General features: G+C 34.4%; 49 protein-coding genes, 1 tRNA gene and 1 riboswitch. Of the genes, 17 read left to right on the top strand and 33 right to left on the bottom strand.

Annotated elements, in window-relative coordinates; genetic code table 11:
• Nucleotides 1-233: 233 nt before the first annotated feature.
• The 3 genes from prfA to BUB80_RS18065 all read right to left on the bottom strand — a co-directional run bounded on the left by prfA (nucleotide 234) and on the right by BUB80_RS18065 (nucleotide 5,776).
• The gene (gene prfA / locus BUB80_RS18055; RefSeq protein WP_073295891.1) at nucleotides 234-1,319 is read right to left on the bottom strand and encodes a peptide chain release factor 1; all 1,086 of its coding nucleotides are present in this window, start codon (nucleotides 1,317-1,319) and stop codon (nucleotides 234-236) included.
• 342 nt (nucleotides 1,320-1,661) lie between these two features.
• Nucleotides 1,662-2,960 (bottom strand): APC family permease, encoded by a 1,299-nt coding sequence (locus BUB80_RS18060; protein WP_073295894.1) that lies wholly within the window; start codon nucleotides 2,958-2,960, stop codon nucleotides 1,662-1,664.
• Between the two features lie 251 nt (nucleotides 2,961-3,211).
• Nucleotides 3,212-5,776, bottom strand: coding sequence for a TonB-dependent receptor plug domain-containing protein (locus tag BUB80_RS18065; RefSeq protein ID WP_073296015.1), 2,565 nt, complete (start codon nucleotides 5,774-5,776; stop codon nucleotides 3,212-3,214).
• A gap of 109 nt (nucleotides 5,777-5,885) precedes the next feature.
• Nucleotides 5,886-5,992, bottom strand: a riboswitch (SAM riboswitch).
• Between the two features lie 256 nt (nucleotides 5,993-6,248).
• Here BUB80_RS18065 and BUB80_RS18070 point away from each other — a divergent pair.
• From BUB80_RS18070 to BUB80_RS18080, 3 genes are all read left to right on the top strand, one after another.
• Nucleotides 6,249-7,547 carry an epoxide hydrolase family protein gene (locus BUB80_RS18070; protein ID WP_073295897.1) on the top strand — a complete coding sequence of 433 codons (1,299 nt, stop codon included), beginning with the start codon at nucleotides 6,249-6,251 and terminating at the stop codon, nucleotides 7,545-7,547.
• A 39-nt stretch (nucleotides 7,548-7,586) separates the two neighbouring features.
• Entirely contained in the window at nucleotides 7,587-8,594 is a 1,008-nt protein-coding gene (locus tag BUB80_RS18075; protein ID WP_073295899.1) for an alpha/beta fold hydrolase, read from the top strand.
• Nucleotides 8,595-8,728: 134 nt separating this feature from the next.
• The gene (locus BUB80_RS18080) at nucleotides 8,729-9,160 is read left to right on the top strand and encodes an organic hydroperoxide resistance protein (RefSeq protein ID WP_073295902.1); all 432 of its coding nucleotides are present in this window, start codon (nucleotides 8,729-8,731) and stop codon (nucleotides 9,158-9,160) included.
• Nucleotides 9,161-9,305: 145 nt separating this feature from the next.
• On the opposite strand, the gene BUB80_RS18085 is transcribed toward BUB80_RS18080, so the two are convergent.
• Nucleotides 9,306-11,360, bottom strand: coding sequence for a T9SS type A sorting domain-containing protein (locus tag BUB80_RS18085; RefSeq protein WP_073295905.1), 2,055 nt, complete (start codon nucleotides 11,358-11,360; stop codon nucleotides 9,306-9,308).
• A gap of 151 nt (nucleotides 11,361-11,511) precedes the next feature.
• On the opposite strand from BUB80_RS18085, the gene BUB80_RS18090 reads away from it, so the two are divergent.
• Nucleotides 11,512-12,381: a helix-turn-helix transcriptional regulator gene (locus BUB80_RS18090; RefSeq protein ID WP_073295908.1), complete on the top strand. Its 870-nt coding sequence runs from the start codon at nucleotides 11,512-11,514 to the stop codon at nucleotides 12,379-12,381.
• A gap of 97 nt (nucleotides 12,382-12,478) precedes the next feature.
• Here BUB80_RS18090 and BUB80_RS18095 read toward each other — a convergent pair whose 3' ends face one another.
• The gene (locus BUB80_RS18095) at nucleotides 12,479-12,757 is read right to left on the bottom strand and encodes a hypothetical protein (RefSeq protein WP_073295911.1); all 279 of its coding nucleotides are present in this window, start codon (nucleotides 12,755-12,757) and stop codon (nucleotides 12,479-12,481) included.
• Nucleotides 12,758-12,940: 183 nt separating this feature from the next.
• Nucleotides 12,941-14,548: a fumarate hydratase gene (locus BUB80_RS18100; RefSeq protein WP_073295914.1), complete on the bottom strand. Its 1,608-nt coding sequence runs from the start codon at nucleotides 14,546-14,548 to the stop codon at nucleotides 12,941-12,943.
• 332 nt (nucleotides 14,549-14,880) lie between these two features.
• Here BUB80_RS18100 and fumC point away from each other — a divergent pair, with 332 nt between their 5' ends.
• A complete protein-coding gene (gene fumC, locus BUB80_RS18105) occupies nucleotides 14,881-16,275 on the top strand; it encodes a class II fumarate hydratase (protein WP_073295917.1) in 1,395 nt (464 codons plus the stop codon).
• An 84-nt stretch (nucleotides 16,276-16,359) separates the two neighbouring features.
• Here fumC and BUB80_RS18110 read toward each other — a convergent pair whose 3' ends face one another.
• From BUB80_RS18110 to BUB80_RS18120, 3 genes are read right to left on the bottom strand one after another with little or no spacing between them, the layout of a single operon-like run.
• The gene (locus tag BUB80_RS18110) at nucleotides 16,360-17,400 is read right to left on the bottom strand and encodes an outer membrane beta-barrel protein (protein WP_073295920.1); all 1,041 of its coding nucleotides are present in this window, start codon (nucleotides 17,398-17,400) and stop codon (nucleotides 16,360-16,362) included.
• 29 nt (nucleotides 17,401-17,429) lie between these two features.
• A complete protein-coding gene (locus BUB80_RS18115) occupies nucleotides 17,430-18,044 on the bottom strand; it encodes a hypothetical protein (protein WP_139262769.1) in 615 nt (204 codons plus the stop codon).
• Nucleotides 18,025-18,591, bottom strand: coding sequence for an RNA polymerase sigma factor (locus BUB80_RS18120; RefSeq protein ID WP_073295925.1), 567 nt, complete (start codon nucleotides 18,589-18,591; stop codon nucleotides 18,025-18,027). The genes BUB80_RS18115 and BUB80_RS18120 overlap by 20 nt, the downstream gene beginning before the upstream one ends.
• 138 nt (nucleotides 18,592-18,729) lie before the next feature.
• On the opposite strand from BUB80_RS18120, the gene BUB80_RS18125 reads away from it, so the two are divergent.
• Nucleotides 18,730-18,927: a bacteriocin-like protein gene (locus BUB80_RS18125; RefSeq protein ID WP_073295928.1), complete on the top strand. Its 198-nt coding sequence runs from the start codon at nucleotides 18,730-18,732 to the stop codon at nucleotides 18,925-18,927.
• Between the two features lie 71 nt (nucleotides 18,928-18,998).
• Here BUB80_RS18125 and BUB80_RS18130 read toward each other — a convergent pair whose 3' ends face one another.
• From BUB80_RS18130 to BUB80_RS18170, 9 genes are all read right to left on the bottom strand, one after another.
• Nucleotides 18,999-19,934 carry a Dyp-type peroxidase gene (locus BUB80_RS18130; protein ID WP_073295931.1) on the bottom strand — a complete coding sequence of 312 codons (936 nt, stop codon included), beginning with the start codon at nucleotides 19,932-19,934 and terminating at the stop codon, nucleotides 18,999-19,001.
• Nucleotides 19,935-19,967: 33 nt separating this feature from the next.
• Nucleotides 19,968-20,690 carry an ABC transporter ATP-binding protein gene (locus BUB80_RS18135; protein WP_073295934.1) on the bottom strand — a complete coding sequence of 241 codons (723 nt, stop codon included), beginning with the start codon at nucleotides 20,688-20,690 and terminating at the stop codon, nucleotides 19,968-19,970.
• A gap of 1 nt (nucleotide 20,691) precedes the next feature.
• The gene (locus BUB80_RS18140) at nucleotides 20,692-22,158 is read right to left on the bottom strand and encodes a DUF5687 family protein (RefSeq protein ID WP_073295937.1); all 1,467 of its coding nucleotides are present in this window, start codon (nucleotides 22,156-22,158) and stop codon (nucleotides 20,692-20,694) included.
• 156 nt (nucleotides 22,159-22,314) lie between these two features.
• The gene (locus BUB80_RS18145) at nucleotides 22,315-23,964 is read right to left on the bottom strand and encodes a DNA repair protein RecN (RefSeq protein WP_073295940.1); all 1,650 of its coding nucleotides are present in this window, start codon (nucleotides 23,962-23,964) and stop codon (nucleotides 22,315-22,317) included.
• Nucleotides 23,965-24,039: 75 nt separating this feature from the next.
• Complete coding sequence (porD, locus tag BUB80_RS18150; RefSeq protein ID WP_073295942.1) at nucleotides 24,040-24,951, bottom strand: type IX secretion system protein PorD; 912 nt, start codon at nucleotides 24,949-24,951, stop codon at nucleotides 24,040-24,042.
• 36 nt (nucleotides 24,952-24,987) lie between these two features.
• A complete protein-coding gene (coaBC, locus tag BUB80_RS18155; protein ID WP_073295945.1) occupies nucleotides 24,988-26,193 on the bottom strand; it encodes a bifunctional phosphopantothenoylcysteine decarboxylase/phosphopantothenate--cysteine ligase CoaBC in 1,206 nt (401 codons plus the stop codon).
• A gap of 120 nt (nucleotides 26,194-26,313) precedes the next feature.
• A complete protein-coding gene (locus BUB80_RS18160) occupies nucleotides 26,314-26,637 on the bottom strand; it encodes a DNA-directed RNA polymerase subunit omega (RefSeq protein ID WP_027378789.1) in 324 nt (107 codons plus the stop codon).
• A 42-nt stretch (nucleotides 26,638-26,679) separates the two neighbouring features.
• On the bottom strand, nucleotides 26,680-27,675 hold the full coding sequence (locus BUB80_RS18165) for an outer membrane protein assembly factor BamD (protein ID WP_073295948.1): 996 nt from the start codon (nucleotides 27,673-27,675) through the stop codon (nucleotides 26,680-26,682).
• A gap of 103 nt (nucleotides 27,676-27,778) precedes the next feature.
• A complete protein-coding gene (locus tag BUB80_RS18170; RefSeq protein ID WP_054512667.1) occupies nucleotides 27,779-28,408 on the bottom strand; it encodes a TetR/AcrR family transcriptional regulator in 630 nt (209 codons plus the stop codon).
• 99 nt (nucleotides 28,409-28,507) lie between these two features.
• Between BUB80_RS18170 and BUB80_RS18175 the strand changes: the two genes are divergently transcribed.
• The 4 genes from BUB80_RS18175 to BUB80_RS18190 all read left to right on the top strand — a co-directional run bounded on the left by BUB80_RS18175 (nucleotide 28,508) and on the right by BUB80_RS18190 (nucleotide 31,096).
• Nucleotides 28,508-29,134: a TatD family hydrolase gene (locus BUB80_RS18175; protein WP_073295950.1), complete on the top strand. Its 627-nt coding sequence runs from the start codon at nucleotides 28,508-28,510 to the stop codon at nucleotides 29,132-29,134.
• Entirely contained in the window at nucleotides 29,127-29,852 is a 726-nt protein-coding gene (locus BUB80_RS18180) for a tRNA threonylcarbamoyladenosine dehydratase (protein ID WP_073295953.1), read from the top strand. The genes BUB80_RS18175 and BUB80_RS18180 overlap by 8 nt, the downstream gene beginning before the upstream one ends.
• Nucleotides 29,853-29,970: 118 nt before the next feature.
• On the top strand, nucleotides 29,971-30,354 hold the full coding sequence (rnpA, locus tag BUB80_RS18185) for a ribonuclease P protein component (protein WP_073295956.1): 384 nt from the start codon (nucleotides 29,971-29,973) through the stop codon (nucleotides 30,352-30,354).
• Between the two features lie 133 nt (nucleotides 30,355-30,487).
• Nucleotides 30,488-31,096 (top strand): DUF4126 domain-containing protein, encoded by a 609-nt coding sequence (locus BUB80_RS18190; RefSeq protein ID WP_073295959.1) that lies wholly within the window; start codon nucleotides 30,488-30,490, stop codon nucleotides 31,094-31,096.
• Nucleotides 31,097-31,149: 53 nt separating this feature from the next.
• Here BUB80_RS18190 and BUB80_RS18195 read toward each other — a convergent pair whose 3' ends face one another.
• The 14 genes from BUB80_RS18195 to BUB80_RS18260 all read right to left on the bottom strand — a co-directional run bounded on the left by BUB80_RS18195 (nucleotide 31,150) and on the right by BUB80_RS18260 (nucleotide 47,402).
• A complete protein-coding gene (locus BUB80_RS18195) occupies nucleotides 31,150-33,261 on the bottom strand; it encodes a hypothetical protein (RefSeq protein WP_073295962.1) in 2,112 nt (703 codons plus the stop codon).
• A 1-nt stretch (nucleotide 33,262) separates the two neighbouring features.
• Nucleotides 33,263-33,778, bottom strand: a complete 516-nt coding sequence (locus tag BUB80_RS18200; RefSeq protein ID WP_228433883.1) for an LptE family protein — start codon at nucleotides 33,776-33,778, stop codon at nucleotides 33,263-33,265.
• A gap of 8 nt (nucleotides 33,779-33,786) precedes the next feature.
• On the bottom strand, nucleotides 33,787-34,482 hold the full coding sequence (locus BUB80_RS18205) for a DUF4013 domain-containing protein (protein WP_073295967.1): 696 nt from the start codon (nucleotides 34,480-34,482) through the stop codon (nucleotides 33,787-33,789).
• Nucleotides 34,483-34,488: 6 nt separating this feature from the next.
• On the bottom strand, nucleotides 34,489-35,784 hold the full coding sequence (locus BUB80_RS18210) for a sigma-54 interaction domain-containing protein (RefSeq protein WP_073295970.1): 1,296 nt from the start codon (nucleotides 35,782-35,784) through the stop codon (nucleotides 34,489-34,491).
• A gap of 126 nt (nucleotides 35,785-35,910) precedes the next feature.
• Entirely contained in the window at nucleotides 35,911-36,345 is a 435-nt protein-coding gene (locus tag BUB80_RS18215; protein ID WP_073295973.1) for a hypothetical protein, read from the bottom strand.
• A 62-nt stretch (nucleotides 36,346-36,407) separates the two neighbouring features.
• Nucleotides 36,408-37,856, bottom strand: coding sequence for a tRNA (N6-isopentenyl adenosine(37)-C2)-methylthiotransferase MiaB (miaB, locus tag BUB80_RS18220; RefSeq protein WP_073295976.1), 1,449 nt, complete (start codon nucleotides 37,854-37,856; stop codon nucleotides 36,408-36,410).
• A 99-nt stretch (nucleotides 37,857-37,955) separates the two neighbouring features.
• Complete coding sequence (locus BUB80_RS18225) at nucleotides 37,956-38,696, bottom strand: energy transducer TonB (RefSeq protein WP_175549628.1); 741 nt, start codon at nucleotides 38,694-38,696, stop codon at nucleotides 37,956-37,958.
• The gene (locus BUB80_RS18230; RefSeq protein WP_073295979.1) at nucleotides 38,689-39,069 is read right to left on the bottom strand and encodes an energy transducer TonB; all 381 of its coding nucleotides are present in this window, start codon (nucleotides 39,067-39,069) and stop codon (nucleotides 38,689-38,691) included. Before BUB80_RS18230 ends, BUB80_RS18225 begins: the two co-directional genes overlap by 8 nt.
• The gene (locus tag BUB80_RS18235) at nucleotides 39,069-39,554 is read right to left on the bottom strand and encodes a hypothetical protein (protein ID WP_073295982.1); all 486 of its coding nucleotides are present in this window, start codon (nucleotides 39,552-39,554) and stop codon (nucleotides 39,069-39,071) included. The genes BUB80_RS18230 and BUB80_RS18235 overlap by 1 nt, the downstream gene beginning before the upstream one ends.
• 98 nt (nucleotides 39,555-39,652) lie before the next feature.
• Nucleotides 39,653-40,897, bottom strand: a complete 1,245-nt coding sequence (locus BUB80_RS18240; RefSeq protein WP_073295985.1) for an MFS transporter — start codon at nucleotides 40,895-40,897, stop codon at nucleotides 39,653-39,655.
• A complete protein-coding gene (locus BUB80_RS18245) occupies nucleotides 40,897-42,630 on the bottom strand; it encodes a thiamine pyrophosphate-dependent enzyme (protein ID WP_073295988.1) in 1,734 nt (577 codons plus the stop codon). The genes BUB80_RS18240 and BUB80_RS18245 overlap by 1 nt, the downstream gene beginning before the upstream one ends.
• 213 nt (nucleotides 42,631-42,843) lie before the next feature.
• Nucleotides 42,844-44,043, bottom strand: coding sequence for a diaminopimelate decarboxylase (gene lysA, locus BUB80_RS18250; RefSeq protein WP_175549629.1), 1,200 nt, complete (start codon nucleotides 44,041-44,043; stop codon nucleotides 42,844-42,846).
• Nucleotides 44,044-44,304: 261 nt separating this feature from the next.
• Nucleotides 44,305-45,528, bottom strand: a complete 1,224-nt coding sequence (locus tag BUB80_RS18255) for a 3'-5' exonuclease (RefSeq protein WP_073295993.1) — start codon at nucleotides 45,526-45,528, stop codon at nucleotides 44,305-44,307.
• A gap of 347 nt (nucleotides 45,529-45,875) precedes the next feature.
• Nucleotides 45,876-47,402 (bottom strand): helicase HerA-like domain-containing protein, encoded by a 1,527-nt coding sequence (locus BUB80_RS18260; protein ID WP_073296019.1) that lies wholly within the window; start codon nucleotides 47,400-47,402, stop codon nucleotides 45,876-45,878.
• 140 nt (nucleotides 47,403-47,542) lie between these two features.
• On the opposite strand from BUB80_RS18260, the gene BUB80_RS18265 reads away from it, so the two are divergent.
• The 4 genes from BUB80_RS18265 (at nucleotide 47,543) to BUB80_RS18280 (ending at nucleotide 50,828) form a co-directional block, all read left to right on the top strand.
• Nucleotides 47,543-48,601 carry a hypothetical protein gene (locus BUB80_RS18265; RefSeq protein WP_073295996.1) on the top strand — a complete coding sequence of 353 codons (1,059 nt, stop codon included), beginning with the start codon at nucleotides 47,543-47,545 and terminating at the stop codon, nucleotides 48,599-48,601.
• 117 nt (nucleotides 48,602-48,718) lie between these two features.
• Nucleotides 48,719-50,128: an MBL fold metallo-hydrolase gene (locus BUB80_RS18270; protein WP_073296000.1), complete on the top strand. Its 1,410-nt coding sequence runs from the start codon at nucleotides 48,719-48,721 to the stop codon at nucleotides 50,126-50,128.
• A gap of 9 nt (nucleotides 50,129-50,137) precedes the next feature.
• Nucleotides 50,138-50,503 (top strand): rhodanese-like domain-containing protein, encoded by a 366-nt coding sequence (locus BUB80_RS18275; protein ID WP_073296003.1) that lies wholly within the window; start codon nucleotides 50,138-50,140, stop codon nucleotides 50,501-50,503.
• A 25-nt stretch (nucleotides 50,504-50,528) separates the two neighbouring features.
• Nucleotides 50,529-50,828, top strand: a complete 300-nt coding sequence (locus BUB80_RS18280; RefSeq protein ID WP_054512645.1) for a thioredoxin family protein — start codon at nucleotides 50,529-50,531, stop codon at nucleotides 50,826-50,828.
• Between the two features lie 140 nt (nucleotides 50,829-50,968).
• On the opposite strand, the gene BUB80_RS18285 is transcribed toward BUB80_RS18280, so the two are convergent.
• Nucleotides 50,969-51,718, bottom strand: coding sequence for a nitrilase-related carbon-nitrogen hydrolase (locus tag BUB80_RS18285; RefSeq protein WP_073296006.1), 750 nt, complete (start codon nucleotides 51,716-51,718; stop codon nucleotides 50,969-50,971).
• 105 nt (nucleotides 51,719-51,823) lie between these two features.
• Between BUB80_RS18285 and BUB80_RS18290 the strand changes: the two genes are divergently transcribed.
• The 3 genes from BUB80_RS18290 (at nucleotide 51,824) to BUB80_RS18300 (ending at nucleotide 53,879) form a co-directional block, all read left to right on the top strand.
• Nucleotides 51,824-52,264, top strand: coding sequence for a DUF6646 family protein (locus BUB80_RS18290; protein WP_073296009.1), 441 nt, complete (start codon nucleotides 51,824-51,826; stop codon nucleotides 52,262-52,264).
• A gap of 104 nt (nucleotides 52,265-52,368) precedes the next feature.
• Nucleotides 52,369-53,724: an RIP metalloprotease RseP gene (gene rseP, locus BUB80_RS18295; RefSeq protein WP_073296012.1), complete on the top strand. Its 1,356-nt coding sequence runs from the start codon at nucleotides 52,369-52,371 to the stop codon at nucleotides 53,722-53,724.
• 81 nt (nucleotides 53,725-53,805) lie between these two features.
• Nucleotides 53,806-53,879: transfer RNA gene (locus BUB80_RS18300), tRNA-Asn, on the top strand.
• Nucleotides 53,880-54,060 lie beyond the last annotated feature (181 nt).

A 54,060-nucleotide genomic window follows, 5' to 3' on the forward strand; every position in this document is an offset into this window, starting at 1 on the left:
ATACCATATTTCTTACGACATTCTGTAATTCCTAATTTACCGAATTCAATTTCTTTTACAATCTGAAGTTTCAAACTTAAACTGTAATCTTTCTGTGTACGCTTGACATAAAGCGTTTCTAAGTATTCTTTCATAACGATCATTTTTTTGTGTATCGCTATTTCAGGACTAGACAATTTGAAAACAAAAAACCTCTGAAAAAATCAGAGGTTTTGAATATCTTTTTATATTTCTTAGTAATTATCTTCTTCCCCTTTCATCTTCTCTGCATTTTCTGCCATGATTACGGCATCAATCATCTCAGAGATATCTCCATTCATGTAAGCGTCAAGATTATACATCGATTTGTTGATTCTATGATCTGTAACTCTTCCTTGAGGATAGTTGTAAGTTTTAATTTTCGCAGAACGGTCACCTGTAGAAACCATAGATTTACGTTGTGCAGCAATATCTCCTACAGATTTCTGTACTTCGATATCATATAACTTGGTACGAAGCATTTCCATCGCCAATTCTCTGTTGGCCAACTGAGAACGTGCCTGCTGACATACAACCACCATTCCTGAAGGTTTGTGTGTTAGCTGTACTTTGGTTTCAACCTTGTTTACGTTTTGTCCACCCGCTCCACCTGAACGTGAAGTCTGCATTTCAATATCGGCAGGATTTAATTCAAAATCAATTTCCTCAGCTTCCGGTAAAACAGCAACGGTAATTGCAGAAGTATGCACTCTACCTTGAGATTCTGTTTCAGGAACACGTTGTACACGGTGAACACCAGACTCAAATTTCATGATTCCGTAAACACCGTCTCCTTCAATCTTGATAATTAATTCTTTATATCCTTTAGATGCTTCACTAGAATCTGTGATCTCATGTTTCCATCCTTTGGTTTTGAAATACATTGCATACGCTCTGTACACATCTTCCACGAAAATAGCAGCTTCATCTCCACCGGTTCCGGCACGAAGTTCTACGATTACGTTTTTATCATCGGTTGGGTCTTTAGGAATCAAAAGCACCTTCAATTCTTCCTCCAAACCTGGAAGTTTCCCTTGAGCTTCTACTTTTTCTTCTTTGGCCATATCAACCAAATCTCTGTCTGAACCATCAGCAATGATCTCTTCAGATTCTGCAATATTATCTAAAGCATTTTTATACTGATCGTAAACTCTTACAATTTTGCCCAAATCACTGTATTCTTTATTTAATGAAGAATATTTTTTTTGATCTGAAATGATATCAGGCTGTATAATAAGGTCTGCCACCTCATTATATCTTTGTTTTATAGCTTCTAATTTTGGAATTAACGACTTAGACATTGTAGAAATTTTGTGGGGGCAAAGATAAGGATTATTAATTCAATACTCAATAGTCTTTACATAAACTCTAACTATTTGATATATATAATTTTGTATTATAATTAATATTATCTTGTTTTGGTTGTAAAATAAGATCCGTATTTTTTACCTGAGTCCTTTTGTCTTGAAACAAAAGAACGAAAAATTCAAGAATGGAGAGTTTGAACCATTAAGTTATTTTAAGCAATTAAGTTGAGTTAAGATAAATCATTCTGATTTTAAAGCCTTAGAGCGAAGCTATTCTTAATTTCACTTAAAAACTTTATCCATCTTAATGGTTCAAAAATAATTTGCAAAAACAGGTTAAGAATTATCCTTAGAAAGCTTTTTATCAATCAAATACAAAACAATTCCCAAGGCTACAATTCCTAATCCGATAAGACTCTCTTTAGGATTGTGAATAAACGTAAAATATAAAATGTAACTGCTGAACAACATAAAAACAGTCGGGAAAACATAGAATATATTCGATTTAAATATTTTTCGCTGACTTTTTTTAAGAAAGAAAACCGTAGAAATGGCCAACGTTGCAAACAGTTGAAGTATAAACGAAGTGTACACAAAAATTTCTTTAAAACTTCCTGTCAGAATAATCAAAGTTGCGATAACAGCATGCGCAAAAATAGCTCGAACAGGAATTCCTTTTTTATTATTAACCGATAAAGATTTCCACAGTCTGTTTTCTTTCGCAAAAGCCTGTGTTAATCTGGAACCTACCCATAAATATCCACTAATCGTCGCTACTAGCTGCAAGGCAATAAAAACATTCACTATTTTTCCAAAAGAATGGCCAAGCATATTATTAGCTGCCTCTCTCATCACATCTTCTTTTCCTTCCAATTGATGGATTGGAGCATGCTTCAACATAATATAATTAATCAAAATATAGCAAACCGTCACGAAAACAGTTCCTACAATCAAAGCTTTAGGAAGATTTTTTTGAACATCTTTAATTTCTCCCGCGATGTAAGATGCGGAGTTCCAGCCTGTGTAAGAATACGTTACAAAAACCAATGAGGTTGCAAACGCAGGAAGCATCATTTCGTCTTTCCAACTGTCGGTGAAACTCAGGCTATTTCCAATTTGAGGTTCAGAAAGGACAACACCCAAAATAATCAGCACAACGATAAAAGCGACTTTAATAAACGTAAAAAAGTTATGAAATCTGCTCGATGCTTTTAAACTAAACGATAAAGACAGCGCCACCAAAAAGATGACAACAATAGAAAACCAAGTTCCAAAAGTGAAATCAAAAGCGGAAAGATATTGTGACATGGCCAACGCCGCCAACGCAACAGGTGAAGAAAACCCGATAATCAAAGAAATCCAACTCACCAAATAGCCTAAAAGTGGATGATAGGTTTCTTTAAGGTAAATAAAGTCCCCCCCATTTCCTTTAAAATGAGAGCCTAATTCCGCATAACAGAATGCTCCAAATAAAGCCAATACTCCACCAATCATCCAAAGCAGAAAAATACTGTACGTATTGGTAACATCCACCAACTGAAAACCTAAGGTCGTGAAAATCCCCGTCCCAATCATATTGGATACCACGATGGCAACTGCTGTTTTCCAGCCTATTTGATGTGAAGTCGTACTCATTTAATTTATAGATACTAGATTTAGACTTAAAAACTCATTAAAAATTTAACCGCAAAAGGCACAAAAGCTATGATTTAAAATTTAGTTATTTTGAAACCGAAAGTCCTCAAAAGAATAATATTTCGACTCCGCTCAATATGCAAAGATTTTTTAAAAAATTGATGTGCTCTTATTTACAGATCATTATAAACTTAAATAAGCAACATTATTAATCTTTTGTGTCTTTTGTGGTGAAATTAAAAAGTTCAATATTAAAAATTAAAGTTAACTCTTCCGAAGAAATAACTTCCCAATGTTCCCATCTGAACCGGCGCATATTTGAAAACTCCGTAATAAGAATTCTCATAGATCTGCAGATCAGGAAAAACATCCAATAAATTGTTGGCTCCAATGGTAAGGTTTACATTTTTAGTGATGTCATACCCAACGCTTACGTCCGTAACAATTTTAGGTGAAAATTCCTGAACACCACCAAAAGGATATCCGTCTCTGATGACCTTACCAAAATACGTATTTCTCACTAAGAAATTGAATTTATTAATGCTATAATTAAGTCCTAACGTTGCTTTTGCTTTAGGAGAAAGAGTTTCAATAATATTGATTTGATCTGGTCCGAAAAATTCTGACTGTGGCGTATCCAAATTCTGAGGAAAATGGAATCCTGTTATCTTTGTTTCCGTGTAATTTCCTGCTAAATTGATATTTAAATTCCCACCTGCTAATTTCCAATCGTATGAAATAACCAAATCGACCCCTTTTGTTTCGGTATCAATGGCATTGGCAAAGAATCTGCCACTTTCTGCAACGTTATTTTCGCCCACCAATTCCGGATCAGACAATCTTTTATCTGTAATATTGCTGGTGATAACAATTCTGTCTTTTACCCCAATCCAATAGCCGTCCAGCGTAATGAAAAGCCCTTTGGCTGGTTTTAAAGTAAATCCTAGACTAGCGTTGACAGAAGTTTCCTGCTTTAGTTTATCAAAACCCAAAACCTCAGCTGCTTTACTGTCTGTGGTAAAGATTCCTTTTCTTACAATTCCGATTCCTGAAGTTGAAATATCTGCATAAGAATTATTAAAATACTGCTGTTGCAAAGAAGGTGCTCTGAATCCTGTTCCTACTGCTCCGCGAATTGCGTAATTTTTTACAAACTCGTATCGAATAGCTAATTTCCCATTCAATGTATTTCCGAAATCAGAATAATTTTCAAATCTTGCAGCGGCATCAATATTTAATTTTTTATCTAAATCATAAGAAACATCTGCGTAAACCGCCGTAGAATGTCTTGATTTTTTCAACGCATTATCAGGAGAGAAACCCATAAAAGACTGTGATCCGCCTGCACCAATTATATCGGAAGCCGGTGTTGTAGACGTCACTACATTTCCATAAATGTCGTATGTTGCGTAAGATGCCTCATCTCCTGCTTTAATTTGATATTGCTCAAATCTGAATTCTCCTCCAAATGCAACATTGAAATTATTTAAGTTCTTAGAAACATCAAGGTTAATGGTATTTTGAAGAAAGCTGTGCGCTCCTGCATAAAAACTTGTAGGCGATTTTGCCCCTAGGGAAGCGTTATTGGTATTATTAACATTATAATTGAATGTATTGCTTCCGAAAGTATTACTCAAATCAAAAAACCAGTCGTTTACATTGTACTTCGTTCCGACAGCGTAAGAAAGATCGTAGACCTGAGATTTCAAATTAGCCTGAAAACCATTTGGATAAATTGAAGAAACAATATTATTTTTTTCACTTGGAAGCCTTCTAAAACCAAAACCCTGCCCCTCTTTTAAACTAAAGCCTCCAAAACTATACAGCTTAAAATGATCATTAAAAGGATATTCTGCATTGAAAAATAGTTGAGCCTGTTTTATTTGGGCATCACCAATCTGAAAGTTGAAATCATTACGAGTTAGTCCATTTTGAGCAATCAAAGCATCGTCATAAGCTCTGGAAATCTGACTTCCCGTACCTCCATCTGCAGGATCTGCAAAAGGGTAAGCGAAATAATTCCCATAACTTCCTGATGCAATTGGAGAAACATTAGGAAGAGCTATACCGTTCGCTGAAATTGCTCCGTTATTATTAACAACATTTAAATTCGATTGATCATAGATAATCAAATCATGATTTTGTGTTCTAGTTGTTTTTCCTCTTTGACTTAATTGTAATGATAGATTGATATAGCTCTTCTCCTTTCCTAAAGAAGTTCCGTAATTAGCTGCTCCCTGATAGGTTTCACCATCATTTCTTCCTGATAATCCGTAATTTAAACTTGCAGAAGCGCCAATATCTTTTTTAAGAATAATATTAATAACACCTGCAATGGCATCAGAACCATATTGTGCTGCTGCTCCGTCTCTTAACACTTCTATCCTATCAATCGCAATCACAGGAATGGTACTTAAATCTGTTCCAACAGAACCGTTTCCGACCGTATTTTGATAGTTAACTAAAGAAGTAGTATGTCTTCTTTTTCCGTTCACCAAAACCAACACCTGATCGGGACCCATTCCTCTCAATGTCATCGGATCAATATGCTCTGTTCCGTCAGAAGCCGATTGCCTCACTGCATTAAAAGAAGGAATCACATAATTTAAAAGATCCTGAACCGTTGTTTGAGGCGCCGACTTTTGTAGTTTTTCAATATTAATAACATCCACCGGAACCGGAGTTTCGAGTTTTGTTCTTTTCGCATTACGATTACCTACAATAATGACGTCTTCAATCTGTTTTTCCTTTTCCAATTCCTGTGCAGATAATAATCCTACACTTAAAAGGAGTACGCTTATGCTGAGCTTTTTCATTTCGCGAGTGTTTCTTTCAAATTTTAAAATAAATAATATGCTCACAGTAACACCTGCAAACATCAACAAAGATTGTCAAGAAATGGAATGAATATTTAGAATATTGCTTCACTTATCTTCCCCCAATTGGGTTGGAATTAGCACCTTTACACACTGAAATTGTGTCGGTTGCTAAGGTTTCACAGGGCCAAATCCCTCCACCTTTCTCGATAAATCTATTGCAAAAGTAGACTATTGTTTTCAAATAACAAAGAGGAGGTTAAATTGTCTATGCTGAATTTATAATTGATCCTTGACCTTTCATTTTGTATAGCTCACTTTTACTCTTCCTTTTTAAGGGTAAGGATGTCCATTTCACGCTGAAGTTTGTCCGTTTGCCATTCTTGCTGATTGTAAAGAGCAAACCCACACTCTACTTTTGCTTCAGAAATTTTACAACATCAAAATAATTTTAATCTCAAAAATCATAGCAATGAAAACAAATCAGACTCATAAAAGAAATTTTCAGACAATAGCTGCAGCAGCTTTTATGTTTATTTCAACAGTAGGTTTTGCCCAACAGCTTACCTCAGTAGATAAAAAAGATTCGGAACAGATTCGTCCTTTTCATATTCATGTATCAGACAATGCTCTTAATGAACTTCGCCAACGTATCAATACAACACGATGGCCGGATAAAGAAACGGTAACAGACCAATCTCAAGGGGTAAAATTAGATCAAATCAAAAAATTAACCAGTTATTGGGGAACCGACTACGATTGGCGTAAGGCTGAAACAAAACTGAATGCTCTCCCACAATTTATCACTAATATTGACGGACTTGATATTCAATTTGTTCACATTAAATCAAAGCATAAAAATGCACTTCCTTTAATAATCACTCACGGATGGCCTGGTTCTGTATTTGAACTTTTAAAAGTAGTGGGACCACTTACCGATCCTACAGCTTATGGCGGAAAAGCAGAAGATGCTTTTGATCTCGTTATCCCATCAATGCCCGGTTATGGGTTTTCAGAAAAGCCAAAAACAACAGGATGGGGCCCAGAAAAAATAGGAAATGCATGGGATATTTTAATGAAACGTTTGGGATACAAAAATTATGTTTCCCAAGGAGGTGATTGGGGCTCTGTGATTGCAGATGCAATGGCTCGCCAGGCTCCAAAAGGTCTGCTAGCCATACATGTTAATATGCCTGCTACTGTTCCCGTAGAAATTGCCGATGTTTTAAAAGAAGGAGGTGCTGCTCCCTCAGGACTATCAGATAAAGAAAAAGCGGCCTTTCTTTCATTAAACAAACTCTATACAAAAGGAGGCGGTTATGCAGGGATGATGGTAACCCGTCCGCAAACTCTTGGTTATGGACTTACAGATTCACCAACCGCGTTGGCTTCTTTTTTCTTAGATAAATTCAATGAATGGACTTACAGCGGTGGAAATGCCGAAAAATCTCTTACCAAAGATGAAATGCTGGATGATATTACGTTGTATTGGCTTACGAATACCGCTGCGTCTTCTGCACAATTATACTGGGAAAATAACACCAATAACTTTAATGTAGTAGAACAAAGAACATCCGAAATTAAAATTCCTGTTGCGGTAACTGTTTTTCCGGGAGAGATCTATCAGGCTCCGAAAAGCTGGACAGAACGCAGTTATAAAAATCTTGTCTACTTCAACGAGGTGAAAAAAGGTGGTCATTTCGCAGCTTGGGAAGAACCTCAACTTTTCTCTGAGGAGATGAGAGCCGCTTTTAAATCATTCCGTAAATAACACGAATTCAAATCAATATTAATTAAAATTTTAAATAATATGTTTCACACTTCAATACCTAAACATCATTATTTTATTAAAAAATATTTGATCAGAGCAATTCTTATTTTACTGTTTAGTATAGGATTAAATGCACAGGAAACGAAAAATTCCTTAGGAACTTTAAAGCAAATCAACGCAGGTGTTCTGAATATTGGTTATACAGAAGCCGGCTCACCTAATAGAACTCCAGTGATTCTGCTTCACGGTTGGCCGTATGACATTCATAGCTATGAGGAAGTGGTTCCTTTATTATCAGCAAAAGGTTACAGAGTAATTACTCCCTATTTAAGAGGTTTCGGGACAACCCGATTCCTATCCGATAAAACAATGAGAAATGGTCAACAAACGGCAGTTGCGAATGATATTATTGCTTTAATGGATGCTTTAAAAATCGACAAAGCCATCATCGGAGGATTCGATTGGGGCGCAAGAACCGCAGACGTGATGGCTGTTCTTTATCCGGAAAGAGTAAAAGGTTTGGTTTCGGTGAGCGGATATTTAATTACCAATCTTGAAGCGAATAAAAAACCTCTTTCTCCAAATGCGGAATTGGGTTGGTGGTATCAATATTATTTTTCAACCGAACGTGGTGAAAAAGGATATAAAGACAATACCTATGAATTCAACAAATTGATTTGGAAAACTGCTTCACCATTATGGAATTTCAGTAAAGAAACGTACGATCAAACAGCGCAATCTTTCAACAATCCGGATCATGTTGCGATTGTTATTCATAATTACCGTTGGAGATTATCTCTTGCAAAAGGAGAATCAAAATATGATGAATTGGATCAAAAACTTCAATCAAGGCCTAAAATCAGCGTTCCTACCATTACAATCAGCAGTGATTTTGACGGCGCTGCGATTGATGGAAAGGCTTATGAAAATCAATTTACAGGAAAATATTCGCATAAAATTTTAAAAGGAATCGGGCACAATGTTCCGCAGGAAGATCCGAAGTCTTTTGCCGATGCAATTATAGAAGTTGATGGTTATTCAAAATAACTTCACTTTTCAGAATGTCTTTTTTACACTTCAAATTGTCTGTTTCACTTATTTTATGATTTCATACAATTTTAAACTCAAGTAATTTTGACCTATAATTTTAAACCAATTAATAACAATTAAATATTTTCAAAATGGAAAACAATCAAACCTTACAATCAGAAAAAGTATTATATACCGGAAAAACTCATACGACAGGAGGTCGTGAAGGATTTTCTAAAAGCTCTGACGGAAATCTTAACATAAAACTTTCAACTCCGGGAGGAAATGAGGTAGGAACAAATCCGGAACAGCTTTTCGCAGCAGGATGGTCGGCTTGTTTTATCGGAGCTCTTGGTATTGCCGCGAGAAGAAGAAAAATAAAATTATCACCTGAAACATCCGTAGATGCAGAAGTTGATCTTTGCATGGCTGATGATGCTTATTTTTTACAGGCTCGATTGAATGTAAGCTTTCCGGGAATCGATTTCGAAACTGCAAAATTACTGACTGAGGAAGCACATCAAACTTGTCCGTATTCTAAAATGTCAAGAGGAAATATTAATGTAGAAATTAATATTCTTTAAAGAATTAAAACCTATCTTATATTTAAATAAAACCCGCTGTGTATTTATGATACACAACGGGTTTCTGCAATTTAATATGAACTAATTAAGAAAAACAAAAGGCCTTAAAAAAGCCTTTTGTTCATCAATCAAATATCTATGGACTTTAGTTTTTGCTGATTTTTTTAGAGAAAGTCTGTCCGTTCTTTAATTTCAATTCTACAATATAGATTCCTTTTGGAAGTCCTTGCATATCGATCTGATCATTAGAGAATTTAACATTAATCTTCTGTCCTACTACATTCATTACATTTACATTTTCAATCGCTGAATCTGCTTTAATATAAAGAATTCCACTTGTTGGGTTTGGATAAACCCCTACCGTTTTAGCCTTAATATCAGAAGTTCCCAACGTGGTAAATTCTTTGATACATCTTACAGAATGCCCTTGTCCCCTAGGTCCACCAGAAGAAGCATTCGCAATTGTAGTTCCAATATATAAATATTTTCCTCCAGAAATAGCTGTATCTGAACTCCAGAAATAGCCTCTTTGTCCCACATAGGTAAATCCTCCATCACTCGAACTTCTGAATCCACCAGCTGGTAGTTTTAGTTTACTGTTATAAGCCGTTGCAGGGTTTGATATCCCTTCAGAAGATACTAAAGTAGTCCATTCACTCTGAGATGGCATTTTCCAGTCTGTTCCAATTGCTTTACATGGGTCTGCTCCTTTTGCAATGGATACAGAATTTGCATTTTCTATGTTCCATTGATCTGTTAGAGCGCTTCCAGCCCACCAAGCCGGAGAGCCAATCACATAACCTATCCCTGCTACTCCGGTTGGATTATTAGATGAAGGCGCAGAGCTCGTTGCCGAGTTTCTAAGCTGATGCCCATCATCCCATCTTCCCCATTGGAAAAGATCTCCATAAGAATCTGCGTCTGCCTGAGAAGTGGCTACCTGAGAGCTTCCCAAATTTTGTTGAAGCCAGATTTTTCCATCTGCCCCTCTTACCGTAGTATATGAAACAACCTGCCCTTTATAATTGAATTTAACACAACCCAAGTCACCAACATTATTTCCCGGATCTGTCCCGTTACAAGCTTGAGGGGTAGTGGTAAGAGCAAATCTTTTTACTTTCAAGCCTCCTTCTGTATACGCTAATACCAGATAGTTGTTTACTTTATCTATTGTTAATTCATTGTAAGTTGCTTCTCCATCAGAAAGAAAAGTCCCTCCTAATGTTCCCCAAGTTTGGGATGCAGTATCTAATTTGTATACTGTATTTCTTAGAAAATTATCATTTTCCCAACGGCTAGCCACTACATAAGGTTCACCCGCCGGAGTTACCGCAATAGCCACATGCTGTGCTCCTCCTGAAGAGAAATAGGCATTTCCTACTTGTACCCAAGAAGTTCCATTAAATTTCTTAACATTAACTTTTCTGGAGTTTGCCGAGTTTGAAACATAAGCAACATATAGATTGTTATTGGCATCAATGGCAATATCTGATGTATAACTTTCTCCAGAAGATGAAGCATCTACAATACTTCCGCCTACCAAAGTCCAGTTATTAGAAGTGGTTGCTGTTGTTGCGTTTTCATATACATTAACACCACTTGCTACATTACAAGTATAGACTTTGTTATTGGTTCCTATGACCATTTCTGCAAAAGAAGCGCCGTTTGAGAAACCTGCATTTCCTACCTGCTCCCAAGCTCCGTTTACATAACGCTGAACGGTACCTGAATTCTGAGTGCTGTAAGTAAATAATACATTAGCCGGTGATACTGCAGAAGCATGATAATTAATCGTGTTTGTCGTTGCACTTGGTAGCTGAGACCAAGCCGTTCCGTTAAACTGACGAACTTCTAAACCACTTCCCTGATTGGTATAATAAATATTCCCTGAACCATCCACTGATAAAGAGTTATACAATGCCGTTCCTGATGTAATCCCGGCACTTCCTCCAACATAAGACCAAGAAGTTCCGTTAAATTTCTGTACAGAACCCTTTGCTACAGATGCATCGTAATAAGAAATAAAATAATTTCCTGCATTGTCTACCACCAAATTATTGTGGCTAGATCCTGCTGCTGATATCGGTTGCACCGACCCAACATTCTCCCATTGCTGTGCGTATGTGTAATTCCCTGCGATAGCAAGCAACCCAAATCCCACTCCAATTTTTTTAATAGCAAAATATAAATTTCCGAACATAATGAATATTATTTTTATTTATTCTAAATTTAATTTAATTTTGCGCAAAATTAGTTGACATTCTTAACCTTGAGTTATCATTTCCAAACTTTTAGTTATCTGATGTCTGGCTTTCATGTTAAATTGTACCATGCTCGTAAAAACTTGTCGTATGAAGAATCAATCTAAAAATGGGTTATTGTTCAGATCCGAAGACATTAAAATCATAATGCAGGAAGACTCGTGCCCTGAAACCTATTCCAGATCTAGTATGATTGAAGGAAAATTGAGCTTTAACTTAATCTTTTTGTTGAGTCCGAATATCAATCTGGAAGCCCAAGATTGTGGAACTCATTTTATATTCAAGAAAAATCAATACATCCTCCATTACTCATCTCAGGAAAGTACAGCTGAACTTTGGACAGAAAATCAGGAGACCTTAAAATATCTTCAGATTCAGATCAATTATCAATATATATTTAATCTCATTAATCCTGAATCTAATCGAGAAAGCGCAGAAATTCTCGAAAATATGATTGAGAATAATTATATCTTCCTTCATAAAGAAACTCCACCGGATATGACTGTCGAAATGCATATCATTTTAAGAGAAATTGTAAGCTATACTAAAAGAGGTGTGATGCAGAAATTATTTATTGAAGCGAAAATTATTAAACTTCTGATTTTAATTTTTGAACAATTCAATGAAAAAGATACGATTGAAGCCTCCCCACAAACGCCATCGATCATTAAGAAATTCATTGATGAAAATTTTCACAAGAATATAAAAGTTGAAGAGATTGGAAAGTTGATAGGAATTAATCAGAACAAAATAAGAAAAGAATTTAAAGCCCAATATCACATCACCGTTACCGATTACCTTTCTGAACTAAGAATGCTTAAGGCTAAAAAGATGATCATCGATAAAGAAATTATGATCAAAGAAATCGCCATTGAATGCGGTTATGAATACGTTCAAAACTTTACAAGAGCATTTAAGAAAAAATACGGAGTTTCTCCTGAGACTTTAAGAAATGGGTAAAAACAGAAAACCACCTAATAAATTAAGTGGTTTATATATGTTGTTTTGCTTTGATATTACTTTTTCAGAATTAAGGTGAAAAAGCAATGACAATCAATTAATGATGTCCGTGACTATCGTGTAAGAAAGGTCCGTGTCCTTTAGGGCTATTGAAGATTACTTCAACTCCTTGTTGCTCATTCAGTTCTTTTCTTCTGATATCTTCCGGATCAAAAGGTTTTACTTTACCGAAGTACTCCATCAAACCTTCACTTAACCACATTGGGATTACCAATCCAAAAAACATAAAGATACACCAGAATCCTACAAGGAACATTGTAACAAAGTAGATTGTCCAAAGGAACTGATAAAACGGCCAAAATGCTGATAACATCATTTTTCTTATATATTTTAGGCAAAAATAGAACTTTTTTCTTTTTTAAACAAAAGATAAGCGCCCTATTTTCATTATTTATTTTTATTTTAAACTATTCAAATAGATATTAGAAGCTAGATTTCAGATATTAGACTTACAATTATAGTCCTAAAATTCTGATACATAACTTGAACATCTAAATTATTAATGGGCAAGATTTGCGAAGAAATCATTTCCTTTATCATCGGTAATGATGAATGCTGGGAAATCTTTCACTTCAATTTTTCTTACTGCTTCCATTCCTAATTCAGGGAAATCAACCACCTCAACAGACAGAATATTATCTTTTGCCAAAATCGCAGCTGGTCCGCCAATTGAGCCAATATAGAATCCACCATATTTATGACAAGCGTTCGTAACATCAGCGGTTCTGTTTCCTTTTGCCAACATCACCATACTTCCGCCATGGCTTTGGAATTCGTCTACATAAACATCCATTCTTCCCGCCGTTGTCGGTCCGAAACTTCCTGAAGCCATTCCTTCCGGAGTTTTTGCAGGTCCTGCGTAATAGATTGGGTGATTTTTGAAATATTCAGGCATTGGTTTTCCTGCATCCAACAATTCTTTGATCTTTGCGTGAGCGATATCTCTTGCAACGATCAATGTTCCGTTTAATTTTAATCTTGTTTTGATTGGATATTTTGAAAGCTCTGCTAAAATTTCAGGCATTGGCTTATTCAAATTAATCTCAACTGCTTCCTCCAAATGTGGTGGCGTTGCAGGTAAGAATCTTTTTGGATTTTCTTCCAATTGCTCTAAGAAAACACCATCTTTATTGATTTTTCCTTTAATATTTCTATCTGCTGAACAAGAAACGCCCATTCCAACCGGGCAAGAAGCCGCGTGACGAGGAAGTCTGATTACTCGAACATCATGAGTTAAATATTTTCCACCAAACTGAGCTCCAATAGCACTTTCCTGGCAGATCTTCTGAACTTTAGCCTCCCATTCCAAATCTCTGAAAGCCTGACCTGCTTCGTTTCCTTCTGTCGGAAGATTATCGTAATATTTTGCAGATGCTTTTTTTACTGTCGCCAAATTCGCTTCCGCAGAAGTTCCTCCAATAACCAAAGCTAAGTGGTAAGGCGGACAAGCAGCCGTTCCTAAATCTGAAATTCTTTCTTTTACGAAAGCTTCCAAAGATTTTTCGTTCAACAAAGACTTTGTTTTTTGATATAAGAAAGTTTTGTTGGCAGAACCGCCTCCTTTCGTTAAGAATAAAAACTCATAAGAATCTCCTTTTTTAGCATACAGATCAATTTGTGCCGGAAGATTTGAACCTGAGTTTTTCTCATCAAACATATTCAAAGGAACAACCTGAGAATATCTTAAGTTTCTTTTTTGGTATGTATTGTAAATACCTTTGCTTAAATATTCACCGTCATCAACGCCTGTGTAAACGTTCTCTCCTTTTTTACCCATCACGATAGCCGTTCCTGTATCCTGGCAAGAAGGCAACGCTCCCTCCACTGCTACAGCAGCATTCTGTAATAAGTTATAGGCAACGAATCTGTCATTATCGGTAGCTTCAGGATCATCGATAATTCTTTTCAAACTTTCTAAGTGAGACGAACGAAGCATAAAAGATACATCTGCCATCGCTTCTTCAGCCAATAACTCCAATCCTTTTGGATCAATTGTTAAGATCTCTCTGTCTCCTAGTTTTTCAACTTTCACATACTCTGAAGTCAACTTTTTATAAACCGTATCGTCCTTTTGAATCGGGTACGGATCCTGATATCTAAATTCCATTTCAATTTTTTCTTAATACAAAAATACGCCTTACTTAAAAAAACATGAGTAAAATCAGTGACTTGAATTGATATTTATAATGATTATAAATTGTGGGATTCTGAGTTTATGATTAATTTTATAGAAACTTATTTTTAACCACAAAAGGCACAAAAGTTTTTAAACACATCAATAATTTAAGTTTAATTAAATAGTGTTTTAAAAGAACACATTAGTTTTTGAAAATATATGATTTTCATTTTTGTGAACTTTAAAGATTCTTATTCTAAAATTTAGACTAAATCTTTTGTTCCTTTTGTGGTTTAATTAAAATTATAAAAATTTCAATCACAATGAATTACAGAATAGAAAAAGACACCATGGGTGAGGTTCAAGTGCCTGCTGATAAGTTTTGGGGAGCACAAACCGAACGTTCAAGAAACAATTTTAAGATTGGTCCGGAAAGTTCAATGCCCCACGAAATTATCGAAGCTTTTGCTTATTTAAAAAAAGCAGCAGCCTTCACCAATACTGACCTGGGAGTTCTTCCTGCTGAAAAAAGAGATATGATCGCTAAAGTTTGCGAAGAAATCTTAGAAGGAAAATTAAACGACCAATTCCCGTTGGTAATCTGGCAAACTGGCTCAGGAACACAATCTAACATGAATGTGAATGAGGTAATTTCTAATAGAGCTCATGTTAATAATGGAGGAAATTTAGGTGATAAATCTGAAATTCATGCCAATGATGACGTAAATAAATCACAATCATCCAACGATACTTATCCAACAGCAATGCACATTGCAGCCTACAAAAAAGTAGTGGAAGCTACAATTCCTGCTGTTGAGAAACTAAAAAATACGTTAGCGGAAAAATCGATTGCTTTTAAAGATATTGTAAAGATTGGAAGAACGCATTTAATGGATGCTACTCCATTAACTTTAGGACAAGAGTTTTCAGGATATGTGGCTCAGTTAAATTATGGTTTAAAAGCATTAAAAAATACATTGCCTCACCTTTCTGAACTTGCTTTAGGAGGAACTGCAGTAGGAACAGGACTAAATACCCCAAAAGGTTATGATGTAAAAGTGGCTGAATATATCGCAAAATTCACCAATCTTCCTTTTGTAACGGCTGAGAATAAATTTGAAGCTTTGGCAGCTCACGATGCAATTGTAGAATCTCACGGAGCTTTAAAACAACTGGCAGTCTCTTTATTTAAAATTGCTCAGGATATCAGGTTAATGGCTTCCGGCCCGCGTTCAGGGATTGGTGAAATTCACATTCCAGAAAATGAACCGGGTTCATCCATTATGCCCGGAAAAGTAAATCCTACCCAAAACGAAGCATTAACAATGGTTTGCGCGCAAGTTTTAGGAAATGATACTACGATTTCATTCGCAGGAACTCAGGGGAATTATGAACTGAATGTTTTCAAACCCGTAATGGCTTATAATTTCTTGCAATCTGCACAGTTAATTGCTGATGCATGTATTTCATTTAATGACCATTGTGCTGTTGGAATTGAACCTAACAATGAAAGAATTAAAGAATTGGTAGATAAATCTTTAATGTTGGTTACTGCTTTGAATACGCACATCGGTTATGAAAATGCTGCAAAAATTGCAAAAACAGCCCACAAAAACGGAACAACATTGAAAGAAGAAGCCGTAAATCTTGGATTTTTAACTGCTGAACAATTTGACGAATGGGTGAAACCTGAAGATATGGTTGGAAGTTTGAAATAGAAAATTAGATTTAATTATTATATTGTAAAAACGCTGAGAAATTTTTCCCAGCGTTTTTTATATATGAATGGTTACGTGCTTTTTCTACCACCAAAGTCCTACTCCAAAAATTAGAGCTTTATCATTTTCAAAATTTCCGTTTTTGAAGAAATTACCAAAATCTTTTTTCACAAAAATGCTGAAATCATTGTAAGACACCGTGAATTGCCCACCGTAAATAAAAGGACTTACCTGATAATTACTTCTGTCTCTATCGCTGATTCCTTCTCCTTTGATAATATTATTGGTAGACATTTTAACGCCTCCATAAACATTAGCTCCTACTTTGAAACCCTTGTTATAATCTCTGTACTGAACATCCATTCCGGCATTTTTGATCTTCGAAAAATTATATTGGATTCCCAACGGAACCATAATATATCCCGTTCTCAATTTACTCTTGCTCAACCCTTTATCATAATGAGCCAAGACAGGATTGGCATTAATATCTTTCATAAAAAACATATTGTTATCAATATTTAACGTTCTCCAAGAAAAACCAATTCCCGAAATCAATCCCCATGGACTTGTTCTTCCAAACTGATAGTTGAGCTTAAGTCCAAATTCAAAATTTCCGGCATATCCTAAATTTTTATCTAAGTCGTTATCCGCTTTAGAATTCGTAAGATTCATAATTCCATAGGAAAAATATCCTTCAAGAGTTTTCGTTGGTCTGAATTTTTTCATCAATTTTACTTTTAACTCTTCATTAGAAGTAACATCAGAATTAAGAAGTGAATATCTAACCTGTTTTTGAATTACACTGTCAAGATCAAAGCCCAACCCTTCAATTCTCGCATCAATTTTTTCAGAAAAACGATCGGCAATGATGGATTTTTGTTTATCAAACTCTATTTTGTCAAGATTTTTTGACTGAAGCGTAAGTAATTCTGCTTCCATTAATTTTTTCTCTTCCTGAATGATAGCATCAATTTTTTTGGCGTACTCATCTACTTTTTCCTTTACAATAGGGCTTACCTCAGTATCATTTTTTGGCTGAAGGTTTAAGGATAATGATTTTCTCTGTGAATATACTGATGTGGATAACAGACACAGGAATCCCATCATGATAATTTTCTTGATCATATTATTAATTTTTTATAGTTAAAAGAATATTATTTCCCGTTCAGATCAACGCTTGCTACGTTGCTTTCTTTAGTTTTCTCAATCACATCTTTATGCTCTACAGAAAAAAGCAATGTGGAAGGATCTACATATTTTTTTCTTTTCGTAGGAACCTTTGAAGAATCTACCTGAGCCATAATTTGTTCCGCCTTAATTTTAGGCATTTGTGGAACTATTATTTGCGTCCCTCCTTTTTTCTGAAGTAGTGGCTTATGCTCCGCTAAAATAGTGGAAGACTGAACTTCATCGGTAAATTTAGTTGAAACTACCTTATTTTTAGGAGTTGTATTTTTATCTGCATATATAGAATCAACATTTTCAGCTACATCTTCAAGAGATTTTTCCTGAGCCGGCCTATTTTTTATTTCTGCAATTTCTGTATGTTGAGTTTTCTCTTTTCCTGAATGATTTGAAAAAAGAACGAATCCCAAACCAAAAGCCAGAACAATGCTTGCCGCAGCCCAAACCCAAGCCATATAAGATCCAGATGGTTTCTGCTCTTTCTGTAATTCAATCTCAGACCATAAATCTCTTGAAGGAGTAATTTCCCTTTCTTCAATCTGTTTTTTTATCTGATGTTCCAAACTATCTTTGTGCATGTTCATTTCTCTTTGTTTTTTGTTGTTGAAGATAAAGTACTCTTAACTTCTCTTTAGCCCGAAACAGCTGTGTCTTGCTTACCGCCAGCGAAATTTGTAACGTATCGGAAATTTCCTGATGCGAGTAGCCTTCCAGAACATACAAGTTGAAAACCATTCTGTAAGCATCCGGAAGTTGATTCAAAAGCTCCTGAGCATCAAAATCAACATTCACTTTATCTTCCTGAACTTCTATCATAAAAGAAGGGTTGATATCATCTATGTAAAAAACTGTTTTGTGACTTTTTATAAAATTAAGACATTCATTCACCACGATTCTTCGGGCCCATCCTTCGAGATTGCCATCGCCACGAAAACTTTCAATATGTTTAAAAATTTTACAGAAAGCTTTGATGATACAATCTTCCGCCTGATACAGGTCTGTGATATAGCTTTTGCCCACGCTCAGGAACTTCTTAACGTTCTGCTCATAGAAAATCTTCTGAGCAGCCGGATCTTGTTTTTTAAGACGGCTCAGTAAATCTTCTTTTTTATTTCCGAACAAAATTTTCATTATTAAAACTGTTTCTATTGTAAAGACAACGTAAACCTGAAAAGGTTACACAAAAATATATTTTTATTAAAAAAGTTTTTGAATTAATATTTTTCCTATTTTAGTGAATAATTACAAATAACTATAAAACAAAACATTATGAAAAATCTAAAGAAATTAAACAGACAGAATTTAAAAGAAGTTTTAGGCGGTCATACTTGCCCCGGTACCCTTATTCATCTTGAATGGAACGGATATCACGCTTGCTGTCTAAAAGCACCGGCAGGTGGAAATCCTTGCAAAGGAACATCTTGCTTAATCCCGGTTGACATGTGCGATAACGGAAATCCGATGTAACCTTTAATTAAAATAATTGATACCAAAAAAGGTCAGATATGTTCTGACCTTTTATATTTTATTCACTCTTTTTATCCTGAAAAATCATCCAGCATATCTCTCGTTGGTACAAAGAAAAGTGTTCCTGTTACTGCCGTACTGAAATCTAAAATCCGATCATAATTACCAACAGGATCACCGATAAACATATTCGTCAACATTTTCTTAGTTGTTGTAAATGTACTTGCGTAAGCAATAAAATAAGTTCCAAATTCATTCGTTGATGGATTTCCAAAAGGCATATTATCTCTTACAATCTTTAATTCTTCACCATTCTCCCCTTCCACATTCGCCAAAGCGATATGTGAATTAGACGGCTTTACATCATCCGACATTTCAATATCATTTTCTTTTGATCTTCCAATTACTTTTTCCTGCTCTTCCGTTGAAAGACCTTTCCAGGCATCCATATTATGAAGGTATTTCTGAACAAAAAGATAGCTTCCGCCTTTATAATTTTGATCTTCATCGCCAATTTTCGCGAAATAATTTCTGTCATCTCCATGTGGATTTTCGGTTCCATCAACAAAACCTAAAATCGAGCGGGCATCCCAATATTTAAAACCATGAATTTCTAATATGCCTTCAGCCAAAGGAGTTAGCAAGTTTGAAATTTCAATTGCCATATCAAAAATCAGACTTTTATTATCTGCTCTCAAATGAAAATGAAGATCTCCCGGCGTAGAAACTGCGGTATGTTTTATGCCTTTAATTTCTTCAAAAGTTGCCAATTCTTTAGGCATCGGGATTGGAAGTTTCAATTTCTTCCACGCTTCATAACCAATTCCCATCACACAACTTGCGCGACTGTCTGGAAATCTATTAAACACAGAATTATTTAAATTTAAAACTAAAGCACATAATTGTTGAAAGACATCTTTTAACTTAGGATCATCATTCAACTTCCAAACCATGAAAATGGTATTGCTATTTGGATAATCTGTAACGTTTTGTGATTCTATACCCATGAATTCAATAAATATTAGTCTTAAACTTTTAAATTAAATAGCCTCAATCGGAGTCGAAACCTGATCTGCAAAATATTGCTCAAGCTCCTTCAACGTCTCAGGATTGGTTTGAATATCTTTTACCAATTGACCTTTATTTACGACAACAATTCTGTTACAAACTTCTGTGGTATGCGAAAGATCATGACTTGAAATAAGGAATGTTACCCCGTCTTGTTTTGATAATTCTTTAATTAAATTCTTCAGTTTGATTTGTGTGGAAGGATCTAAGTTGGCAAAAGGCTCGTCCAAAATAATAATTTCAGGATTACCGATAATCGCGCCTACAATCCCAACTTTCTTTTGATTCCCCTTTGACAAATCACGAACGTATTTTCCTGAGTTTAAAATTTCACCATTAAATAAATCGTGAAATTGTTTTAAGAACTCATCCACAGAAGCTTTATTCTGCCCTCTCAGCTCACCAATGAAATAGAAATATTCCTCCGGAGTTAGATAACCAATTAAAAAAGTATCATCCACGAACGCTGAAACTTTGCTTTTCCAAGCTTCGGATTCACTTACTTTAATTCCATCAATGCTTACAGAACCTGTTGTAGCCTGAATCAAATCTAACATTAAGCTGAATAAAGTAGTTTTTCCAGCTCCGTTATTTCCGACAAGACCAAAAGTTTCGCCATTGGGAATTTCAATATTTTCGATATTCAGAACAGTCGCAGTTCCGTATGTCTTAGATAAATTATTTATAGTAATCATATTAATCTTTGTTTTTGAATGCGTCTAATGTACTGTATTTCTCTTTTTTATAATGTCTTACGATAGCATCGAATATTTTTTCTCTCAATAAAAATCCAATTAATCCTAAAATGGCAATGCTTACAACGCCAACAGTCATTCCGAAGAAATATTTTGAAACTCCGAAAACCGCTATAGGTAAAAGCATTTTTGGAATTAATAACAGCAAAGCTTTAATATTGAAACTGTTTTTCTGTCCAATCCTTTTCTCTCTGGAATTAAGATCTATCTGAGTTTTATTAAATGCTCCAGACCAAAGTGTAAACTGAGAATTAACCCCAATATTATACAATCCTGCTGCAAAGAAAGTAATGTAGATTTCCCAACCCCAATACGCATAAAATAGAGCGACAATCATTGAAAGTCCCGTTACAATATTCATTAACCACCATTTTGCCTTTAAATATTCTTTATAGGGAACATTTAAAGTCATCATCAAAGGATAATAAGAACTATCGAAAGCGGGAACCTTTTGCCCAAATAAAAATTGAAAACCACCCGTTACAAAAAGTCCCATAAGCATCATCATGTAAGGTGTTTTATAGACTGGAGAGGAGAACATGAGCATTCCGTAGAATATAAACAGGAAACTCCCCAAAACGATTCCTTTGGCCACTTTATTACGTCTTAGGAGCTTAATATCATTGTTAATGAAAGTTCCAAGTACACCGTATTTATTTAAGAAAGCAATATTTTCTGTTCTCCCGATTTCTTTTTTAGCTTCTAATCCTTCATCCAAGTAAAACTCCTGATAAACATGTTTAAAGCAAATCCACCAAAGTCCCGAAAACAAAGCAATCGGTATTAAAATCAAATAAGGCTTTGTATAAAAACCATAGAAAAAAGTTTCAGAATAAGAAAGAAGCGGAATAATATTATAATACGTCAAAAGCCCTAATCCAATGAATATAGACCCAATTATAATAGCAATCGTTTCTTTATTATTGAAAAGTATATTGATGAAATTATTGAGATAGAACAATAATGAAACTCCAATAAACCAGCTTAAAACTTCTAAAAAACCGTATCCGTTGAATAATGCAATGATAGAAAATGTGATAAGAAATAAAGAATTTAGCCAGCTGAAAGCTGATAAAAATGTTTTGATCAACATATAATTGACCAATGTTTTCTTAGAAACATTCAGCGTAAGAAAAGGCTTAATATTTTGGGTAGACATCTCTTGCCACATGTATTTGACAATCAAATCCACCACCCAGACAATAATCATGAATTTTGAAACTACTTTTATAGGATCTTCGTTCATTTTATTCTGCACCAAATAGAAAACAGCAAAAGCGCCTCCTATCAAACATGCCATAAAATTAAGAATTCCAATTAATCGCAAAATCTTCATGGCAAGATTTACGCCTACAGAAGTACCACGAAAAAAACTTTTTATTTCTAGCCTTAGGAACTTTACAAACATAGCTTACTTTTTTACATTAGTAAGTACAATGCAAAATATGTTACAGATTTTCAAGGCAAATCGTATAAACAGAATGAAAGTTTAATTAGTTTGAGATCCTTCGGCTCCGCTCAGGATGACATTTCTAATACTAAATATTTAAGTAAGTTCTAATAATTACCCAATAAGTTCTTTTGCCTGCGCCAAAGCCGCCTCAGTAATTTTACTTCCGGAAAGTAATTGGGCAATTTCATTCAATTTTTCGTTTTCACTTAATGAAACAATCGTTGATTGCGTTTTACCCAGCACATCCTGTTTTACCACTTTATAATTATTATTCCCTTTTGCAGCAACCTGTGCTAAGTGAGAAATAACGATTAACTGCATATCCTGAGACATTTCACGCATAAGATTTCCTATTTCTTCGGCTACTTTTCCAGAAACTCCGCTGTCGATTTCATCTAAAATAAGTGTTGGAAGTTCATCACTTTCAGCAATTATTTTTTTAACAGCCAACATTACTCGTGATCTTTCACCGCCTGAAATCGCTGTCTGAATTGGTTTTAAAGGAAAACCTGAATTCGCCTGAAACAGCAATTGAATATTCTCTTTTCCAAATTGATTGAATTCTGAAATATCCTGAAGCTCAATATCTACTTTAGCTTTTTCAAGACCTAATTTTTTAAGTAAGCTTTCTGCTTTTTTAATGAAAACAGGAACACTTTTCTTTCTGTTTTTTGAAAGTTTCTCAGAAATTGATTGAAGAGATTTTTCTTTTTTAGAAATATTTTCTTCAATTTCTATAATGGATAATTCTAATTCTGAAGCTCCTTCTTGCTCTCCTGATAGCTGATTCCTAATTTCTATTAGTTCATCAACGTCAGAAACATTATGCTTAATGAATAAACTGTTAAGTTTATTATTCAGTTCAGAAAGCACTGCCAGATTTTCAGGATTAATTTCAATTTTCTCAGATTCATTTTCCAGTTCGGAAATGATATCTTTTAATTCTACAAAAGATATTTCTAATCTTTGGTCAAGCTCCGCAAAGCTGTTTGACACCTCAGAAATTTTTGATAATTTATGTTTAGCTTCATTAAAGAAAGATAAGATCCCGATTTCTTCCTGATGAAATCTTGATAAAACCTGAGACAGGTTTTCTGAGATCATTCCTGCATTTTCCTGAACAGAAAGTAGATTCTTTAATTCTTCATAATCAACACCATCTAAATTCAATTCTTCTAATTCACTTAATAAGAATTGTTTATAGTCGCTTTCTTTATTGTTTTCAGAAAGCTGAATTTTTAATTTTTTAAGCTGCGTTTTCAGGCTCTGAAATTCTAAAAATTCATGCTGATACTCTTCAATGATCTTTTTATTTTCAGAAAGTCCGTCAATGATTTTAAACTGATATTCTGACGTAAAAAGATTAGACGTTTCAAACTGTGAATGAATATCGATAAGTTGCGAAGACAGTTCTCTTAAAACATCCAATGTTACCGGAACGTCATTAATAAACGCTCTGGACTTTCCTGCAGGAGAAATTTCTCTGCGGATAATCGTTTGATGTTCATAATCGAGATCATTTTCGATAAAGAATTTTTTGAACTGATTATTTAAATTAAATTCAGTTTCAACAATGCTTTTTTCGGCTGCATTTGAGATGGATTTTACATCTGCTCTTTCCCCTAAGATAAGTCTAAGAGCACCTAAAATTATCGATTTACCGGCACCGGTTTCCCCAGTGATTACTTGTAAACCGTTGTGTAATGATACATCCAGCGTATCAATAAGGGCAAAATTTTTAATGTAAATTCTCGAAAGCATTGATGTAGCAGTTACTTTAGGTAATGCAAATATAGAACTTTAAATGTCAGAATTCAAGACTGGAAATTCAGAGTTTTACTGTTTCCATTGGCTCCAATATTTGTCTGTATTTTTCGGGTTCATTAGGATTAATAATTGTTTCAAATCACCTAGTACAATTTCCCCGTTATTTCCTGAATTGAAAATATTAAAAATTTCATCCGCTTTAGTTATTAGAAAAAGATCTAGATAGTAATTCTGAGTAAAATTGCTGTCATAGGTTTTCAACTGCATTAAGCCATCAAAAATCACTTTTTTAGCAGAAGTCTGATCCTGATTAAATAAGTTATCTAAACCTGCTCTGTGATAAGAATAGAAAAGTGACCTTAGTTGTACCATATTCGGGCTCATGATTTCTCTGATCAGCTGAGAACGGTTTCTAGGTTCAGCAATTTGCTTCCAGCCATCATAAATATTTTGAGATTCACCATTTTGAGCAATCTGCTGTGCTTTTTGAAACCATTGCGTTCCGCCAGAAGATTGGAAGCTATCTGCATCATACCCCAAGATTGTATACACATAAAAACTGATGACATCAATTAAGTTTTTACCGGAAAACTGTCTTTCATTAAAAATAAGATTCTCATTTTCAATATACTCAAAAGAAAATCTTTGATCCCTAATATTCAATAATGAGGATTCATAAATTGTGTTATAAACCGGACGTACAGATTGAACTGTAATATACCCTTTATACTTGTTACCACCGGGACTCTCAGTCAGAACAATAGAAAAATTACATTTTATTTTTTCAAAATTCTGAAGCTTTTTACCTGTCCAGCTAGTATTATTGATAAAATCTCTAAGGCTTTTTTCCAACGATTTATAAACCTGCTGATTACTTCCTCCTAATGATTGAGCGTCTACCTTAATGTTTGCCAGCAATTCCTGAGAAAAGCTAAGATTAAATAAGAAAAGTAGTAAAAATAAACTTATGTATTTTTTCATTATCTAGTAAAAATTGAGAACGGAAATTTATTAAAATTATTTTAAAATCTGAGACTCCACAAAATTGAGAATATCTTTTGCGACATCGTCTTTAGATTTTAATTCAAATTCTTTTTTCTCCGTTTTGGTGAATATTTTTATTTTATTGGTATCATTTTTAAATCCTGCTCCTTCATCGCGAAGAGAATTTAAAACAATCATATCAAGATTTTTCTTTTCCAGCTTTCCCTTTGCATTTTCTTCTTCATTCTGAGTTTCTAAAGCAAAACCAACCAAAAACTGGTGGGTCTTTTTATCACCCATTGTTCTTAGGATATCCGGATTTTTAATTAATTCAATGGTTAAGCTATCATCATTCTTTTTAATTTTTTCCTTAGCCACTTCTTTTGGAGCGTAATCTGCAACTGCTGCACTTGCAATCCCGATGTCTATGGTATCATAAAATTCAAATACTTTCTCCAACATTTCTTTTGCAGAAGTCACTTTATATACATCTACATTTTTATCATTCATCACCTGAGAAGTAGGCCCTGATATCAAAATAACTTTTGCGCCTCTTTTTGAAGCCTCTTCAGCCAAAGAAAACCCCATTTTACCAGAAGAATGATTTCCTATAAATCTTACAGGATCAATCGCTTCATAGGTAGGTCCGGCCGTAATTAAAACGGTTTGACCTTCTAATGTCTTTTCATGATGAGCTGCATTAAAAAATTCTTCAACAGTATGAGCAATCGTCTCCGGCTCTGCCATTCTTCCCTGCCCAATCAATCCGCTTGCAAGCTCACCATCTTCGGCAGGAATGATGAAGTGTCCGAAATCTTCTGCTAATTCTAAATTCTGTTGTGTGGAAGGATGTGCATACATATCCAAATCCATTGCTGGTGCTATAAAAACAGGACATTTCGCTGACATATAAGTGGCAATAACCAAATTATCACACATTCCGTGTGTCATTTTAGCTAATGTATTCGCCGTACACGGAGCCACAATCATCACATCAGCCCACAAGGCCATTTCCACATGGCTGTTCCATGTTCCGTTTTCATTGTAAAAATCTGTATATACAGGTTTTTTAGACAATGTAGACAAGCTTAGCTTTGTTACAAAATGCTCAGCATCAGGAGTCATAATCACCTGAACTTCGGCTCCTTTCTTTATAAAATCTCTTATCAGAAAATGAATTTTATAGGCTGCAATTCCTCCAGAAACGGCAATAAGAATCTTCTTCCCAGAAATACTCATGTAGTTTTAATTTTTTAAAACACTAAAATACTTATTTTTTCTCACAAACCATTTAAACAACAAAGGTCATAAAAGAAATAGTTCCTTTATGACCTTCATCTATTAAAAACCAAATGGTTTTTATTTTCTTTCTTCAGTTTTTCTGAAGTAAATATCTTCGTTTAACCATTCTTCGATAGCGATAGAAGTTGGTTTTGGAAGTTTTTCGTAATGTTTAGAGATCTCAATTTGTTCTCTGTTTTCGAAAACTTCTTCCAATGTAGAGTTGTGAACAGCAAATTCGTCTAATTTGTTATGCAATTCTGTACGAATTTCTGCATTGATCTGCTCTGCTCTCTTTCCCATGATAACAATAGCTTCATAGATTGAGCCTACTTTATCTTCAATCTTATCTTTATCGTAAGTAATAGTATTTACTTCTGCTTTTGTATCTTTTACACTCATTTTGAGAAAATTAATTTATTTATAAGTTCGCAAATTTACGAATTATCTTTGGATTTTGAAAGTCGCTGCCGGTGGAGGTGTCTGAAGCTTCGCACTATCCCTCTGAATCTGCATTGCTTTCTTCTCAGAATCTATCTGATTTTTAATTTGCTCTTCAGTTTTGTTCTTTACAGCCTGCTTTTCTACCTCTTTCTTTTGTCTTGCCGTTAGATTAGCAATTCTAGCTTCTGTTTCTTTTTTTACAATAACAAAATCCTTCTTTTCTTTCTCTAATTTTTGTCTTAGATCCAGTGCTGTTTTAGAATATTCTGTATTTGGAAGATCTTTTTCAACCACTTTTGTAAATGACAAGGCGCTTTCAATACGCTCGTCTTTAAGATCATAAATAGATTTCTGAGCCAATGCGTAACGAGCTTTCATGATATAATCATAAATTTTCGGACGAAGTTTCGTACTTGGGAAATCTTCTAAAACATTTTCTAAAGATGTATTAGCAGCTTTGTAATCTCCCATATTGAAATATTGTCTTGCATTTTCGTAAGATTTGAATTCTAACTTGTAAGACAACTCATCAATTAGGGTACTGATATTTTTAGATCTTTCAGATGTCGGATAGTTGTTTAAGAAATCCTGTAGCTCATTGATGGCCATTTGAGTACTAGACTGGTCCAAATTATAATCCATAGATCCTTCGTAGTAACATAAAGCCGACATATAAGCCGCCTCTTCTGCTCTAGGATCTTTTGGAAAACTTACTGCAAAGTTTTTAAACTGGTGTCCTGCCAACTTATAATTTTTATCATAATAGTTAGCATACGCCGTATTGAAACCTACATTTGGGAAATCGTCTGTCCCTGCAACCAGATTAGCTAATCTATCATAAAGAGCCAAAGAATTTTTCCACTTCTTTTTTGCAAAATTTTCGTTTGCAACTTTTAAGATGTAGTTTTTATCAGCACTTTTCATTGCTTTATCTTGCTGACTCGCACATGAAGTTACCACAGCCACAGCAAAAAGACCTAAAATATATTTTTTCATATAAAAAATTCAACAGTTTTCGGATTATATGACCGATCTATTAATTTGCAAAAATATAACTTTTTTGTCAATAGATTTTTTTTTATGAATATTTAACGTAATTTTAGTCTGCAGCGTATCCCAAAATTGCAAAAACACTGAGTAAGAGATTCATTCTTACCTTTTTTTCTGCTTCTTTCGCATAAGTTTCTTCATTTTTACTCGGAACATAGAGCTCATAGAAGTTTTTATTACGAATAACAAACAAAGTAGACCCAAGAATTGTTGTCAAAATATCTTCAGGTTTTGGGGTAAATGTGAAAACTCCTGACGCCACTCCTTTTTTAATGACTTCATCTAATTTTTTAACAAATAATTGATAAAAATCAAGCAATTCATCTTTTAAATTTTCTGTATGTCGAAGTTCCTGCGTCACAAATCCGTGGAAATAATTATATTTAAACAACTGAGAGACAATATATTTGATAATTTCCTTCATTTGCATTTCCGGCTTCCCTTCTTTGATGGTATCTGCAAATTCTGAAAAAGTTTCTCTCGTCTTCAACACTCTGTATTGATAGAGATAAGACATCATTTTTTCTTTAGAACCGAAATAATAAGAGATCATGGCAACGTTGATATTTGCTTTGGAACAGATGTCCCTCACCGATGTTCCTTCGTAGCCTTTTTTTGCGATCAGTTCTTCAGCAATATCTAAAATATGGATTTGTTTTTCTGTAAATTTTTTCTTCATGTGAAGTACACTTTGAGTAAAGTTAAGAAATTTTTAACATATTTATAAACGTTCGTTTAAGAATTTTATATTAATTCTAAATAGTTAGTATTTTTGTACATGGATTTTTTTGATTTTCACCATCATAAGAAAAATGTGGCTTATGGAATTTATAATGCGGAACCCAATGTTACTCCGCCCGACATTCCATATTCTATCGGCATTCATCCAAAAGACATTGATATTAATTTAATAGATAATCAACTTGATTGGTTACTTTCAAATATCAATGAAAACTGTCTCGCCATCGGAGAATGCGGATTAGATTCTTTGGTTTCTATTGATCAAAAAATTCAGGAGGAAGTATTTTTAAAACAAATAAAGATTGCCAATGAACTCAAAAAACCTTTGATTATTCATTGTGTAAGAAAATTTTATGAAGTGATTTCATTTAAAAAATATGCTGAACAGCCTATGATCATTCATGGTTTTAATAAAAAACAAAACATTGCCGAAGATCTCCTTAAAAAGAATTTTTATTTGAGTTTTGGAAAACCCGTTTTGTATAATTTATCTTTGCAACATATTTTGAAAATTAAACCTTTAGACAAAATCTTTTTAGAGACTGATAATGAAGATTTTAATCTCGAAGAATTATACAAAAAGACTTCAGAACTTAAGGGAATTTCATTAGAAAAATTGAACGAACAGATTATAGAAAATTTAGAGACAATAAAAAATGGATAAAAACTGGTTGGAGAGAACGGAACTTCTCATCAAAGAAGAAGGTTTGGAAAGATTGAATAAAGCAACTATTTTGGTTGTCGGGCTCGGCGGAGTGGGTTCTTTTGCAGCAGAATTTTTGGCAAGGGCCGGAGTCGGAACCATGACCATTGTAGATGGTGACACGGTAGATATCACCAACATCAACAGACAGTTACCTGCTTTACACTCAACTGTCGGAAAACATAAAGTAGATGTTGTTGCAGAAAGGCTTTTAGATATTAATCCCAAACTTAATTTAACCAAAATTAATGAGTTTCTAAATCCGGAAAGAATGGATGAAGTTTTGGATTCCGCAAAATTTGATTATGTTTTAGACTGCATTGATAGCGTAACACCAAAAATCTGTTTAATCATTGCTGCAAGAAGAAGAAAAGTAAAAATCGTAAGCTCAATGGGAGCTGGAGGAAAGACCGATCCTAGCAAGGTGATGGTAAGAGATATCAGCAAAACAGAGCATTGCCATCTTGCAAGACAGGTAAGAAAAAGATTAAAAAAGGAGAAAATTGACAAAGGCGTTCGTTGCGTTTTTGCTAACGATATTCAAGATGAAGAAAGTCTGAAAATGACAGATGGAACCAATTATAAAAGATCTTTTTACGGAACCATAAGTTATATGCCTGCAATTTTTGGTTTGTATACTGCTTCTGAGGTTATTAACCATTTATTGAAAAAAGATTAAAAATTTATTTTCCCACAGATTTTACAGATTTGCACAGATGTTTATGCTTTATTTCTGCATGAGAATTTGTGAAACCTGGGGAAAAAATTCAAAATAAGACTATATTTACACCCTGTAAATGACAAATTTCAAATATCCCAGAGCCGAAAAACTCAAAAAAGACAATGAGATCACTTTACTTTTTGAAAAAGGTAAATGGAGAACCTGCGGAAATTTGAGAATTATCATCCTAAAAGATAAACCTACTTTACCGGTAGAAGCTCTAAAATTCGGAGTTTCTGTTTCTAAAAGATACTTCAAAAAAGCAGTGTATAGAAATCGTGTAAAAAGATTACTCAGAGAATCTTATCGTTTAAACAAAGATCTTTTTAAAGAAGCATTCGGAGAAAAAACCATTGCGATGATGTTTTGGGTTTCTCCTGAAATGCCTGCAAAATTTCAAGATGTGGAAGAACAGTTTATCAAACTTTGCCAATCTAATCAGCCTCAGAAGAAAGCTTAAAATTCATTTTTTCTCCCGCAGATCACACAGATCGACACGGATGATTGTACATTATTCTGAATAATTAGAAATTCATTATAATCTTTTCTCATTTTTTGTAACTTTAAAGGACACAATTAATCTGAAAACTAAAATGTTAGACCATGTTCCCTATTTACCTTATGTCCTGAGTGCATTTATTGGCATCGGACTAGCCGCCGCTACAGGCTTTAGAGTTTTTCTTCCGATGTTTGCGGTAAGCCTGGCATCCTACCTTAATTGGATCCCGATGAATGAGAATTTTGAATGGCTTTCCGGCCTTCCGATACTTATTACCACAGGAATTGCTACCGTCATTGAAATTCTGGCTTATTACATCCCTCTTATTGATCATTTACTGGATACAATCTCTATTCCTATGGCCACTGTTGCGGGTTCCATTTTATTTGCCAGTCAGTTTGCAGACTTAGGAACATTTCCGCAATGGGCATTGGCATTAATCGCAGGAGGAGGAACTGCATCCACCATAAGTTCTGGGTTTGCAGGAATTCGGGCTGCCTCTACAGCAACGACAGGTGGATTGGGAAATTCCGTTGTTGGAACTACCGAAACAGCCGGAGCAGGAATAATGACCGTGCTAGCCATAGCAATGCCTATTTTAGCTGCCATTTGCACCCTTATCTTAGTTGTTTTGGTTATTGTCTACGGACGAAAAGCCTTACGGAAATTAAGAGGTAAAAAAAATACAGTTCACAACACATAAAATAAAAATGCTGAATCTATTAGACTCAGCATTTTTTATATTTCATTTTAATCTTAATTCTTTCCTCGGACATCTTTTATATCCTGAATTTTTCTTTCAAAATGTTCTTTCTTTTCAGGATGCTTAGTGATCAATATATTGAACGCTTTAATTGCTTTTGTGTACAATTTCTGTTCAAAATACAAAGTAGCCAATGTCTCTGTCATCAAATGTGAAATATCATCCGTTTTCTCTTTTACAACGAAATTAACTTCATCTTTTAATTGAGAAATTTTAGGATTCTTTTCTATGAAAGACTCAATCACTTTATTTTTAGTCTCAATCTTTTCTTGTTCTACCTCTTGTATTTCTTCTGCTTCTGGACCTTCTTGTTCTTCTACCTCTGCTTCATCTAAAGGCCTGTCTATTTTCAGCCAGCTTTGCCAAGTGTTGATAAATCCGGGAACATTACTATCCACAGGAATTACATCTACTGGTTCAGTAGGAACTTCTTCTATTGCTTCTTTAGATTTCTTCTCTTCTTTCCCTTCATTAGCCTCTACTGCCCAACTTGAAATAATATCAGAGTTGAAGAAAGACACATTTAATGCCGGAGCTTCTTCTTCTTCTTCATTTTCTTCCAACGCTTCAGTTTCAACAATCTTTTCTTCTTTAGCAGGCTCGTCAATAACTTCAACAGCTTCTACATTATCCTTTGGAAGCTCAATAATTCCTTCAATGCGAGGTACAATCTCTTCCTGTTTTGGCGCTTCTTCTTTTACGATTTCAGTTTTTGATTGAGGAATTTCAATTGGTTTATTAAGCATAGAATCCGGAACATGGGACTCAAGGCTCATGGGCTTCCAAACAGATTTAACTTCTGTTTGCTCTTCTGCTACAGGCGTTTCCTCTTGAATTTGTTGTTCAGGTTCTTCAACAGTTTCAGTCTCTTCAGATTTATTTTCAATTAATTCAGATGCATTTTCTTCAACTTTTGAGACTTCTATTTCTGAATCACTCTTTTCTTCTTTTGTCTCGACATTAAAATGTTGAGTTTCGGCAAAACTTATTTCATGTCCTACCACTTCAGGCTCGGCATCTTTCTTTTCAGAAATCACTTTTGTTGCCTTCATTTTTTTCTCAACCTCTTCTATCAAGCGTCTCATTTCATCTTCATGCTTGTTGCTGGGTTGAGCAATCTCTTCTTCTGCTACTGTTTCATCAATCGTATTGGACTGAATTTTTACCTCCGGCAAGAAAGAATCTGTTCCGTGGAAACTTAATTCAGCCTCATTATTTACCTTTTCCGTTTCGCTCTCTGAAGTAATCTTTTCTTCATTGATGATTTCTTCTGGGGTAAATTCTATTTTAGCTTCGGCTTCAACAAACTCTTCTGCTGTTGTTGTATTTGATTGATCTTCTTCCGTTAAAACAGGTTCTATCTCATGAAAGCTTACATCAGATTCATCATCTATTTTTTCTTCCTCTACTTCTGAATCAATCTTTTCTTCATTGATAATGATTTCAGGATTTAATTCTGCTGTCTCCTCAACTTGATCCTCGTTCTGAATATCTTCAGAAACAGATTCTTCATGTATAGGATCTACTTTATCAACGACCACTTCTTCAGGTTGCTTTTCAATTTTTTGAAGCACAATTGATCCTGATTCCAGCGTTGATTCCAAATCAATGGTATCTACCGTATCATCTTCAAGGAAGTTTTCTTCCCCTTCAAATAAAATACGGTTTCTTTCTCCATTAACAAGAATATGTTTAATTTCTGGGGTGGTATGAGGTTGTAACGTAAAAGCTTCTTCCTGCTTTTTGTCGGTTATTTCCTCTTGTATCTCCTCTCTTTTAATCGGGAAATTACTTTTCTTATAAATATACTTGAATGTATTCTTAGGAATTTCGGGCTTTTCTTCTTCAACAATTTCGGGTTTAGCCTTTTGCTGAATTTTACCGTTGATCAACTGATAAAGAATTTTCTTATCTGTTGTATATGCCGCCGTTGTAGAAAGCTCTTTCTGATAATTTTCTTTATCAAAAAGATGAATTCCATACAAGTGTAAAGCTCTGATATTTTGAATGTAGGGAAAAGAATTAATCTCCTCTTTCAAAAGATTAAGATCTTCTGACTGTATATTTTTGGGGTTCTTTAATAATTCTAAAACTCTAGGATTCATTTTACCAATTCGCTACAATATCGTTAAATATCTTGTTAATGATTCTATCTGTTGCAATCTTCACCTGTGAAGTTTCTATTTGTGACTGTGATAAATTACTGTTGAAAACCGCTTCGTCAGAATAGGTTCTATCGAAACTGGAGTCTGGATGCACTTTATTTTCATAATGTACTTTCACCGTAATTGTTAATTTATTTTGAGAGTCCTGAACAATCCCTCCCGTGGTTTGATTCTGTGTTGTATTAGAACCAATCGTGGTAGGCGTTATAGAATAATCTGTAATCTCACCTTCGATCAAAATATCCGGATTTTCTTTGGTTCCCTTTAACGTTGTTCTCTGTAAAAATCTGTTTTGAATATCTGTTGAAAATTGCTGTGCCAATGTAGGATTCACCAATGCAGCATTATTCGGAAATTCATTGATTTGTACCGTTTTTTCGTCTGTTAAAGATGAACCTGTAAAAGAATAACATTGCTGAAACAATGAAAGAATTACAAATCCAAATATAATTTTCATTTTACTTATCATAAACCCTGCTTTTGATTTTGTGTTTCTAAAACATCTTTAAAACTAGCATATTTAATACAAATTCCTATTGGCGCAGTAAACAATATTCCTATTCCGCAAGCGATGATCCCTACTTCTGAAATTACCCCTACAACAAGGCTGAAGATCAAAATCATCCAAAAGTTTTTCTTAGCTATTTTCCAAGAAAGCGAATAAGCCTGTCTTACACTTTGTACCCTGTATAATGAAATAATAGGCTGTACGAAGTAAAAAGAAATGGCAAACGCAAATACTAGCAAAATAAATAGAATCATCCAGATTCCCATACCTCCTGCAAATAATGCTGGGCCCAAATCTCCTGCATCCCCATATCTCGCGGCCATAAAGATAGGAACCAATGACATTTGGATAGGAATCATTAATACAATCATGGCTATGCAAATTAATACCATAAACTTGAAATACACCCAAAAATCTGTAAAGTCAAAAATATCTCCAGCCTCAACTTTTTGTCCTTGATCTACTTTTCTACAAATTTTATAAAAATTACCCAATGCCAATAATCCACAAAATGGAATAATACTCATAATAACGACGAGAATAGTTGCGACTATAAATCCGCCAATATCTTTTTTGAAAAGTTCAAATCCGTCAGAAATATATTTTCCGATATTAAAATCGTATCCTTTGTTAGTAATTAAGTCAAAATTCATGGTTCGTTAGTCTTCTAGATTATATTGTTTTATTTTCCTGTATAAAGTTCTTTGTGAAATTCCCAACTCATCAGCCGCTTTATTCCTACGTCCTTTATGTTTTTCTAATGCTTTGATAATCAAATCTTTTTCATTGTTTTGAAGAGATAAGGATTCAGGCTTATTTTCCTCAATTTCAATATCTTCAAAATCTTCATACCGATCCTCATTATCTGAATTTGACATGATTGTTGGCGTCTGAACAGCCGGGCCATTATTATTATTTTCAAAATACAATAAAGAACTTGCAGGAGCTGCCTGCTGAGGCTCAGGAGTATAAATTCTGCTGATCAAATTTTTCTCTTGATTGCTTAAATCTGCCGTTCCTCTGTTCTTTATCAGTTCCGAAGTTAAGGATTTTAAATCATTTATATCATTACGCATATCGAAGAGAATCTTGTACATAATTTCTCTTTCGCTCCCAAAATCATTCTGTTTTTGATTATTTGGTGTATTTACCACCATGGGCAAATGCGTTTCCATTGGAATATATTCTGCTAACTTTTCAACCGTTATACTTCTTTCACGTTCTACCACCGTCATTTGCTCAACCAAGTTTCTTAACTGACGAACGTTTCCTGGAAAAGAATAATTTTCAACATAATGCACGGCACTTGGTTCTAGCTCCAATTCCGGCATTCTGTATTTTTCGGCAAAATCTATCGCAAACTTCCTGAATAACAAATGAATATCACCCTTTCTTTCTCTCAAAGGTGGCATATCTATTTGCACGGTATTTAAACGATAAAACAAATCTTCACGGAACCTTCCGTCATGAATTGCCTTCATCATATTTACGTTGGTAGCCGCAACAATTCTTACGTTCGTTTTTTGAACCTGTGAAGAACCCACTTTCATAAATTCACCGCTTTCCAACACTCTTAGAAGACGAACCTGCGTCTGTAAAGGAAGTTCACCTACCTCATCTAAGAAAATTGTTCCACCATCTGCCACTTCAAAATATCCTTTTCTGGTAGCGGTAGCTCCGGTGAAGGCTCCTTTTTCGTGCCCAAATAATTCGGAATCGATTGTTCCCTCGGGAATCGCTCCACAGTTGACCACAATATAAGGCTGATGTTTTCTTTTAGATTCTGAATGAATGATTTTAGGGATAAATTCTTTCCCCACTCCACTTTCACCAATCACCAACACAGAAATATCTGTTGGTGCCACCTGAATAGATTTTTCTAAGGCACGGTTTAAAGCCGGAAAATTTCCAATAATTCCGAAGCGGTTCTTTATATTTTGTAAGTCGTTACTCATAAGTAAATTTTTGATTATTGATTTAATTGAGCCTACAAACACTGAATGTATGCTCTGTAAGGCTTGTTGATTTTCTAAAACGACGGTATAAACTTTTAAAGCTTATTTTCATCACAATTATTAATTCTAACCTATTAAATCTAAATAATCTTTGTTTCTGACTTTTGAAACTTTACTTGTAAAATATATGTTTTCGACAAAATCATATTCTTTATTTTGTCGTTCAAAATTTTCTAAATTTTTATTGTGCTTATTTCTCTGAGAATAATTTAATCCAAGATGATCATTGTAAAAATTATGGTGATGATTGGGAACAATAGTTTCTCCAATAGCATCAAATACTTTTTGTTTTTGATTTAACGTGCAATATTCGCTTGTTTTTTTCTTAGCTAAAAACTCAAAGACTTGGTCATAATCCTGAGTTCCTAAAAACTGACTATAGACTTCTTGCAGTCTTTTGCAGTCATCACTTTCGATGGTGCCGTTATGAACATGCGCAGAAATATTATTGCAAATGATTACCAATAAAACACTGAGGCAATATTTCTGAAATTTTTCCATTGTCTGTTTATTATTGATAATTATTTATTCTTGAATATATATGGGTCTCTTCGGAGAACAAATTAGTTCAGCGTATGTTCTACTTTTCTCCCTAAAAGCGTGCCTTGTGTATTATCGTAAACGAAAACATCCACAATGTCACCCAATTTTTGCCCTTCCATCATATCAAATACGCAAACGGCATTTTGAGAGTTTCTTCCTTTCCACTGATTTTGATTTTTTCTTGAAACACCTTCGATCAAAATACGGTGAATACGTCCAACATATCCTTCCATTCTTTGTCTGGATAATTCTCTCTGCAAATCAATAACTTCTGCCAAACGTCTTTGTTTAACCTCAGCAGGAACATTATCTTCCATTTTCTTGTGAGCAGGAGTTCCCGGTCTTTCTGAATAAGAGAACATATAACCGTAGTCATATTCTACTTCTCTCATTAAGCTTAAAGTATCTTGGTGATCTTCTTCAGTTTCGTCGCAGAAACCAATGATCATATCTTGAGAAAAAGAAATATCCGGAACAATTTCTTTCGCTTTATTAATTAATTCTAAATATTCTTCACGAGTATGCTGTCTGTTCATCGCTTCCAACATTCTGTTGCTTCCACTTTGAACAGGAAGGTGAACATAATTACAGATATTCTCGTGTTTTGCCATGATTCTGAACACATCCAAATTCATATCCTGAGGATTAGACGTTGAGAATCTGATTCTCATATTTGGAACCGCCTTAGCCACAAGATCAAGCAAATGTGCAAAATCAACAGCTGTAGCTTTCTGCATTTCAGATGCTTTGGCAAAATCTTTTTTAGGACCTCCTCCATACCAAAGGTAAGAGTCTACGTTTTGTCCTAACAATGTAATTTCTTTATATCCGTTATCCCAAAGGCCTTGGCATTCTTCAAGAATTGAGTGTGGATCACGACTTCTTTCTCTACCTCTTGTAAATGGAACGACGCAGAATGTACACATGTTATCGCAACCTCTGGTGATTGTAACGAAAGCTGTTACTCCATTTCCGCCCAAACGAACAGGATTGATATCTGCATAGGTTTCTTCTTTTGAAAGAATTACGTTAATCGCATCTCTACCATCTTCTGTTTCTTTTAAAAGATTAGGTAAATCTCTATAAGCATCAGGACCAACCACAAGGTCAACCAATTGCTCTTCTTCTAAAAATTTGGTTTTTAATCTCTCCGCCATGCAGCCCAAAACACCAACCGTCATGTTTGGTTTTTCTTTCTTCAGCTTTTTGAACTGAGCAAGACGCATTCTTACCGTTTGCTCGGCTTTCTCACGAATGGAGCATGTATTTAAAAGGATAAGATCTGCTTCTTCTACTTTAAGAGTTGTATTATAACCCTGATCATTAAGAATAGAGGCAACGATTTCAGAATCAGAGAAATTCATCTGACAACCATAGCTCTCTAAAAATAATTTTTTAGAATTCCCATCTCTTTCAGCAATAGCAAAAGCTTCTCCCTGCTTGGTCTCGTCTATATATTTTTCCTGCACTTTTGTAGAAATTAAATTTTAGAAATTGCGTTTTATATCAATGCTAAAAATAGTTTAGTTTGCAAAGATACAAAATATTGTGCCAGAATGGCAGGATTATTACATCGGCCTAAAATTAAGTGGTAACTTGAATCTATAATTTACAGGAACGCCTCCTACTTTAGCCGGACTCCACTTTTTCTTTATCCTTTTTATCCCGTCAATAACTCTGTTATCAAACTCTTTTACTCCTGAAGATTCTTCTAGTGTTACATCTTGAATCTTACCTTCTGTATTCACTGTAAAATTGACTACAAGTTTAAATCCGTTGCTCCAATTAAAACCATCAATATCTATTCTCCTCACAACTTCTTCTCGAAATTTACTAATTCCATCTGGCATACTTTCAAAAGAAGCTGCATCATATTGTGGAATATAGCCTTCTTTATAATGATCAAATAAATCATCAGGAACTATAAAAAAGCTTGCAACAGCAGGTTTTTTCTCTCCTTCAATAATTGCAGACTTCCATTTATCCATGTATTTTAAAACTTCCAAACCAAGATCATAAGTACATTTATTTTTCAAAGCCATTTCTGAGTTTGAATCGTCTTTTAGATATTTTACAGACCCATCTTCTTTTACAATTACCTTTAAGTAATAAACCTCAGCTTTATTCTCACAAGGTTTTAAATTCTTATCTATAATTATTTGATGAAAATCTTTGTAAAACTGTTTTTCTCCACCTTCGTATGAATCTTGTTCTTTGGGATAAAAAAAGTATTGAGAATGGACTTTCTGACCAAATACATTTAAAGAAAAACTCAATAAAGAAATTATAAAGAATATTTTCTTAATCATGATCATAAGTGTTTGAACTGAAATTAACTTTCAAAACATATTTTGAATTAATAGGAACTCCATCTTTAGTGGCGGGCGCCCATTTCTTTTTTACTTTTTTCACCGCATACTTCATATCATCAATAAACATCTCGTTATTTTTAAACTTTGGAAGCACATCAAGATTATTGACTTTACCTTTTTCATCAATATTAAATATAAAGGTAACATCTCCCTGAATTGCATATAACGCAATATCTATGTAAGCATGAACCATATTCATAAACTCTGTTTTGAAAGCCTCATCGCCTCCGGGAAATTCAGCTTTTGTATCTTGAGAAAAAGCATTACTGCTGAAAAGAAAGAAGAATAGAATTACAATATATTTTTTCATTATATGTCTGTTGAAATTGATGATAGATTCATTTTTATTTTAACCTGTGAAGTAATCGGCTGACCGTTACAAGATGCCGGAATCCAATTTTTTTTAATCCTTCTTACAACATATTTCATATCATCAAAAAAGACTTCACTATTGGCAACTTTGGGAGACCCTTCAATTTTAGTCACTTTTCCTGTTTGATCGATTGTTAAGGTAAAACTAAAATCTCCATTTAATACATAAAAATCAGAATTAAGATAATCAAACATATATTTTCTCAACATCTCCTTATACACCAAAACACCTCCCTCAAAGCCTGCAGCTTTAAAATCATTACAGTTTTTCACAGCAATTTGTAGCAAAGGTTCTTTGATATCTATTTTCAAAATATTTTTACTCGCTTCTGGAGTAAATGTATTGTCTCTCTCTTCAACATCTTGTTGTGCAAAAGCAAAATTTGCAACAAAAAGCCCGATGAATAATGCTAAAGTTTTCATGAATATATTTTTATTATAGCAAAATTACATCAAAAAAAAGCTTCACACAAAAGTGTAAAGCCTGATTAAAATATTTAATTAAATTTTAATGTAAAAAATTATGAAGTAATTACCTGATTCTGGGCTTTACTTCCTGTTTCTTTCAGCATCAATGAAACCAAAATGGCTAAAACAATACCCGAAATCCAAAATAAGATAGACTCTTGAAAATGCAGATTTCCAGCCGAAATATCTAAACTTTTCCCGAACCATCTGCTGAAAATAGGACTCAATAAAGTGGTAACTCCAAATGTTATAAAATTAATTGCACCTGTTGAACTTCCTTTTACATAATCCGGATTTGCTTCTTTAATAATGGAATACGGAATCATTGCTGCTCCGGAACCTAGCCCAAGAATAAACATGCTTATTTTGGCAGGATATAAATCCGGCAAGTAAATCAACTGTAATAAACTTGCAATCATAATTACAGCTCCACCCACCAAAACAGGCTTTCTTCTTCCTATTTTATCTGTAATAAAACCTAAAAGCGGACATCCAAAAACCCATCCAAATGCAACCATGGCACTGGTAATGGCTGCTTCATGAAAAACAAACTGCTTGTCTTTTTGAAAAAAGGCAACTGCCCAAGTCATGGCAAATATCGTTGTCGGAGCAAATAGCAACCCCGAAATAATCCCACAAAGCCAAGACTGGGGGTTTTTAAAAACAATTTTATAGGGTTCCAAATACCCAATATGTTTCGTTTTAGGTTTTTCAGAATCTTGAGATTTATTTTCACTCGGAATAACAAAGAACAAACCGAAAGCGGTAACAATTGTTGCAATTCCTGACCACAGCCAGAAGGTATCAATATTGACTCCTTTTTCTACCCAAGGTCCTACTACAAACTGTCCTGCTGTTCCGCCCAACATTCCTATACACTGCGTGAAACCAATAGCTGTAGCTAAAGATTTTGAAGAAAAGCCTTTACTCGCCAAATAAACACAACCAGGGAAAGCAAAAGCACAGCCTGCGCCCTGTAATAATCTTCCGGAAATTCCGGCGACCTGGCTTGAAATTAAAAATAACAAACACCCAAATCCTAAGATCAAGGTTCCAACGAAAAGAGATTTTTTGCCCCCGAATTTATCTAAAGCAATTCCGGCAATTAAACTACAGGTTGAATAGGTATAATAATAAGTTCCTACCATACTGATCAGTTTCAGTTCGGTGGTATTAAAATTATTAACCAATTGAGGAATCATCACTGCGGGAGCAGACCTAATCACATAATCTAAAAAATAAAATATTAAACCAAATGCCCACGCAATAATGTAGAATTTCTTTAAAGAACTACTCATCACAATAATTCTTTAATATGTTTATAGTTACTTTTTACCGTTTCCAAAGCTTCTTCCATTTTGCCACCAAGCATCAACTGAGCCATTGATTTTGTCATTCCGATGATTTGATCAAATTCAATTTTTGGAGGTAATGCCAATGCATTAGGATTAGTGAAGATATTTAAAAGATAAGGACCGTCGTGATTCAAACATTCATTAATAGCCGACTCCACTTCTTCAGGTTTATGAACATTTTTTCCAGGATAGCCCATTGCCTTTGCTATCATTCCAAAATCAGGATTAATCATATCGGTCTCATTATCGGGCATTCCGCCAACTTCCATTTCCAGTTTTACCATTCCTAGTGCTCTATTGTTAAAAACAATCAACTTCACAGGAAGTTTATATTGAAAAATAGTGGCCATATCTCCTAATAACATCGATAATCCACCATCACCACACATCGCAATAACCTGTCGGTTTGGATGTGCTAAAGACGCTCCAATAGCCATTGGCATTGCATTGGCCATAGAACCATGATTGAATGATCCCAACATTTTACGTTCGCCCGTTCCTGTAATAAATCTCGCACCCCAAACACAGCACATTCCTGTATCTACAGTAAAAATAGCATCATTTTTTGCCAATCTATCTAACGTGTGCGCTACATATTCCGGTTGAATAGCATCTTCTTTCCCTGCATCTTTCACGTAGATTAATTGTTGCTCTTTTACTTTTTCATAAAACTCCAACTGTTGATTTAGGAAATTAACATCTGTTTTCTCTTTTAATAAAGGTAATAACGCCTTGATTGTTTCTTTAACATCACCTGTTAAGCCTAATTCCAACTTAGCCCTTCTTCCCAATCGTTCCGGACTTTCATCTATTTGAACGATTTTATTTTTAACAGGCATAAATTTTTGGTAAGGAAAATCGGTTCCCAAAAGAAGCAATAAGTCTGCTTCATGCATGGCATGATAAGCAGAAGGAAAGCCTAAAAGACCAGTCAACCCCACTTCATTGGGATTATTAGGTTGTATCGACATCTTTCCACGGAAAGAATATCCTACGGGAGATTTTAAATATTTTGAAAGTTCTACAACTTCAGCATTGGCTTTTTCTGCACCAATTCCGCAGTAGATCGTAACTTTTCCACTTTCATTAATCAAATTTGCCAACTGATTCAATTCTTCATCAGAAGGTCGGATAATAGGATTTGTTTTAAATATCTGATTGGAAGTGGTAGCTTCTTCAGCATCCAATTCGGAAACATCTCCCGGAAGGCCAATTACCGCAACTCCTTTTTTAGAAATAGCATGTTGAATGGCCGTCTGCATCGTTCTTTGTACCTGCTCCGGTCTTGTAATCATTTGGTTGTAATAGCTACAATCATCAAACAATTTTATGGTATTCGTTTCCTGGAAATAATCCATCCCCATCTCTTCACTCGGAATGGTAGAGGCAATCACCAACATTGGAATATGAGATCGGTGTGCTTCATATACTCCATTAATCAAATGAACGTGGCCCGGGCCACAACTTCCTGCACAAACTGCAAAACCATCCAGTTCCGCTTCCGCCGCCGCCGCATATGCACCCACTTCCTCATGTCTTACATGAATCCATTCAATACTGCTTTTTTTAACCGCAATATTTAAATGATTAAGACTATCGCCTGTTACAGCATAAATTCTTTTCACATTTGCTTTTTCGAGCATTTCAACAATTTGCTCAGCTATATTTTTAGCCATAATTATATTTTTGGTGGTTATTTTTCTAATTAGAAATCAAGAAATGGTACATATCAGTCAAGATAGTTTTCTTGTTTAAAGATTGACCTCTACCAAATTTAATTAATAATTTAGGATTTTCACCGCAACCCAATGTTAAAGTTTTATTAGAATATCCTGCAATAGGCCTAAAAAAATACTCCGCAATTTCTTGCGGAGTAGGTATATTTTAATTTAGATTACTTCAATCTGATTTCTCAATAGATCATCAAATTCATCTCTTTTACGAATTAGAAGAGCTTTTCCATCTAGGAACAACACTTCAGCAGGTTTTAGTCTTGAATTAAAGTTTGAACTCATTTCAAAACCGTAAGCTCCCGCATTATGGAAAGCCAAAATATCACCTTCTCTTACTTCGTTTAGTTTTCTATCCCAAGCAAAAGTATCTGTCTCACAAATGTTTCCAACTACAGTATAAATTCTTTCCGCCCCCTTTGGATTAGATAAATTTTCAATCTGATGATAAGAATCGTAAAACATTGGACGTATCAAATGATTAAATCCTGAATTAACACCAACAAAAACAGTTGCTGTTGTTTGCTTGATCACATTTGCTTTCACTAGAAGATATCCGCTTTTTCCAACCAAGAATTTTCCAGGCTCGAACCATAGTTCAAATTTCTTTCCTGTAGATTTTGAAAACTCAGCAATTACCTTTTCAACTTTTTTCCCTAATGTTTTTACATCCGTTTCCTCTTCGCTATCTTGGTAAGGAATTTTGAAACCACTTCCCATATCCAAATATTTCAGGTTCGGGAAATTCTCAGAAAGCTCCAACATAATATCTAATGCCTGAAGGAAAACATCCGGATCTTTAATCTCACTTCCTGTATGCATGTGAAGACCTTCCACATTCAGGTTGGTACTCTTCATCACTCTTTCGATGTGACGAACTTGGTGAATAGAAATGCCAAATTTGCTATCGATATGTCCCGTTGAAATTTTATAGTTTCCTCCTGCGAAAATATGAGGATTGATCCTTACAAGGATTGGATAAGTATTTCCGTATTTGTTCCCGAACTGCTCAAGAATAGAGATATTATCAATATTAATGTGTACTCCGTGTGACATCGCTTCTTCAATTTCAGCTAAATCAACACAATTTGGAGTAAATAATATTTTGTCTTTCGTAAATCCTGCTTTTAAACCAAGCTTTACTTCATTAATTGATACACAATCCAAAGAAGCACCCAAATTCTTGACGTACTTCAGGATGTTGATATTTGTCAACGCCTTCGCTGCATAGAAGAACCTTGTGTGTTTTAAAAAAGAAGATGTAAGTTTTTCGTATTGAATTTTGATAGATTCTGCATCGTAAACATACACCGGTGTGCCAAACTCATTGGCAATCTTTAATAATTCTTTTGAATTCATAATTTCATTTTAACATAAAAAGGGCAGATCCTTCCGAAAAAGAGTCTGCCGCAATAATTATTTTTATGCAAGACAACTCTTTTAAATATTCCAAACCTTAGAAAACCTTACGGCTCCCTTTTTTCCAGTCCTTTTTTGTTTAAAATTTTGCATTGCTTCGTTTTATTTTTTACAAAAATACTAATTCTTTTTTAGTTTGAGAAAATTGTTTGCAAAGCGTTTTCTTCCTGATAAAAATTCATACGCTTGCAAAACGTTCTTTTACTTGGGTAATGGTAAGGTCTCAAAATCGCCACGAAGCAGTGCCAGCTGCAAATCGTTATGTAAATCTACCGATGATAACGGAAGATCTATTTTTAATTTAGAGATCATACTCAATGTTTGAATTTGAGTGAAAAGCTCATAAAAACCGTAGGAAACAACTTTCCCGTTTTCGATAATTAAGAATAACTTCTCTCCTAATTTTCTTCCTTGCCCTAGCCAGAGTTCGTTTCTTTTCTTGAATTCTATTTTCTTTTTAAAGACATTAATATCATTATACTCTTCAAATGCTCCAATAAACTGAACCGCTTTTGTACCCTGAGTGAAAGATTTAAACTTCAGAATTGGCTTTTCTAATTTATTAAGTTTATTCTTTTCAACAATATATTTATTATTTCTAAAATAAAGTCCGAAAGGATATACTTCTCTTTTTTTGATATTTTTTGAATTCAATATCAGCTTGGCAATAATATCCGTTCCTGTAAGCTCAAAATTTATCTGAGTAACTCCCAACTGAATCTCTTCCCATCTTTTAGATTTGGAATTAAAAACTTTCTTAGAGAACTTATTAATATCCTGAACATAGTCGGAAAAAATAATTTTCCCTTCTTCATTTTGAAAATACACAAAGCCTCTCTCACTTGGAAGATCTTGGGTTAGCTGCTTAATTTTATTAATATACGTTTTAGCATTTGCTTCTTCGTGATGCTCCTGAATAATTTCATTTTTAGTATCTTTTGATACCAACAGCTTAAATAATTCTAAAGTTGCTCTTGCATCACCTTCTGCCCTGTGAGGGTTTGTTAAAGGAATTCCTAAAGACTTAACCAACTTCCCTAATGAATAACTTGTTTCATCAGGAATCAGTCTTTTAGCCAAAGGAATGGTGTCTAAGGTATTGATTTTAAAATCATACCCCAACCTTGCAAACGACTGGCGCAGCATCCTGTAATCGAAATCTATATTATGCCCCACCAAAGTTGTATTTTGAGTAATTTCTATCACTCTTTTTGCAATTTCATGGAATTTCGGAGCCGTTTTCACCATTTTTGGGGTGATATTGGTCAACTTTTGAACAAAAGGAGTAATATCTCCTTCAGGGTCTACTAAAGAAATAAATTGATCAACAATTTTATGTCCATCATAACGGTAGATCGCAATATCTATAATGCATTCTTTTCTGTAACCTGCACCATTACTTTCTATATCTATTATTGAATACATTACAATTTTGCTTTACAGCTAATTTTTATGATTAATATTAATAATTCCTGCCCATCAAAATACTTACAACATGATAATATACGAAGTACATAACCTATGCCAACAAATACAAAATGGTTGTAGCTCATCTTTTTGATTATTATTCAGATTCATTCACCAAATCAATCTTTTAAACAGCTAAAACACCCATTTCTTATTGATAAATAAAGGCAGTCCTGCTAAATTAACAAAAATTATATCAAAAAAAGTACATCTTGAGTTTAAACTCTCCATAATTAACATGGAAATAAATTATTCAATGAAATAAATTGATGATATTTTCAATGATAGCTCACTTCAAATTATTCTTATCTTTTTCTTCCTCCTAATCCAAGCATTCCTAAGATAGCTTTTGCTCCTTCACGCATCAGAGTACTCGTAAAAGTTCTTCCAGCCTGGCTTTTCAAAACTTGTTCAAACATTCCAGGTTCTTCTTTTACTGGTCTTGATTTTTGAGCGGGAGCAGAATTTTGAGCAGACTGCTCCATTCTGGTTGTCAACATTTCGTAAGCAGACTCTCTATCAATATCCTCCTGATACTTAGCCACTAAAGCAGATTTATTTACCAAATCTGAAACTTCAGCATCATTTAAAACATCCATCCTGGATTCTGGAGAAATTAAATACGTATGGACCAATGGCGTAGGAATTCCTTTTTCATCTAAAGCCGTAATAAAAGCTTCCCCGATTCCTAGATTCTGAATTAGATTTGATGCATCGTAAAATTCCGTTGTCGGATAATTTTCAACTGCTTTAGATATCTCTTTTTTATCTTTTGCCGTAAAACCTCTCAGTGCATGTTGGATCTTCAGCCCTAACTGAGAAAGCACGCTTTCGGGAACATCGCCCGGAATTTGAGTAATAAAATAAATACCAACTCCTTTAGAACGAATTAATTTCACCATCGTTTCAATCTGTGAAAGCAATGCTTTTGAAGACTCATCAAACATTAAATGAGCCTCATCAATAAATAAAACTAATTTTGGTTTTCCGCTGTCTCCTTCTTCGGGAAAAGTCATATAAATTTCAGCAAAAAGAGAAAGCATAAAAGTAGAGAACAACTGCGGCTTACTTTGAATATCTGCTACACGCAAAATATTCACCACGCCTTTTCCATCTCTGGTTTCAAGCAAATCATGAACATCAAAACTAAGTTCACCAAAGAAATCTCCTGCTCCCTGCTGCTCTAAAGCCACAATTGACCTTAAAATAGCACCCAAAGATGCAGAAGCAATAGAACCGTAGTTAGAGGCCAATTCAGCTTTTCCTTCTGCATTATCTGTTACGTATTGCAGTACTTTTTTAAGATCCTTAAGATCAATCAAAGGCAATCCTTTATCATCACAATATTTAAAAACAATAGACATGATACTTTGTTGAGTATCATTCAATTCTAAAATTTTACTTAATAAAATAGGGCCAAATTCTGTAACCGTAGCTCTTAATTTCACTCCTTTTCCACCGGAAATCGTCATTAATTCTACAGGAAAAGCTTGTGGATTATAAGGAAGCTGCGTTTTAGCATATCTTTCTTCAATAATAGCATTCATCTGGCCAGCCTCTGCAATTCCAGAAAAATCTCCTTTAATATCCAATACCAAAGAAGGAACTCCTGCATGGGAAAGCTGCTCTGCAAAAACCTGTAACGTTTTGGTTTTTCCCGTACCTGTTGCACCGGCAATAAGCCCATGTCTGTTGATTGTTTTCAAAGGAATACTCACATTTACTTCCGGCACTACTTCGCCATCCAGCATCCCTTTTCCTAGTATAATATGTTCTCCTTTAGGAGTATATTTTGCATTTAATTCTTCAATAAATTTTGCTTTATCTGCCATTTGATCTTTTTTAACTTTATAAATATAAAATTTTTTATAAACATTCAATCATCTAAAGAATATTCATGATTAACTTCACCTTCCAATTTCTATAAATTTTTCGTAATTTGGTATATGAAAATACAACATTCAAACATCACATGATCATTAAGAAAAATTTACTCTTTATTTTATCCTTCTTTTTCGTGACCGCTTTTTCCCAACAAAGAAAGCAGCCTGTTAATTTACTCGTAAAAGAAGATTACACCCATTCATTTACAAAAACCATTTTCCCTTTATTATGGTCAGGTTTTCAAAGAGAAGAGGTGGTTTCGTATGATTTACAAAATCAAAATGTAGCGGTAAGCTATGTTCAACAGAAAACTAAAAAAATAAAAACGGTACTAACTCTTTATATCTATCCTAAAAAAGAGATAGACAATCAACTACTTAGAGATGAATTTTATTCTTACCAATATGCTATTAATCAAAATTCAAATAAAGGCGTTGACCTAAAACCCTCATTCGGGAGCATTTCTAATGAAAATCTGAAAGTCAATTATATATATTCAATATTTAATAATACGTTAGGGCAACGCGATTTTTTTAAAGGCGTTAAATATGTAGATAAAAAATCTCTTCTTTCTATTTATGAATGTGGTGGCTGGGGTTTCAAAATAAGAGTTTCCAGTGATGATATGACAGAAGACCAATTAAAAGGGCTGAAAGAAAAAGCTGAAAATTATTTTGGAATACTGAACATTGCTTCAATAAAACCATTACCCATTCAAGGAGTACCAAATACAGTTCTTTCACCTTCCATAAAAAGAGATTCTATGATGGTAAATGCTACCATTGCTGCCTCAGAAGCTAAAATAGAATGGATCAAAAATCATTTAGATAAAAAAGAACTTTTGACAGGCTTTAGTGATATGCAAATTGATTCCGAAGTGTATGCCACAGAAAAAATGATTGAGTTTTATAAAGCCAACCAAAAAAACTGGAAACTTCACGGAGATACCCAAAAGTACTTCAGTGAAATGATAAGAATAGCCGAGAACGGAAAAATAAAAGATCATATTTATGAAAAATTTCACAAAATCATTAATTATCCTGAAGGAGAAGCTCAACAAGGAAATTATACTCAGTTTAAAATAGACAAAGATGTCTCTGAAGACACCAATGAAATTTTCTACAAAATCTTTTATAAATTAGACTAAATAAAAACTTTATAGATTTACTCTATCATTATCGATATTTTATTTTAACCCATTTTAAAAAATAAAACACGATTTTTGTAGATTGAATAATAACAACAAAATTGTTAAAGAAATAAGATGAAAGTTGAACAAATATATACAGGCTGCCTGGCTCAAGGAGCATATTATATAGTATCAGAAAATGAAGCTGTAATTATAGATCCTTTAAGAGAAGTTAAACCTTATTTGGATCGCCTGGAAAAAGACAATGTAACTTTAAAATATATTTTTGAGACCCATTTTCACGCAGATTTCGTTTCAGGACATCTGGATTTAAGTAAAAAAACAGGAGCGCCTATCGTTTACGGACCAACAGCAAATCCTGATTTTGAAGCCATTATTGCAGAAGACGATCAGATTTTTGAAATCGGAAAAGTAAAAATCAAGGCTTTACATACTCCAGGTCATACGATGGAAAGTACTACCTATCTTCTTATTGATGAAAATGGTGTTGAAACCGCAATTTTCACAGGAGATACTCTATTTCTAGGAGATGTAGGAAGACCTGACCTTGCTCAAAAAGCAACCAACCTTACCCAAGAAGACCTTGCGGGAATATTATACGAAAGTTTACACAGCAAAATACTTCCATTAGACGATAGCATTACGGTTTATCCAGCTCATGGAGCGGGTTCAGCGTGTGGAAAGAATATGCAGAAGGAAACTGTTGATATCTTGGGAAATCAAAGAAAAACCAATTACGCATTAAATCAACCCGATAAAGAATCATTTATCAGAGAGGTTTTAGATGGATTAACAGCTCCACCTAAATACTTCGGAATGAACGTAGCTTTAAACAAAGGAGGCTACGAAAGTCTTGATATCGTCATGGATAAAGGATTAAATCCTGTTTCTGTTGAAGATTTCGAAAACTTTGCAGAAGAAACCGGAGCTTTGATCTTAGATACAAGAGGGCCAGCTGATTTCCAGAAAGGATTTATTCCAAATTCTATTAATATCGGATTAAAAGGAGATTTTGCCCCTTGGGTTGGAACGCTAATCGTAGATGTAAAGCATCCTTTATTATTAGTTACTGACGAAGGAACGGAAGAAGAAGTGATTACAAGATTAAGCAGAGTGGGCTTTGATAATGTTGTCGGATATTTACAGGGAGGTTTTGATTCTTGGAGAAATTCAGGCAAAGAAATGGATGAAGTAAAAAGAATTTCTCCTTCCGAATTTGCAGAACAATTCACTGAAGACACCAAAATTATTGATGTAAGAAAACTAGGAGAATACTCTGCAGAACATATTGATAATGCATACAACAAACCATTGGATACAATAAGTGATTGGGTAAGTACTATTGATGATTCTGAACATTTCTTTATTCATTGTGCAGGAGGTTATAGAAGTATGATTGCAGCCAGCATTCTTAATTCTCGCGGAATCAGAAATTTTACCGAAATAGAAGGCGGATATAACGCAATCAAAAAAACAGAGAAATTCCCTACTTCAGACTTCGTTTGTCAATCAAAAACATTGTAAGATCTATATATGAAAAATAAAATTTTTGGATTAATCCTTGTCTCGGCCTTAGCATTAAGCGCTTGTAAAACAGCAACAGCTTCAGAGGTTTCAAACGCAAGTATTAGAAAAATGATCAATAATCCGGATGTTACTTTGGTAGATGTAAGAACCCCTGAGCAATTTGCAGGAGGATCAGCCGACAACGCCATCAACGTTCCTCTAGCAGAAATCATAAACAATCCGACAGCTCTAAAAGGGAAAAAAGTAGTTGTTTTCTGTAATAAAGGAATACAAGCCGATGAAGCCGTTACAATCTTAAAGAAAAATGGTGTTGAAGTGTATGACGGAACGAGTTGGAGAAATGTAAAAGGCATTCAGGACTCCAGTCTTTAATGATGAATATCTAAAACCAAAAACTATGTCACAAAAATTTCAAGAACTTATTGAGTCCGAAAGACCTGTACTGATCGACTTTTTTGCAACTTGGTGCCAACCATGCAAAGTGCAGTCATCGGTTTTAAATACAGTAAAAGAAAATATAGGCCAAGGAGCCAGAATTATAAAAATAGATGTGGATCAGTATCCAGCCATCGCTTCACAATATGGAGTACGCGGAGTTCCTACTTTAGCGATCTTCAAACAAGGAGAATTACTCTGGAAAGAAAGCGGTGTGCACGATGTGAATACGTTGACCCAACTTTTAAAACAATATGAATAAAACTGTGATTTCTCACAGTTTTTTATTTTTTACGTGAAAAATTTCAATTTGTAATCCTTTTCAAGGTTTTTGAATCTTGAAAAGGATTATTAAAAACAAAAATCAGCGAGAAAAACTTTATTTAAAAGATGAATAAAGTATCATTCAATCGAAAAAGAATCTCTGTCATTCAAAAACTGAAAATGTTTTCTGAAATCATTTAATTCATTGATATCCAATTCTGCAGAAACAATATTTCCATTTTTCGCAGCCATTTCTCTTCCATCTGCAAAAAAGCAATGTGAGCTTTCCTGATAAAACAGATCATTTCCGTCGGTCCCGATTCTGTTTAACCCAAATACAAAAGATAAATTTTCAATAGCTCTCGCTTTCAGGAGATGTTCCCAGGCTCCTACTCTTTTTTCAGGCCAATTGGCAACATATAAAATCGCATCATAGTCATCATTATTTCTTGCAAAAACAGGAAAACGAAGATCATAACATACTTGCAATAAAAACCTTATCCCTTTATAATTCACAATCACTCTTTCTTTTCCGGGCGTATATACTTTATCTTCTCCTGAGAAAGAAAACAAATGCCTTTTATCATAAAAAACAACTTCTGAATCTGGCTGAACGAAATACATTCTGTTATAAAAATTCCCATTTTCTTCTACAGGAGCACTTCCACAAAATGCAGCATTTTTTTCTTTCGATATCTTTTTTAAAAATGTTAAAGATTCTTCATTTCGGTCTGAAACTTCAGAAGCATCCATACAAAAACCTGTTGAAAACATCTCCGGCAAAAGGAAAACATCAGCTTCCTGATCTTTCAACTGTTCTTCAATTAATTGAAAGTTTCCGTTCTTATTTTTCCAAATGATGTCTAAATTTAACGCTATAATTTTCATAGATCTTATTCAATAACTTTTATAAAAATACAGTTTTTAATTGATTTCGGTTTTATTTTTGATACTGTTATTTCTTTTAATAATAACACGAAAAGTTTTTAATTTATGAAGAAATTGGTTTTTATGTGTATGTTAATCTTCTGGGGTGCTACTGCTAATGCACAAGCCTGGACGGGGAAAGGAGATCAAAAAGTACAACTTGGTCTTAATGCTTGGGGATACGGAACAGGAGTTACAGGAACTTATGACTATGGCTTAAATAAATTAATATCCGTAGGAGCAGGAGCAAATGCCTATTTCGGAGGATATAAAAATAATGATAAAGACAATCGTGTTTTTATTTTCGGAAGATTGAATTTTCACCTCCGTGAAGCATTAGATCTACCAGAAAAATTAGACATCTATCCCGGTGTAAATTTGGGAGTTCTTGGAAAAGACTTTGGAATTGGCGCTCACATTGGCGCAAGATACTTTTTCACAGAGAAAATCGGGGTATTTGCAGAAGTAGGAAACAATGGCAGTCTCGGAGTTTCTATCAATTTGTAGAAATTAGTCTTAATATATGACAAAGCTTCTCGTTTCGAGGGGCTTTTTTGTTTGGCATAGTTTTGATAATTGTTACCTTTGCAAATTAAATCTAAATTTTATTAATGGAATTAGCAATCAAGATTTTCCAGTTTATCTTAAGCATCTCTATTTTAGTGGTTCTTCATGAGCTTGGACACTTTTTACCCGCAAAATACTTTAAAACCAAGGTAGAAAAATTCTATCTGTTTTTTGATCCATGGTTCTCAATAGCAAAGAAAAAAATCGGTGAAACAGAATACGGTATCGGATGGCTTCCTTTCGGAGGATATGTGAAAATTGCCGGAATGGTAGACGAAAGTATGGATACTGAGCAATTGAAGCAACCAGCTCAACCTTGGGAATTCAGAGCAAAACCGGCTTGGCAGAGATTAATCATCATGTTGGGTGGGGTTACGGTAAACTTTTTCTTGGCTTGGTTAATTTATAGCTGTCTATCTCTTTTTAATGGAGAAACATATACCGACCTTACAAAATTTGAAAATGGTGTAGAAGTAACAGAAGCTGGAAGAAAAATGGGCTTCGAAAATGGTGATAAAATTATCAACATAGACGGAAAACCTAATGAAAGACTAGAAAACGCATCTATTAACATCCTTTTAGGTGATAACGTAACCGTATTAAGAGATGGAAAAGAAGTTACTTTCCCTGTAAATGCTGATGGTGTTGCAGACGTTCTTAAGCAAAGAGAAGCAAAATTATACATAGGCCCAAGAATGCCAATGGTTATTGATTCTTTGGCAACTCCTTCTTCTAAGGCATCAGGATTAGCTTCTGGTGATAAAGTTGTTGGAATTAATGGTCAAAAAGTTTCATTCTTTGATCAGGTAAGTGCTATTTTAAATCAAAATAAAGGAAAGACCATTTCTGTTGACGTTGAAAGAAACGGAGCAATTCAAACAATTCCTACTGTTTCTGTTGATGCAAACGGAAAACTAGGCGTACAACTTGCAACGAAAAACCTGGCTAAATCAATTGTTACCACTAAGCAATATTCTTTCGGAGAATCTATACCTAGAGGGTTTACAAGAACTATTGAAGCATTAACCATGCAGGTTAAGCAATTCAAGATCATGTTTAATTCTAAAGTACAAGGATATAAAAATGTAGGAGGACCCATTGCAATCGTTAAAAATATGCCTGTTGATAAATCTGCTGACGGAAGCATCGGAATCAACTGGCCTGCTTTCTGGAGTTTTACAGCAATGTTTTCTATTTGGTTAGCCTTTTTGAACTTAATTCCTATTCCAGGATTGGATGGTGGACACGTTATCTTTACTTTATATGAAATTATTGTAGGAAAACCGGTACCTCAAAAAGTTTTAGAAAACGCACAAATGATTGGCGTTATCTTCCTGTTAGGCTTAATGTTACTAATCTTTGGAAGTGATATCTTTAAAGTGTTCACGGGAAAATTATAGAAATTTTTAAAAAATATTTTAAAAATATTTGTCTGGTATAAATATTCGTCCTATATTTGCACCACTTAAAAATAAGGACATTCCTCCTTAGCTCAGTTGGTTAGAGCATCTGACTGTTAATCAGAGGGTCCTTGGTTCGAGCCCAAGAGGAGGAGCGAAAGCTAAAAAGAGTTACAAGATATTTTGTAACTCTTTTTTTTTGCATACAATTCAACTTCTATTTTCACAGAATTCAATAAAGGGATCAGTTCCAAAACTTGGGGACTACGCAAAAAGTTTAGATAATCTAAAAAGGAAAAACGATTTATCTCGCACGCCTCTAAGTTGTAATCTGAA

This window comes from Chryseobacterium polytrichastri (assembly GCF_900142445.1).
GTDB classification, from domain to species: domain Bacteria; phylum Bacteroidota; class Bacteroidia; order Flavobacteriales; family Weeksellaceae; genus Chryseobacterium; species Chryseobacterium polytrichastri.

Coding starts and splice junctions, on each gene's coding strand:
- prfA (WP_073295891.1), bottom strand. CDS start 1,319: ATGTCTAAGTCGTTAATTCCAAAATTAGAAGCTATAAAACAAAGATAT.
- BUB80_RS18060 (WP_073295894.1), bottom strand. CDS start 2,960: ATGAGTACGACTTCACATCAAATAGGCTGGAAAACAGCAGTTGCCATC.
- BUB80_RS18065 (WP_073296015.1), bottom strand. CDS start 5,776: ATGAAAAAGCTCAGCATAAGCGTACTCCTTTTAAGTGTAGGATTATTA.
- BUB80_RS18070 (WP_073295897.1), top strand. CDS start 6,249: ATGAAAACAAATCAGACTCATAAAAGAAATTTTCAGACAATAGCTGCA.
- BUB80_RS18075 (WP_073295899.1), top strand. CDS start 7,587: ATGTTTCACACTTCAATACCTAAACATCATTATTTTATTAAAAAATAT.
- BUB80_RS18080 (WP_073295902.1), top strand. CDS start 8,729: ATGGAAAACAATCAAACCTTACAATCAGAAAAAGTATTATATACCGGA.
- BUB80_RS18085 (WP_073295905.1), bottom strand. CDS start 11,360: ATGTTCGGAAATTTATATTTTGCTATTAAAAAAATTGGAGTGGGATTT.
- BUB80_RS18090 (WP_073295908.1), top strand. CDS start 11,512: ATGAAGAATCAATCTAAAAATGGGTTATTGTTCAGATCCGAAGACATT.
- BUB80_RS18095 (WP_073295911.1), bottom strand. CDS start 12,757: ATGATGTTATCAGCATTTTGGCCGTTTTATCAGTTCCTTTGGACAATC.
- BUB80_RS18100 (WP_073295914.1), bottom strand. CDS start 14,548: ATGGAATTTAGATATCAGGATCCGTACCCGATTCAAAAGGACGATACG.
- fumC (WP_073295917.1), top strand. CDS start 14,881: ATGAATTACAGAATAGAAAAAGACACCATGGGTGAGGTTCAAGTGCCT.
- BUB80_RS18110 (WP_073295920.1), bottom strand. CDS start 17,400: ATGATCAAGAAAATTATCATGATGGGATTCCTGTGTCTGTTATCCACA.
- BUB80_RS18115 (WP_139262769.1), bottom strand. CDS start 18,044: ATGAACATGCACAAAGATAGTTTGGAACATCAGATAAAAAAACAGATT.
- BUB80_RS18120 (WP_073295925.1), bottom strand. CDS start 18,591: ATGAAAATTTTGTTCGGAAATAAAAAAGAAGATTTACTGAGCCGTCTT.
- BUB80_RS18125 (WP_073295928.1), top strand. CDS start 18,730: ATGAAAAATCTAAAGAAATTAAACAGACAGAATTTAAAAGAAGTTTTA.
- BUB80_RS18130 (WP_073295931.1), bottom strand. CDS start 19,934: ATGGGTATAGAATCACAAAACGTTACAGATTATCCAAATAGCAATACC.
- BUB80_RS18135 (WP_073295934.1), bottom strand. CDS start 20,690: ATGATTACTATAAATAATTTATCTAAGACATACGGAACTGCGACTGTT.
- BUB80_RS18140 (WP_073295937.1), bottom strand. CDS start 22,158: ATGTTTGTAAAGTTCCTAAGGCTAGAAATAAAAAGTTTTTTTCGTGGT.
- BUB80_RS18145 (WP_073295940.1), bottom strand. CDS start 23,964: ATGCTTTCGAGAATTTACATTAAAAATTTTGCCCTTATTGATACGCTG.
- porD (WP_073295942.1), bottom strand. CDS start 24,951: ATGAAAAAATACATAAGTTTATTTTTACTACTTTTCTTATTTAATCTT.
- coaBC (WP_073295945.1), bottom strand. CDS start 26,193: ATGAGTATTTCTGGGAAGAAGATTCTTATTGCCGTTTCTGGAGGAATT.
- BUB80_RS18160 (WP_027378789.1), bottom strand. CDS start 26,637: ATGAGTGTAAAAGATACAAAAGCAGAAGTAAATACTATTACTTACGAT.
- BUB80_RS18165 (WP_073295948.1), bottom strand. CDS start 27,675: ATGAAAAAATATATTTTAGGTCTTTTTGCTGTGGCTGTGGTAACTTCA.
- BUB80_RS18170 (WP_054512667.1), bottom strand. CDS start 28,408: ATGAAGAAAAAATTTACAGAAAAACAAATCCATATTTTAGATATTGCT.
- BUB80_RS18175 (WP_073295950.1), top strand. CDS start 28,508: ATGGATTTTTTTGATTTTCACCATCATAAGAAAAATGTGGCTTATGGA.
- BUB80_RS18180 (WP_073295953.1), top strand. CDS start 29,127: ATGGATAAAAACTGGTTGGAGAGAACGGAACTTCTCATCAAAGAAGAA.
- rnpA (WP_073295956.1), top strand. CDS start 29,971: ATGACAAATTTCAAATATCCCAGAGCCGAAAAACTCAAAAAAGACAAT.
- BUB80_RS18190 (WP_073295959.1), top strand. CDS start 30,488: ATGTTAGACCATGTTCCCTATTTACCTTATGTCCTGAGTGCATTTATT.
- BUB80_RS18195 (WP_073295962.1), bottom strand. CDS start 33,261: ATGAATCCTAGAGTTTTAGAATTATTAAAGAACCCCAAAAATATACAG.
- BUB80_RS18200 (WP_228433883.1), bottom strand. CDS start 33,778: ATGAAAATTATATTTGGATTTGTAATTCTTTCATTGTTTCAGCAATGT.
- BUB80_RS18205 (WP_073295967.1), bottom strand. CDS start 34,482: ATGAATTTTGACTTAATTACTAACAAAGGATACGATTTTAATATCGGA.
- BUB80_RS18210 (WP_073295970.1), bottom strand. CDS start 35,784: ATGAGTAACGACTTACAAAATATAAAGAACCGCTTCGGAATTATTGGA.
- BUB80_RS18215 (WP_073295973.1), bottom strand. CDS start 36,345: ATGGAAAAATTTCAGAAATATTGCCTCAGTGTTTTATTGGTAATCATT.
- BUB80_RS18225 (WP_175549628.1), bottom strand. CDS start 38,696: ATGATTAAGAAAATATTCTTTATAATTTCTTTATTGAGTTTTTCTTTA.
- BUB80_RS18230 (WP_073295979.1), bottom strand. CDS start 39,069: ATGAAAAAATATATTGTAATTCTATTCTTCTTTCTTTTCAGCAGTAAT.
- BUB80_RS18235 (WP_073295982.1), bottom strand. CDS start 39,554: ATGAAAACTTTAGCATTATTCATCGGGCTTTTTGTTGCAAATTTTGCT.
- BUB80_RS18240 (WP_073295985.1), bottom strand. CDS start 40,897: ATGAGTAGTTCTTTAAAGAAATTCTACATTATTGCGTGGGCATTTGGT.
- BUB80_RS18245 (WP_073295988.1), bottom strand. CDS start 42,630: ATGGCTAAAAATATAGCTGAGCAAATTGTTGAAATGCTCGAAAAAGCA.
- lysA (WP_175549629.1), bottom strand. CDS start 44,043: ATGAATTCAAAAGAATTATTAAAGATTGCCAATGAGTTTGGCACACCG.
- BUB80_RS18255 (WP_073295993.1), bottom strand. CDS start 45,528: ATGTATTCAATAATAGATATAGAAAGTAATGGTGCAGGTTACAGAAAA.
- BUB80_RS18260 (WP_073296019.1), bottom strand. CDS start 47,402: ATGGCAGATAAAGCAAAATTTATTGAAGAATTAAATGCAAAATATACT.
- BUB80_RS18265 (WP_073295996.1), top strand. CDS start 47,543: ATGATCATTAAGAAAAATTTACTCTTTATTTTATCCTTCTTTTTCGTG.
- BUB80_RS18270 (WP_073296000.1), top strand. CDS start 48,719: ATGAAAGTTGAACAAATATATACAGGCTGCCTGGCTCAAGGAGCATAT.
- BUB80_RS18275 (WP_073296003.1), top strand. CDS start 50,138: ATGAAAAATAAAATTTTTGGATTAATCCTTGTCTCGGCCTTAGCATTA.
- BUB80_RS18280 (WP_054512645.1), top strand. CDS start 50,529: ATGTCACAAAAATTTCAAGAACTTATTGAGTCCGAAAGACCTGTACTG.
- BUB80_RS18285 (WP_073296006.1), bottom strand. CDS start 51,718: ATGAAAATTATAGCGTTAAATTTAGACATCATTTGGAAAAATAAGAAC.
- BUB80_RS18290 (WP_073296009.1), top strand. CDS start 51,824: ATGAAGAAATTGGTTTTTATGTGTATGTTAATCTTCTGGGGTGCTACT.
- rseP (WP_073296012.1), top strand. CDS start 52,369: ATGGAATTAGCAATCAAGATTTTCCAGTTTATCTTAAGCATCTCTATT.